Source organism: Kitasatospora sp. NPDC127111, from assembly GCF_042677465.1.
Lineage (GTDB): Bacteria > Actinomycetota > Actinomycetes > Streptomycetales > Streptomycetaceae > Kitasatospora.
In genome coordinates this window covers 57,672-104,432 of record NZ_JBHXTG010000008.1, presented here as the reverse complement: position 1 = coordinate 104,432, position 46,761 = coordinate 57,672, and the positions used below count along the sequence as shown (strand labels likewise).

Annotated in this window: 42 protein-coding genes, 1 tRNA gene, 1 pseudogene and 1 riboswitch (1 of these 45 cut by a window edge); of the genes and pseudogenes, 11 read left to right on the top strand and 33 right to left on the bottom strand. The window is 74.0% G+C overall.

The window, feature by feature from the left end; translation table 11 throughout:
- Positions 1-109 precede the first annotated feature (109 nt).
- The 4 genes from ACFVHB_RS07770 to clpS all read right to left on the bottom strand — a co-directional run bounded on the left by ACFVHB_RS07770 (position 110) and on the right by clpS (position 3,199).
- Positions 110-541, bottom strand: coding sequence for a Mov34/MPN/PAD-1 family protein (locus ACFVHB_RS07770; RefSeq protein ID WP_380316721.1), 432 nt, complete (start codon positions 539-541; stop codon positions 110-112).
- 66 nt (positions 542-607) lie between these two features.
- Entirely contained in the window at positions 608-2,068 is a 1,461-nt protein-coding gene (locus tag ACFVHB_RS07765; protein ID WP_380316718.1) for an amino acid permease, read from the bottom strand.
- A 200-nt stretch (positions 2,069-2,268) separates the two neighbouring features.
- Positions 2,269-2,844, bottom strand: coding sequence for a DUF2017 domain-containing protein (locus ACFVHB_RS07760; RefSeq protein ID WP_380316715.1), 576 nt, complete (start codon positions 2,842-2,844; stop codon positions 2,269-2,271).
- 61 nt (positions 2,845-2,905) lie between these two features.
- Positions 2,906-3,199 (bottom strand): ATP-dependent Clp protease adapter ClpS, encoded by a 294-nt coding sequence (gene clpS / locus ACFVHB_RS07755; protein WP_148644646.1) that lies wholly within the window; start codon positions 3,197-3,199, stop codon positions 2,906-2,908.
- A gap of 244 nt (positions 3,200-3,443) precedes the next feature.
- Here clpS and ACFVHB_RS07750 point away from each other — a divergent pair, with 244 nt between their 5' ends.
- Both ACFVHB_RS07750 and ACFVHB_RS07745 read left to right on the top strand, forming a co-directional pair.
- Positions 3,444-4,760: a nicotinate phosphoribosyltransferase gene (locus ACFVHB_RS07750; protein ID WP_380316711.1), complete on the top strand. Its 1,317-nt coding sequence runs from the start codon at positions 3,444-3,446 to the stop codon at positions 4,758-4,760.
- 166 nt (positions 4,761-4,926) lie between these two features.
- Positions 4,927-5,517: an isochorismatase family protein gene (locus tag ACFVHB_RS07745; RefSeq protein ID WP_380316708.1), complete on the top strand. Its 591-nt coding sequence runs from the start codon at positions 4,927-4,929 to the stop codon at positions 5,515-5,517.
- 212 nt (positions 5,518-5,729) lie between these two features.
- On the opposite strand, the gene ACFVHB_RS07740 is transcribed toward ACFVHB_RS07745, so the two are convergent.
- Positions 5,730-6,782 carry a hypothetical protein gene (locus ACFVHB_RS07740; protein WP_380316705.1) on the bottom strand — a complete coding sequence of 351 codons (1,053 nt, stop codon included), beginning with the start codon at positions 6,780-6,782 and terminating at the stop codon, positions 5,730-5,732.
- A 255-nt stretch (positions 6,783-7,037) separates the two neighbouring features.
- On the opposite strand from ACFVHB_RS07740, the gene ACFVHB_RS07735 reads away from it, so the two are divergent.
- Positions 7,038-7,679 (top strand): hypothetical protein, encoded by a 642-nt coding sequence (locus ACFVHB_RS07735; protein ID WP_380316702.1) that lies wholly within the window; start codon positions 7,038-7,040, stop codon positions 7,677-7,679.
- Between the two features lie 555 nt (positions 7,680-8,234).
- Entirely contained in the window at positions 8,235-8,678 is a 444-nt protein-coding gene (locus ACFVHB_RS07730; protein WP_380316699.1) for an RNA polymerase sigma factor, read from the top strand.
- Between the two features lie 56 nt (positions 8,679-8,734).
- On the opposite strand, the gene ACFVHB_RS07725 is transcribed toward ACFVHB_RS07730, so the two are convergent.
- The 5 genes from ACFVHB_RS07725 to ACFVHB_RS07705 all read right to left on the bottom strand — a co-directional run bounded on the left by ACFVHB_RS07725 (position 8,735) and on the right by ACFVHB_RS07705 (position 13,600).
- On the bottom strand, positions 8,735-9,328 hold the full coding sequence (locus tag ACFVHB_RS07725; protein ID WP_380316696.1) for a DinB family protein: 594 nt from the start codon (positions 9,326-9,328) through the stop codon (positions 8,735-8,737).
- Between the two features lie 136 nt (positions 9,329-9,464).
- Positions 9,465-10,703 (bottom strand): type VII secretion-associated serine protease mycosin, encoded by a 1,239-nt coding sequence (gene mycP, locus ACFVHB_RS07720; RefSeq protein WP_380316693.1) that lies wholly within the window; start codon positions 10,701-10,703, stop codon positions 9,465-9,467.
- 120 nt (positions 10,704-10,823) lie between these two features.
- Positions 10,824-12,269 carry a hypothetical protein gene (locus tag ACFVHB_RS07715; RefSeq protein ID WP_380316691.1) on the bottom strand — a complete coding sequence of 482 codons (1,446 nt, stop codon included), beginning with the start codon at positions 12,267-12,269 and terminating at the stop codon, positions 10,824-10,826.
- A gap of 43 nt (positions 12,270-12,312) precedes the next feature.
- Positions 12,313-12,759, bottom strand: a complete 447-nt coding sequence (locus ACFVHB_RS07710) for a hypothetical protein (protein ID WP_380316688.1) — start codon at positions 12,757-12,759, stop codon at positions 12,313-12,315.
- A 130-nt stretch (positions 12,760-12,889) separates the two neighbouring features.
- A complete protein-coding gene (locus ACFVHB_RS07705; RefSeq protein WP_380316685.1) occupies positions 12,890-13,600 on the bottom strand; it encodes an endonuclease V in 711 nt (236 codons plus the stop codon).
- A 260-nt stretch (positions 13,601-13,860) separates the two neighbouring features.
- On the opposite strand from ACFVHB_RS07705, the gene ACFVHB_RS07700 reads away from it, so the two are divergent.
- Positions 13,861-14,145, top strand: a complete 285-nt coding sequence (locus ACFVHB_RS07700) for a hypothetical protein (RefSeq protein ID WP_380316682.1) — start codon at positions 13,861-13,863, stop codon at positions 14,143-14,145.
- Positions 14,146-14,209: 64 nt separating this feature from the next.
- Here ACFVHB_RS07700 and ACFVHB_RS07695 read toward each other — a convergent pair whose 3' ends face one another.
- Together ACFVHB_RS07695 and ACFVHB_RS07690 are read right to left on the bottom strand one after the other, a co-directional pair.
- On the bottom strand, positions 14,210-14,950 hold the full coding sequence (locus ACFVHB_RS07695) for an RDD family protein (protein WP_380316679.1): 741 nt from the start codon (positions 14,948-14,950) through the stop codon (positions 14,210-14,212).
- 102 nt (positions 14,951-15,052) lie between these two features.
- On the bottom strand, positions 15,053-16,639 hold the full coding sequence (locus tag ACFVHB_RS07690; RefSeq protein ID WP_380316676.1) for an RDD family protein: 1,587 nt from the start codon (positions 16,637-16,639) through the stop codon (positions 15,053-15,055).
- A 469-nt stretch (positions 16,640-17,108) separates the two neighbouring features.
- On the opposite strand from ACFVHB_RS07690, the gene ACFVHB_RS07685 reads away from it, so the two are divergent.
- Positions 17,109-17,525 (top strand): SsgA family sporulation/cell division regulator, encoded by a 417-nt coding sequence (locus tag ACFVHB_RS07685; RefSeq protein ID WP_376161675.1) that lies wholly within the window; start codon positions 17,109-17,111, stop codon positions 17,523-17,525.
- A gap of 116 nt (positions 17,526-17,641) precedes the next feature.
- Here the strand turns inward: ACFVHB_RS07685 and ACFVHB_RS07680 are convergent, their stop codons facing one another.
- The 4 genes from ACFVHB_RS07680 to ACFVHB_RS07665 form a co-directional block, all read right to left on the bottom strand.
- Positions 17,642-19,045, bottom strand: coding sequence for a glycosyltransferase 87 family protein (locus tag ACFVHB_RS07680; RefSeq protein ID WP_380316673.1), 1,404 nt, complete (start codon positions 19,043-19,045; stop codon positions 17,642-17,644).
- Positions 19,046-19,220: 175 nt separating this feature from the next.
- Positions 19,221-20,813 (bottom strand): cellulose binding domain-containing protein, encoded by a 1,593-nt coding sequence (locus tag ACFVHB_RS07675; protein ID WP_380316670.1) that lies wholly within the window; start codon positions 20,811-20,813, stop codon positions 19,221-19,223.
- 241 nt (positions 20,814-21,054) lie between these two features.
- Entirely contained in the window at positions 21,055-22,494 is a 1,440-nt protein-coding gene (locus ACFVHB_RS07670; protein WP_380316912.1) for a sensor histidine kinase, read from the bottom strand.
- A 17-nt stretch (positions 22,495-22,511) separates the two neighbouring features.
- A complete protein-coding gene (locus tag ACFVHB_RS07665; RefSeq protein WP_380316668.1) occupies positions 22,512-23,225 on the bottom strand; it encodes a response regulator transcription factor in 714 nt (237 codons plus the stop codon).
- Between the two features lie 202 nt (positions 23,226-23,427).
- Here ACFVHB_RS07665 and ACFVHB_RS07660 point away from each other — a divergent pair, with 202 nt between their 5' ends.
- A complete protein-coding gene (locus ACFVHB_RS07660) occupies positions 23,428-23,964 on the top strand; it encodes a hypothetical protein (RefSeq protein ID WP_380316666.1) in 537 nt (178 codons plus the stop codon).
- Positions 23,965-24,005: 41 nt separating this feature from the next.
- Here the strand turns inward: ACFVHB_RS07660 and ACFVHB_RS07655 are convergent.
- Positions 24,006-24,452: pseudogene (locus tag ACFVHB_RS07655) on the bottom strand (VOC family protein); the annotation flags it as partial.
- A gap of 294 nt (positions 24,453-24,746) precedes the next feature.
- Here ACFVHB_RS07655 and ACFVHB_RS07650 point away from each other — a divergent pair.
- Positions 24,747-25,292 carry an Lrp/AsnC family transcriptional regulator gene (locus tag ACFVHB_RS07650; RefSeq protein WP_380316664.1) on the top strand — a complete coding sequence of 182 codons (546 nt, stop codon included), beginning with the start codon at positions 24,747-24,749 and terminating at the stop codon, positions 25,290-25,292.
- 22 nt (positions 25,293-25,314) lie between these two features.
- On the opposite strand, the gene ACFVHB_RS07645 is transcribed toward ACFVHB_RS07650, so the two are convergent.
- From ACFVHB_RS07645 to ACFVHB_RS07625, 5 genes are all read right to left on the bottom strand, one after another.
- Positions 25,315-26,121, bottom strand: a complete 807-nt coding sequence (locus ACFVHB_RS07645; protein WP_380316662.1) for a S16 family serine protease — start codon at positions 26,119-26,121, stop codon at positions 25,315-25,317.
- 37 nt (positions 26,122-26,158) lie between these two features.
- Positions 26,159-26,809: an IclR family transcriptional regulator gene (locus tag ACFVHB_RS07640; RefSeq protein WP_380316659.1), complete on the bottom strand. Its 651-nt coding sequence runs from the start codon at positions 26,807-26,809 to the stop codon at positions 26,159-26,161.
- A gap of 385 nt (positions 26,810-27,194) precedes the next feature.
- Positions 27,195-27,653, bottom strand: coding sequence for a DUF2752 domain-containing protein (locus ACFVHB_RS07635; protein ID WP_380316656.1), 459 nt, complete (start codon positions 27,651-27,653; stop codon positions 27,195-27,197).
- A 2-nt stretch (positions 27,654-27,655) separates the two neighbouring features.
- Entirely contained in the window at positions 27,656-27,901 is a 246-nt protein-coding gene (locus tag ACFVHB_RS07630; protein ID WP_380316653.1) for a TM2 domain-containing protein, read from the bottom strand.
- A 258-nt stretch (positions 27,902-28,159) separates the two neighbouring features.
- The gene (locus tag ACFVHB_RS07625; protein ID WP_380316909.1) at positions 28,160-29,992 is read right to left on the bottom strand and encodes a DEAD/DEAH box helicase; all 1,833 of its coding nucleotides are present in this window, start codon (positions 29,990-29,992) and stop codon (positions 28,160-28,162) included.
- Positions 29,993-30,323: 331 nt separating this feature from the next.
- Here ACFVHB_RS07625 and ACFVHB_RS07620 point away from each other — a divergent pair, with 331 nt between their 5' ends.
- Positions 30,324-30,761, top strand: coding sequence for an SsgA family sporulation/cell division regulator (locus tag ACFVHB_RS07620; RefSeq protein WP_380316650.1), 438 nt, complete (start codon positions 30,324-30,326; stop codon positions 30,759-30,761).
- A gap of 14 nt (positions 30,762-30,775) precedes the next feature.
- On the opposite strand, the gene ACFVHB_RS07615 is transcribed toward ACFVHB_RS07620, so the two are convergent.
- The 3 genes from ACFVHB_RS07615 to ACFVHB_RS07605 all read right to left on the bottom strand — a co-directional run bounded on the left by ACFVHB_RS07615 (position 30,776) and on the right by ACFVHB_RS07605 (position 35,330).
- Positions 30,776-33,250: a phosphatidylglycerol lysyltransferase domain-containing protein gene (locus tag ACFVHB_RS07615; protein ID WP_380316647.1), complete on the bottom strand. Its 2,475-nt coding sequence runs from the start codon at positions 33,248-33,250 to the stop codon at positions 30,776-30,778.
- A gap of 110 nt (positions 33,251-33,360) precedes the next feature.
- Positions 33,361-34,689 carry an alpha/beta hydrolase gene (locus tag ACFVHB_RS07610; RefSeq protein WP_380316644.1) on the bottom strand — a complete coding sequence of 443 codons (1,329 nt, stop codon included), beginning with the start codon at positions 34,687-34,689 and terminating at the stop codon, positions 33,361-33,363.
- Entirely contained in the window at positions 34,686-35,330 is a 645-nt protein-coding gene (locus ACFVHB_RS07605) for a class F sortase (protein WP_380316642.1), read from the bottom strand. The genes ACFVHB_RS07610 and ACFVHB_RS07605 overlap by 4 nt, the downstream gene beginning before the upstream one ends.
- A 431-nt stretch (positions 35,331-35,761) precedes the next feature.
- Here ACFVHB_RS07605 and ACFVHB_RS07600 point away from each other — a divergent pair, with 431 nt between their 5' ends.
- Positions 35,762-37,108 (top strand): hypothetical protein, encoded by a 1,347-nt coding sequence (locus tag ACFVHB_RS07600; protein WP_380316639.1) that lies wholly within the window; start codon positions 35,762-35,764, stop codon positions 37,106-37,108.
- Between the two features lie 3 nt (positions 37,109-37,111).
- Here the strand turns inward: ACFVHB_RS07600 and ACFVHB_RS07595 are convergent, their stop codons facing one another.
- Both ACFVHB_RS07595 and ACFVHB_RS07590 read right to left on the bottom strand, forming a co-directional pair.
- Positions 37,112-38,548, bottom strand: a complete 1,437-nt coding sequence (locus ACFVHB_RS07595) for an MFS transporter (protein ID WP_380316636.1) — start codon at positions 38,546-38,548, stop codon at positions 37,112-37,114.
- A gap of 92 nt (positions 38,549-38,640) precedes the next feature.
- Positions 38,641-38,955: a DMT family transporter gene (locus ACFVHB_RS07590; protein ID WP_380316633.1), complete on the bottom strand. Its 315-nt coding sequence runs from the start codon at positions 38,953-38,955 to the stop codon at positions 38,641-38,643.
- Positions 38,956-38,999: 44 nt separating this feature from the next.
- A riboswitch (guanidine-III (ykkC-III) riboswitch) is annotated at positions 39,000-39,066 on the bottom strand.
- A gap of 141 nt (positions 39,067-39,207) precedes the next feature.
- Between ACFVHB_RS07590 and ACFVHB_RS07585 the strand changes: the two genes are divergently transcribed.
- Positions 39,208-39,279, top strand: a tRNA-Cys gene (locus ACFVHB_RS07585).
- Between the two features lie 195 nt (positions 39,280-39,474).
- Here the strand turns inward: ACFVHB_RS07585 and ACFVHB_RS07580 are convergent.
- The 6 genes from ACFVHB_RS07580 to ACFVHB_RS07555 all read right to left on the bottom strand — a co-directional run.
- Positions 39,475-41,802, bottom strand: a complete 2,328-nt coding sequence (locus tag ACFVHB_RS07580; RefSeq protein WP_380316630.1) for a xanthine dehydrogenase family protein molybdopterin-binding subunit — start codon at positions 41,800-41,802, stop codon at positions 39,475-39,477.
- Positions 41,799-43,208 carry a 2Fe-2S iron-sulfur cluster-binding protein gene (locus ACFVHB_RS07575; protein ID WP_380316627.1) on the bottom strand — a complete coding sequence of 470 codons (1,410 nt, stop codon included), beginning with the start codon at positions 43,206-43,208 and terminating at the stop codon, positions 41,799-41,801. The genes ACFVHB_RS07580 and ACFVHB_RS07575 overlap by 4 nt, the downstream gene beginning before the upstream one ends.
- Positions 43,205-44,071 carry an FAD binding domain-containing protein gene (locus ACFVHB_RS07570; protein WP_380316906.1) on the bottom strand — a complete coding sequence of 289 codons (867 nt, stop codon included), beginning with the start codon at positions 44,069-44,071 and terminating at the stop codon, positions 43,205-43,207. Before ACFVHB_RS07570 ends, ACFVHB_RS07575 begins: the two co-directional genes overlap by 4 nt.
- 360 nt (positions 44,072-44,431) lie before the next feature.
- A complete protein-coding gene (locus tag ACFVHB_RS07565; protein ID WP_380316624.1) occupies positions 44,432-46,042 on the bottom strand; it encodes a beta-N-acetylhexosaminidase in 1,611 nt (536 codons plus the stop codon).
- Between the two features lie 132 nt (positions 46,043-46,174).
- A complete protein-coding gene (locus tag ACFVHB_RS07560) occupies positions 46,175-46,450 on the bottom strand; it encodes a DUF3039 domain-containing protein (RefSeq protein WP_329929182.1) in 276 nt (91 codons plus the stop codon).
- A gap of 63 nt (positions 46,451-46,513) precedes the next feature.
- A protein-coding gene (locus ACFVHB_RS07555; protein WP_380316621.1) for a YqgE/AlgH family protein crosses the window boundary here: on the bottom strand, positions 46,514-46,761 show its final stretch. The gene runs 337 nt beyond the window's last position; 248 of the gene's 585 nt are visible here — the last part of the coding sequence; its start codon lies off the right edge, out of view — the gene reads right to left on this strand; it ends in the stop codon at positions 46,514-46,516.

The following is a 46,761-nucleotide window of genomic DNA, read 5'->3' as shown; positions in this document are numbered from 1 at the left end:
CCATACTGCCGGCCCGCGGCTTTGTTTTTTTTTTTTTGGGGGGCCGCCCCCCCCCCGGCCCCCCCCCCTTCGCCGGGGGGCGGCGGGCCCGCGCCCAGGTGGGTGCTGGTCAGGGCTGGTACGCCTCGACGACCTGGACGTCTTCCTCTGTGATCTCGCCGTCCACGATGCGGAACGAGCGGAACTGGTACGGGTCGTCCGGGCCGTTGCCGTCGGCGGTGGAGACCAGGACGTAGTGGGCGAACGGCTCGGAGGCGTAGCTCACGTCGGTGCGCGAGGGGTAGGCCTCGGTGGCGGTGTGCGAGTGGTAGACGATCACGGGCTCCTCGTCGCGGTCGTCCATCTCGCGGTAGAGCTTGAGCAGGTCGCCCGAGTCGAACTCGTAGAAGGTGGGCGAGCGGGCGGCGTTGAGCATCGGGATGAACCGCTCGGGCCGTCCGCTGCCGGCCGGTCCGGCCACCACGCCACAGGCCTCGTCCGGGTGGTCGGCGCGGGCGTGGGCGACGATCTGGTCGCGCAGTTCTCGGGTGATGGTCAGCATGCGGTCAGGATAGCCACGCCCCGGCGGGGGTCCGCCGGGGCGTCCACTGCCTGGTCCGACGGCCGGTCAGCCGCCGTCGCGGGCGTGCGAGCGGTCGTGGGCGCCGTCGTGGGCGCGGGCGACGCCCCGCACGGCGGCCGGGTTGCGGCGCTTGAGCACCTGGTAGCCGATCACCAGCAGCACGGCCCAGCCGGGGAAGACGTAGAGCGAGATCCGGTTGTCCTCGTCCAGCCCGATCAGCACGACGACCAGGACCAGGAAGCCGAGCGCGGCCCAGCTGCTCCAGACGCCGCCGGGCGCCTTGAAGGTGGGCGCCGGCAGGTGGCCGGCCTTCCAGGCCTTGCGGTAGCGGATCTGGCAGATCAGGATCATCGCCCAGGTCCAGAGGCCGCAGACGGTGGCGACCGAGGTGATGTACTCGAAGGCCTTGGCGGGGACGACGCCGTTGAGCACCACGCCGACGCCCATCAGGGCGCAGGACAGGGTGATCGCGGCGGCGGGGGTGCGCCGGGCGTTGAGCTTGGTCAGCCGCCCGGGGGCCTGGCCGCTCAGGGCGAGGTCGCGCAGCATCCGGCCGGTGGAGTACATGCCGGAGTTGCAGGAGGACAGCGCTGCGGTGAGCACCACGAAGTTGATGATGCCGGCCGCCGCCGGGATGCCGATCTTGCCGAAGGCGGCGACGAACGGGCTGACGCCGGGCTGGAATTCGGTCCACGGGACGAGCGAGAGGATGACCACGAGGGCGCCGATGTAGAACAGCGCGATGCGCCAGGGCAGCGTGTTGATGGCGCGCGGCAGCGTCTTCTCGGGGTTCTCGCTCTCGCCGGCGGTGACGCCGACGAGCTCCACGCCGAGGTAGGCGAACATGACGATCTGCAGGGTCATCACGGTGGCGCCGATGCCCTTGGGGAAGAAGCCGCCGTCGGCCCAGAGGTGGCTGACCGACGCGGTGTCACCGGCGTCGCTGAAACCGAGGGTGAGGACGCCGACGCCGATCAGGATCATGCCGATGATGGCGGTGACCTTGACCATGGAGAACCAGAACTCGATCTCGCCGAACAGCTTCACCGAGATCAGGTTGGCCCCGTAGAGGACGACCAGGAAGGTCAGCGCGCTGAGCCACTGGGGGATGCCGGGCGCCCAGAACTTCACGTAGACGGCGGCGGCGGTGGTCTCCGCCATGCCGGTGACGACCCAGAACAGCCAGTACGTCCAGCCGGTCACGTAGCCGGCGAAGGGGCCGAGGAACTCCCGGGCGTACTCGGCGAAGCTGCCGGACACCGGGCGGTAGGTGAGCAGTTCGCCGAGGGCGCGCATGATCGCGAAGATCACCACGCCGGCCACCGCGTAGGACAGGATCAGGCTCGGCCCGGACTTGGAGATCGCGGTGCCGGCGCCGAGGAAGAGGCCGGTGCCGATGGCGCCGCCGATGGCGATCATCTGGATCTGGCGGCCGCCCAGACCCCGCTCGTAGCCCTCCTCCTCCGGTTTGGTGTGGACCACGCGGTCGTGGAGCTGCTCGGCCATGGGTGCACCGTCCTGGATGGTCTCGTGGGAATGAGAAGTCGTACCACGCAGAATCCGGATAGCGGTGTCCATCTGAGCGATATTTGAGCATGGAGTCATATGATTCCGCCCGATTTGAACGGAAAGGCCCCGGCCCCCCGTCCGCATGCTGGACAGGGGGCCGGGGTGCCCGGAATCCGGGGCAGGATCGGGTCGCGGAGTCAGTCCGCGATCGCCTCCAGCAGCGACTCCTGGAGGGCGCCCAGCCACAGGTACGCCATGACCAGCGGCTTGCGCTCGTCGGTGTCCGGCAGGCCGTAGAGGCCCTGCTCGTCCTCCTCGGTGACCTCCAGCCGCACCCCCAGGGTCAGCCGCAGGTCGTTGAGCGCGCCCAGCCAGCGCAGGCAGTCGGCGGCGGGCAGCTTGAGCACCCCGCCCTCCCCGCCGAGCCCGTCCAGCGCCCGCACCACCCGCAGCGCGTCGTCGCGCTTGCGGGCGCGCAGGTCCAGCTCGGTGTAGCGGCGGAACTCGCCGGAGGCCGCCCGGCTCTCGTCGTCGTCCGGCTTCTCCGGATCGCCGTAGGCGTCCGGGAAGAGCCGGGCCAGCGCCGGGTCGGCGGGCGCCTCGGTGGGTCCCTCGGCGAACAGCGCGGCGAGCGGGTCGTCCCCCTCGCCTCCCGGGCCCGGGCCGATCAGCTCCAGCATCTGCACCTCGAGGGAGCGCAGGATGGAGGCCTCCACCTCGTCCAGCGCGATCGCCGCGGTCCCGCCGCCGGCACTCTCGAACAACCCAGCCATCTGTATCGGTCAGCCCGTCCTCGTCGTCTTCGGTGGTGGCGCCCGCGGTGCGGCCCGCGGCTCAGTCGTGCTGGAGCGTCGCCCAGAGGCCGTAGCCGTGCATCGCCTGCACGTCGCGCTCCATCTCCTCGCGGGACCCGCTGGAGACCACCGCCCGACCCTTGGTGTGCACCTCCATCATCAGCTTCCGGGCCTTGTCCTTCGGGTACCCGAAGTAGGCCTGGAAGACGTACTGGACGTAGCTCATCAGGTTGACCGGGTCGTTGTGCACGATGGTCACCCAGGGCGTGTCCGGCTCCGCCACCGGGAGTCCTTCGACCTCCGGGCGCTCGATCTCCGCGGGCGCGACACTCACCGCCGGGTCCTCCTCGCCATTCCTCGGCCACCTGCCCTTTCAGCCCCCATGCTGCCATCCGGGGGACGTCCGGGCGATTCCGCCCCCGGGCGCGCGAACGCCCGGCCGTCGCCCCCGCCATCCCTCGGCCATCCTCCCGGCGATCCGCCCGGCCGACCCCCGGCCGACCCCCGGCCGTTCCTCGGCCGTTCCCCGGCCGCGAGAAATCGTCACTCTGACGCTAAGTGGTAGTAGCATCATCTCCATGGACGCCACTTCAGTGCGCGCGGCCGGTTCGACCGCGCTGCTCACCGACCGCTACGAGCTCACCATGCTGCAGGCCGCCCTGCGGAGCGGGGCCGCGCACCGCCGCTCCGTCTTCGAGGTGTTCACCCGCCGCCTGCCGGCCGGCCGCCGCTACGGCGTGATGGCCGGGACCGGCCGGGTGCTGGACGCCGTCGAGAACTTCCGCTTCACGGCGGCCCAGCTCGACTGGCTGGCCGGACAGGACGTGGTCGACGCGGACACTCTGCGCTACCTGGCGGAGTACCGGTTCACCGGCGACATCCACGGCTACCCCGAGGGCGAGGTCTACTTCCCCGGCTCGCCGCTGCTGACCGTCGAGGGCACCTTCGCCGAGGCGGTGATCCTGGAGACGGTGATCCTGTCGATCCTCAACTTCGACTCGGCGATCGCCGCCGCCGCCTCCCGGATGACCGCCGCCGCCGGCGGCCGCCCGGTGATCGAGATGGGCGCCCGGCGCGCCCACGAACAGGCCGCCGTCTCGGCCGCCCGGGCCGCGTACGTGGCCGGCTTCGCCGCCACCTCCGACCTGGAGGCCGGCTTCACCCACGGCATCCCGACCACCGGCACCGCCGCGCACGCCTTCACCCTGGTCCACGACAGCGAACGGGACGCGTTCCGCGCGCAGATCGCCTCGATGGGCAAGGGCACCACGCTGCTGGTCGACACCTTCGACCTGCGCGAGGCGGTCCGCACCGCCGTCGAGGTGGCCGGCACCGAACTCGGCGCCGTCCGGATCGACTCCGGCGACCTCACGCTGCTGGCCCACCGGGTCCGCCGCCAGCTGGACGAGCTCGGCGCCCACAAGACGAAGATCATCGTCACCTCCGACCTGGACGAGTACGCGATCGCCGCCCTCGCCGCCGCCCCGGTCGACGGCTACGGCGTCGGCACCAGCCTGGTCACCGGCAGCGGCCACCCGACCTGCGCCATGGTCTACAAGCTGGTGGCCCGCGCCGAGTCGGCCGACGGGCCGCTCGTCCCGGTCGCCAAGCGCGCGGCCGGCGGCAAGACCAGCATCGGCGGCCGCAAGTGGGCGGCCCGCCGGCCCGACGCGGACGGCGTGGCCGAGGCCGAGGTGGTCGGCACCGGACCGGTCCCGGCCGGGCTGGAACCGCACCTGACGCAGGTGCCGCTGGTGCTGGCCGGCGAGGTGGTCGGCCGGGAACCGCTCGACGCGGCCCGCGACCGGCACGTCCGGGCCCGGGCCGGGCTGCCGCTCTCGGCCACCCAGCTCTCCAAGGGCGACCCGGTCCTGCCGACCGAGCTGATCCTCTGACAGCCCGCCGCGGCCCCGGGCCGACCGGCCCGGCGGGCCGGGCCCGGGACGCGGGCGTTCCCCGGGCCTTCCGCCCCCGGGTGCCACTGCCTACAGTCGACCGTAGAGTTCCCACCGGAAGCGCACAGAACCAGCGCACCACCCCCCACAACCGAGGATGCGAGCCATGCACCGGGCACTGATCGTCGTCGACGTGCAGAACGACTTCTGCGAGGGCGGCAGCCTGGCCGTCGCCGGCGGGGCCGAGGTGGCCGCCGCGATCACCGACCTGATCGCCGAGTCCAGCGCCGGGTACCAGCACGTCCTCGCCACCCGGGACAACCACATCGACCCGGGCGACCACTTCTCCGAGCAGCCGGACTACGTCAACAGCTGGCCGGTGCACTGCGTCGCGGGCACCGAAGGGGTGGGCTTCCACCCCAACTTCGCGCCCTCCGTCACCTCCGGCGCGATCGAGGCGGTCTTCGACAAGGGCGCGTACGCGGCGGCGTACAGCGGCTTCGAGGGCTTCGACGAGAACAACCGCGGGCCGGTCGAGTGGCTGCGCGAACGCCAGGTCACCGAGGTGGACGTGGTCGGCCTGGCCACCGACCACTGCGTCAAGGCCACCGCCCTGGACGCGGCCCGGGCCGGCTTCACCACCCGCGTCCTGCTCGACCTCACCGCCGGCGTCAAGCCGGAGACCACCGCCGCCGCGCTGGAGGAGCTGCGGGCGGCCGGGGTCGAACTGGTCGGCACGCCGGTCGTACGGGGCTGAGCGCTCGCCGCGCGGGGCCGAGCGGCGGCGGTCGTGCGGGGCCGAGCGCTCGCCGCGCGGGGCCGAGCGGCGGCGGTCGTGCGGGGCCGAGCGCTCTTGGCGCGGGCCGGGGCTCTTGGCGCGGGCCGGGCAGTGGTGCGGGGGCCGAGCGCTCGCGGCGCGGGGACGGGCAGTGGTGCGGGGCTCAGCGGCGGTGCGGGGCCGAGTGGCGGTCAGGCCTCGCCGACCAGGAGCTCGACCACGTCCGTTCCGCCCAGCCGGAACGCCTCGCGCAGCTCGGCGCCGACCGCGTCCGGCTCGGCGGCCAGCCGGGCGCCGGAGAGGTAGACGACCCGGATCCCCAGGTACTCCATCCGGTGCTGGCCGCCGCGCACCCAGGCCGCCTCCCCCTCGCTCACGCAGCGCAGCTCCGAGTCGACCTCCACCGCCACCCCGGCCCGCGGCCAGTACAGGTCCGGCACGGCGATGTAGGTGCCGCCGCGCATCCGCAGCTCCGGGGCGGTCAGCGGAACGGGCAGCAGCCACTCGTCCACCAGCTCACCCAGCCGCGTCAGCACGGAGTCCCGCTCGGCGGCCAGCAGTTCGTCCAGCGCGGCCCGCACCCGCAGGTCGGCGGCCAGCCCGGACTCCGTCAGCTCGGCGACCAACTCTCCCACGGTGCAACGGGCCTCGGGCCGGGCCACCCGACCCCCGGCCCGCCCCACGGCCTCCCGCAGCACCGCGCGCACCGGCAGCGCGACGCCCGCGCCGAACGCCGGCGCCGCATCCCCCGCCGTCCACTCGCACAGCGCGTCGGCGACCGCCCGGGCCACCGGCGCGCACGCCAGCCCGTGCACCGACCGGGCGACCAACTCCCGCTCCGTGCGCCGGATCCGCACCTCGCCGGCGTCCTTCAGCCGGCGCTGCCGGGGCACCAGGACGTCCACCCCGGTGACAGCCGGCAGCCGGGGCACGGCGGCGAAGCCGTACAGCGCCAGCGCGGCGGTGCCGGTGATCACCGCGCCCTCGCGGCGGCCCTCCTCGCGGCCGTTCTGCGCCGCGTACAGCAGCGCGGCCCACATCCGCTGCTCCGGCGTCGGCTCGCCGGACTGCAGCAGGTAGACGCGGGGCAGCAGCCGCTGCCAGGGACCGCCGCGGCGGCAGTGCTCGGTGACCACCCGGGTCGGCACGCCCCGGGCGCGCAGCTGGCTGGCGGTGACGACGTTCTGCTGACGCTTCGCCAGTTCCTCCAGGGACGGCGGCGGAGAGGGAATGCGGTAGCTCATGCGGACACCATCCCCAACACCCCGGACCGGTCATCGGTCGCCTGACGCACTGTTACCCAACCGTCGCGAAACCGGGACCACCCCGCACTAAAGTCCCCATACCCTCACTCATTCGGAGTAATAGGCGGTCATCGGGTTGTCAGCATCGGTCGGAGCCGATCAGCGACCAGCGGGTCTGACCGTGCGTGACCAAGGACATACGCGGAGGAGCCTCCGGGCGTCACTCGCACTCTCCGGATTGCCTACCCTTGGTTCATGTCACGTGACGAGACCGCCGGCCTCCGCGCGGCCCAGCTCCGCCTCGGCCGCCTGCCCGGATACGTCCGCCGGCCGGACCCGGCCCGACGCAGCGGCGAACAGGGCCATACGTACAAGAAGGGCTGGGAGGTCCGCTTCACCGCCCGCAGCGAGGCGGAGATAGCCGAGATCCGCGACCTCGTGGTCGCCGCCGGGTTCGCCCCGGCCAGACCCTTCTTCAAGGGCCACCAACTGATCCAGCCGGTCTACGGGATGGCCGTCGTCCAGGCCTACCTCGCCGCGAGACAGGCGGCCGAGGAGCATGCCGCCCGCAGTGCGGTCGGCCGGGGCCGGCGCGGGGCCGCCGAGGCCACCGGGGCCGCCGAGGCCACCGGGGCCGGGCAGGAGCGCGAGGAGAGCGCGGCTCACGGCACGGCTGACGGCGCGGTGGGCAGCGCGGCGGAGAGCGTGACGGAGAGCGCTGCGGAGAGCGCTGCGGCCGCAGCCGACGCGGCGGCGGCCGCGGCGGCCGCACGGGCCCGGCGGCGGATCGTGGAGGCGTTCCCCACCCAGCTCGAACGATGTACCGCGGCGGACGACCGGACCCCCGTCGCCTCGGACGGGCGGATACCGGCCGCGGAGGCGCGCAACCGCGGCTGACCCCCCGTCACGCCTCCGGTGGCACCCGCTCGCCGGCGACCGGTCCGCACGGCCGTGACCGGCGCGAACGAGGGCGGCCGGCCCACGCCGGACCGCCCGAACCCCCGGTCCCGCCACGTCCCCAGCCCCCGGGCGCGCCGCCCCGACGGGAGCGCACCACCCCTCCGCGCGCCCGCCTCCGCGCCCGTTTCCACCCGCCGCGCGCGCGACCGGTGGCGCGGGCGCGGCTTCACGCCGCAGGTGTGGACGGGAGCCACCGGACCGCCTACGGTGGCCCATCAACCGCCCCGCGACCCCTCGCCAGCCACCCGCACTGACCGGCCACGACGTCCTCACACCCGCGACCCCGGTAGCGCCGCGCACCACCCCTACCACCGGCCCCGCGCCACCCCGCCGCCCGACCGACACCGCACCCGGCCACCGCCGGAACCGGCCGAGCGCCGGTGTGATCCGGGCATTCAATCCGATTGGTAACCCAGCGCACCGAGCGCCTACCGTAGAGTGAGCACAGATGATCGACCGTCAGAAGCCCATCTCACTTGCCGAGAAGCCGAGATGACCAACCGTCACGACAGCGTCGCCGAGCCACCCCCGGGGCCCGGCGAACCGCCCGCCGTACCCCTGGAGTTCGCGGCGTTCTGCGAACTGCACCGGCCGCGGTACCTCAGCTATGCCCGCGTCTGGCTGCCCGACCAGACCGAGGCGGCCGGGGCGGTCCAGCAGGCCTTCGCCGAAATCGCCGTCCACTGGCGCGAGTTACTGGGCAGCTCCAACCCGACCGCACACGCCTGGCAGATCCTGCGCGGCACCGTCAGCGAGCACACCCTCCGCTCCGACCCGCCGGCCCGGCCCAGCCACCCCGCCGACGACGACCTGGCGATCCTGCACTACATCGTCGGCCTGGCCGCCCCCGAGATCGCCGACGTCATCGGCACCGACACCGCCAGCGTGGCCGGCCGGCTCCGCCGCACCATGCTGCGCGAGGCCTCCGGCTGGTGATCCCGGCCGGGCCCGCGCGCCCGAACCCCCCAGTGCCCGGCTCGCCGGCCGCCCGCTCAGACCCGCACGCCCGTCACGTCGAACAGGTGGTGCACCGGGTCGTGGACCAGGTAGCGGGAGAACGACTCCACCGTGAACCGCGCGCCGTCACTGCGTTCCCCCGTGCGCAGCCACTGCCCGCCCTCGACCCGCGCGAACGCGTCCGCGAGGATCCGCGCGGCCTCGGCCAGCTCCACCGCGACCACCGCCGGCCGCTGCTCCCCGTAGCGCTCGGCCACGGCCGTCTCGTCCTGGTCCCAGTTCGGGAAGAGCGGCCCCTCCTGGTCGAGCATCAGGTTCAGCCGGAAGTGGAACAGCCGGAAGACGTCCCGCACGTGGCAGGCGTACTCCAGGTCCGACCAGGTCTCCGGGCGGGGCCGGCGGCGTAGCGCCTCCTCGTCCCCGCCCAGCAGGGCCACCCAGGCGTCGGCGTTGGTCCGGATCATTCCGGGGACGGCCTCGCGGGCCACGGCCCCGGAGTCCAGGCCGCAGTCCGGGCAGGGCTGCTCCAGCACCCAGGTCCAGTCCTTGGTGTCCGGGACGATGCCGTCAGCGGCGGCGGGGGCGGGTGCGGGGGCGGGTGCGGGGGCGGCGTTCTCGGGAGTGGTCATGCGTCCAGGATGGCCGGGCCGGCGCCACCCCCACCAGCGGCGATAACGCCATCGGCCGCCGAAATGCGGCCAGCCCGATACGGCGCGGGCCGGCAGGCCGGCCCGCCCGACAACGGGCCTGCCGCGCAGCCCGGGCCTACTGGTACGGCCGCTGCGGCGGCGGTGGCGGGTACCCCGGGTACCCCTGCGGATACGGGCCCGCGACAGCGGCCGCCCGCCGCCTCCGCCGCGCCCGCACCACCAGACCACCGGCCACCCCACCGGCCACCACCACCAACACCACCCCGGCACCGATCAGGGTGTACGTGATCCCCGGGTTCCCGCCCTTCGTCGGCACGGGGGACGCGTCGGAACCGTTCGTGGCACCTTCCGTGCCCGTGTCCGGAGTTCCTTGCGACTCGGCCCGGCCCACCAACGGGTTGTCCTTCGGCCCGCCGTCCACAGCCGCATTCGGCTCAAGGGCCTTGGTGGGGGAAACGATCCCGTACCCGTAGTGGTCGTTCGGCACACCCGAACCGTCCGGCGGCGGAGTAGCAGTCTTGATCATCCGGCTGATGACCTGGCCTGACGAAAGATTCGGGTACTTGGACCGAATGAGGGCTGCGGTGGCAGAGACGTAGGCGGTGGCATCAGACGTCCCGTTGCCGACGCCGTAGCTCGATGTCGACTTGGCGGTGGCCTGATAGATCTCGACACCTGGGCCAGCGATCGTGGTTTCAGGTCCGTAGGTGGATTTCTCCCAGACTCGCCCTTGCTGATCGACCGCCGCGACGGCCATCACGCCCGGGAACGCCGCCGGGTACTCGACGGGCAAGGACCTGTTCCCGCTGTTTCCCGCAGACGCCACGAGGACGATGTCCTTGGACACCGCGTACTTGATCGCGTCACGCGCATCCTTGTCGGTCCGGAAGTATCCGCCGAGGGAGATGTTGATGACCCTCGCCCCATGGTCTGCTGCGAACCTGATGGCCCGCGCGAAGTCAGGCCCCTGGTCCCCCCACTGGCCGTCCTTGCTCGTGAGCTTGATCGGAAGAATCTTGGCCTTGGGCGCGAGACCCTTGATTCCGGCTTGCGCACCGTGTCCGGTACCGGCGATCAGAGCTGCCATCGCAGTGCCGTGACCGTCAGCGTCGAACCGCCCGTCCGAGGATCCTCCGGAGAAGTCAGCACCGGGCAACACCTGGCCGATGAGATCCTGGTGATCCTGATTGACGCCACCGTCCACCACGGCAACGATGACACCCTCGCCCTGACTGACCGGCCAGACTTTCGTCTCGGCTTCGAAAGTCCTCAGCGGCCACTGTGAGTCCCGGATCTGATCCGCCGCCGCCGGCGGAGAAGCCATCGCAAACAACAAGGCTCCGGCGGTGAGCACGGCTGCTCCACGCCCTACTCGACCGCTCGTCAAGCCTGATCACCTCACCCAGCGAAGCGTCCCGCAAGTCACCGACCTACGGGACGACCGATCGTCTGTCTGCCCTCCAGAGGGCTGGAATCATTCCACCACGTTCGGGTTCGTCGGCTTGTCCGACGCCCACGCCTCCTCGTCCTCGACGAGGTAATCCGGACGCTTTCCGCGCTCCTCCTCGTCCTTCTTTCGCCGCTGGGCGTCGGTGAGAGGCATCGCGGGGCCGATGCCGCCGGCACCGCTCGGAGCGAACTCTCCTCTGATCCGGCCCCGGGCCCCGATTCCCGAACCGCCCTCGGTGAAAGCGTGCTTCGCGCCGGAACCGCCGCCCGCTCGACCGCCGCCCCCTCCGATGACGCCCCCGTTCCGTCCTGGAAGACCGCCCCCAGAGCGAGCCCCGGCAGCAGTGGGCCGACCACCGGTACCGAACCCGCCCTGGAACGCTTCGCCCACACCGAACGCCTTACCGCCGCGAGCGGCGGCTTGGCCGGGAGTAGCCGTCGTACGGCCAAAGGCGTCCTTGGTCTGCGGCCCGCCCTTGACCTGGCTGTTGCCCGGCACGCCCACGATCGGCCCACTATTGGTGGCGGGGCCGGGACCACCACCGTTGCCGCCCGTTGTGGGTCCAACGGGCGCGCCGGTGTTGGTGCTCGGGCTGGTGGGATTGGTGGAGAGTGTGTTGGTCCCGGACGTACTGGGCAACGTGATCGTCGTCGGACCGTCCGCCCCGGCACCAGGACCGTAGTTCTTGACCGACGGCAACTTGGGAGCCGGCTGCGCCGTACCGCCCTTGACACCTGAATCGGTCGGTGGCGGCGCCGCCTTCGTGTTTGCCGGCTTCGGCATTCCCTGGTCGGTGGTCCTCGACGCCCGCGGTGAGGGGCTGCTGGTGGTAGCCGACACCGTTCCAGGATTGGTGTAGCCGATACCGGCCATGACGGCGCTCAGAGCCGGTGCGCCTGCGGACGGATCGGAAGGAGCCACAGTGACATCGTGGACATCGTCGCCGCGGTAGTAGGCCGGCGGGGGCTTCAGGATGGGGGCGGCTACGCGGTAGTGCATCGCGAGGGTCTGCATCACCGCGGCCGCTTCGGCCTTCTTCTGGTCGGCGACCGCCGTCTTGGTGTCCTCGTCGTCGCCGCCGAAGAGGGCGGAGACGGTGTCGCCGACGCCGTCGGTGAACTGGTCCCAGCCGTTGGGCTCTTCGGGCATGTCGCGCTTGGCCTTGGAGATGGCCTCGGAGAGCGCCTTGAGGGTGTTGGCCGCGTCGTTGGCGTAGGAGGCCGTGTTGTTGATGGTGGCGGCGAGTTGGAGCATGCGGCTGTGGAAGGCGTCGCTGGTGCTGCCCTCCCAGGTGACGGCGGCCTCGGTGCTGGCGCGGGTGAGGGTGGCGCGGATGGCCTTGAGGGTGTCGGCGGCGCGGCGCCAGGGGTCGCTGGCGGCCATCACCTCGCCGGGGTTGAGGGCCTGGGCCATCTTGCGGAGTTCGGCGTGGCTGTAGTCGTTGAACTTGGTGTAGCCCGACCCGCTCATCGGTGGCCCTCTCCGTTCTTCCGGGACTGCTGTTGTGGGGTGCTCATCGCTCGGACTTCCCGCCGGAGTGCTTGGCCGGGGCGACGGTCTGGGCGTAGGCGGCCGCGCTGGTGGCGGAGGGGTTGGCGACCGACCAGCCGTCGTCGCCGAGCTTGAACTTGCCCACGGTGTGGCGTTCCTGCTCCTCGTAGTTGGTCGCGGTGAGTTCGGCCTTCTTCTGGGCCTCGTCGACGGCGTCCTGGAGCTGGTTGAGGACGTCGCGCAGGCCGTCCCGCATGGTCTGGTACCGGTTGTGGACCTCGGTGGCCTCGGCGAAGGTGCCGAAGGCGTTCTGGCCGACGCCGCTCTGGCCGTGCGCCTTCGTGCCGTCGGCGTGGTGCTGGAACTCCGCGAGGAGTCCGCGGACCTGGGCGGCGAAGGCCCGTAGCTGCTCGACCTCGACGCGGTAGCCGCCGCCGGCCGGTCCGGTCCCTGTCGTCCCCGTTGCCACTTTCCGGCGCCTCCCCCGTGCGTCCGTTTCTGGGCCGTCCCGCGGACGGCTTCCGGAAGACTCATGTCTAACACATGCCCCGCGCCCGGAGAACGGCGCGCGGGACGAACCGCCGGGGCCTGCCGGGCCGTCAGTTCGCGGACGTGCCCTCCTGCAGGGCGGCGAGGGTGCGGCGGCAGAGCGCGTCGGCGTGCCGGGTGGTTTCGGGGAGGCGGTACGCGCGGGCGAGGGCCAGGGTGGTGTCGACGGCTTCGGCGAGGCCGATGCGGTGGCCGACGGAGACGAACACCGGTTTGACGCCGGCCCGGGTGCGGACGGCGCGTCCGACCTCCTCTCCGGTGGCCGGGTCGGTGAGCGGGGTCCAGGAGCCGCGGGGGGCGTCGGGGTCGCGGTGGTCGAAGGTGAACGGGGTCTTGGCGACGCCGATGGTCCGCAGGCCGGTGAGGACGCCGAGGTGGCTGGCGAGGCCGAGGCGGCGCGGGTGGGCGAGGCCGTAGCCGTCGCAGACGACGGTGCCGGGGGTGTGGGTGAGCCGGTCGAGGGCGTGCAGGACGGTGGGGAGTTCGCGGAACGCGAGCAGGCCGGGGACGTAGGGGAAGGCGATCCGGTCGACGGCGGTGGTCTGTTCGACGACGGCCAGGCTGCCGAGGTCGAGCACCACGGCGGCGGCGACCACGAGGTCCCGTTCGTCGTCGTACGCGACGTCGACGCCGGCGATCAGGTGGTCGTGGGGGCCGCCGGCGGTGGCGGGGCCGGGCCCGTGCGGGCGGACGAGCGGGCGCAGCCGTTCCTGTTCGGCGATCGCCTCGGTCTCGGTGGTGGGCCAGTCGGCGACGGGCACGGCGTTCCCCCTGGTGCGTGGACGGTTCGGTCCCGTTCACCGTACCGAGCGGGGCGTGGCGGGATCGGCCGGGGCGTGGCGGGACCGGCCGGGGCGTGACCGGTCCGGCGGGGGCGGACGACCCCGTGGTGAGTCCGTGCGCCCCCCGTGCCCCGGATCCGGCGGATTAGGCTGGACTTACCGAACTCCCGTGCCGGGTAGGAGCGTTCCGCACCGGCACCACCGCCCGCCCGTTCCCCGACGTGCGAAGGACCGACGCCATGCCGCGCCCGACCACCCCCCAGATCTGCCTCGGCACCTTCACCGTCGTCGCCTCAACCGTGGCGCTGCTGGCCGTCTCGGGCGCCGCGGGCGTCCTGGAGGTCGCGGTGGTGGTGGGCTTCGCGCTCGCGCTCGGCACGCTGGTGACGCTCGTGACCCTGCTGTCGGTGCCGACCGTTCCCGCGCCGGAGGCCACGCCCACCACGGCACCGGCCGTGGCCTCCGCCTCGCCTGCCGCTACTGCTGCTGCCGCCGCTGGACAGGAATACGCCCGGCAGCACTGAGGCACCACCGGGCGGTACCGGGTCGGCGGCCGGCGGCGGCCGGCGGCGGTTGTCCACGGACGGGTCAGGTCGTGGTGACCACCACGGTCTTCGCGGCCTTGTCGTGGACGCACTGGCGGTACGGCTTGTCGAAGACGCCGAACAGGCCGTCGATCACCCACCAGAGCGCGGCGCAGCAGATCACCGCGGGGAGGATGAAGACGGCCGACCTGGTCCAGGCGGCGGACTGCGTCGGCACGTTGCCGTCGATCAGCATGGCCGCCCGGATCTTCATCGCCTTCTTGCCGAGGGTCTGACCGTCCCGGCTGAGCATCACGCCGTCGTAGATCAGCCACAGCGCGCAGGCGAGCCAGAACGCGCCGGCCGAGCCGGAGCGGTCGCTGAGGCTGGCGAAGGGCAGCACCACGAGGAGCGCCACGGCCTGCACCAGCACGTAGTCGATCAGTCGCGCGAGGATCCGGTTCGGCCAGCTGCCGAGGGGCGGCATGCCGGGCACGGGGCCGGTGCCCGGAGCGCCGTAGCCGGTGGGGCCGTAGCCGGGCGGCGGCTTGTCGTACGGCGACTGGCCGTAGGGGCTCTGCCCGTACGGCGAACCGCCGGGGGTGCCGCCGTAGTCGCCGCCGTACGCGCCGGGGCGGTCGTAGGGGCTGCCGGAGGGCGGCGGGGTGGAGCCGGGCGGCGGGGTCCCGGACGGGTCCGACGGCGCACCTTCGGGCGTGCCGCCGCCCGGCTGCGGGGGCTGCTTGTCGAAGGAGGGCTGACCGCCCCCCTCCGGCTCGGGGCCTGAGGGGTTGTAGGAGCTCATGCCCCCGAGTAGACCATCACACATTCACCGAACTTCGGATATTTAGTCCGTTTTGCCTGGTTGCCTTGTCGCCGCTGCGCCCGTCGCCCCGGGTGCCGACGGTCAGGACCGGACCACCCGGGTACGGGCCGCGCGGTCGTGCCAGCCGCGCCGGGCGGGGCGGTCGAACAGGGGCCAGACCAGGCCCAGCAGCAGGACCGCGGAGACGTTCCTGACCAGCCATCGGCAGAGCGAGCGGCCGAAGCTCAGCCGGGTCCGGGCGGCCCCGGGAGCCGCGGCGACCACCCGGATCCGGGCCAGCCGCTTGCCGAAGGTCTGGCCGGTGCGAGCGGTCGGGAGGACTTCGTAGAGCAGGCCGACGAAGGCGAGGATGCCGAGCAGGACGGCGACCTTGCCCACCACCACGCCGTCGACCAGCCAGACGTCGACCTGGCGGCGGGTGAGCGAGCTGGCCATCCGGGCCTGGTCGAGCTTGCGCTGGATGTGGGTCAGCACGGAGTTGCCGAGCGGGACGGCGGCGGCGGTGGCGGCCACGGCCAGCACGACGGTGTCCACCAGCCGGGCGACCAGCCGCCGCCCCAGGCCGGCCGGGGCGGGAGCGGCGACCCGGCGACGCGCGGCCGGGCGCGGCGTGGGCACGGCGGCGGGGCCGGGGCCGGGGGTACGGGCCGCCGAGCGCACCACGGCAGGCGCCGCCGGTACCCCGGATGCCGCCGGCGCCACGGACGCGGTCGCGGACGCGGACGCGGACGCGGACACCGGCACGGGCTGGGGCTCGGAGGCGGCCACGGACACCGGAACCGGAGCCGGCACGACGGCCCGCACGCCGGCCACCGGCGCCGCGGCGGGCTCCACCCGCTCGGCGGCCGCCCGCTCGACCACCGACGGCTCGACGGTGGTCGGCCCGACCGCCTCGGGTTCCCTCACCACGGCCGCGTCCGTACCCGCACCCGCACGACGCGCACCCACACCCGCACCCGCACCCGCACCCGCACCCGCACCCGCCGGGGACGCCACGGACGGCCTCGGCGACGGCTCCGCCCCGGGCAGCACTCCCCAGGAGACCCAACGGGGAGCGCCGCCCGTCTCCATCAGCCCCCGCTGCGCCCGGGGGTCGGCCTGCCAGCCCGGCGGTTCCTCACCCACCGTGCCGGGCTCCGGCGTGTCGGCCCCCACGGCGGCGGCCCCGGCCGTGTGGAACACCGGCCCGCCCGTCAGCTGCGGCCCGAAGCTGAACGACGCCCCGCCCGACGTCTGGTCCAGGTACACCGGCCCGGTCTCCCCGGTCGACGTCTCCGGAGCCCGCGCCGGCCGCAACTCCGGAACCGCGGCCGAAACCGCCCCGCCCGCCGCCGGGTCGTCGGCCGACAGCGCGACCGGCCCCGCGACCGCCTCCGCGACCACCTCCGGCGCCGGAGCCGCGACCGCCTCCACCTCCGGCACCACCGGCGGCGGCACGAACCGCGCCCCGACCCCCGCACCCACGCCGGCCGCCGCGCCACTGCGGCGGGACACGAACCGGGGCGGCTCCAGCACCTCGCCCTCGGCGGGCGCGGGCCGGCTGGTCCCGGGCACCCACGCCGTACCGCCCCAGTAGCGGACGAAGCCGGGCACCGAGGGGTCGGGGTAGTAGCCCGGAGTGGGGCCGACGGCCGTCTCCTCGCCGCCGGCGAAGGGCCGGTCCGTCATGGGGGTCTTCTTTCCTCGCAGGGCCGATGCGGCGCGCCCGGCGAGCGGTTCGCGCGACAACGGCTCGGGCGACCCGGGTGGCTTCGACGTCGGCGCGCGCGAGGGTACCGCCGGATGGGCGGACAGTCGCCGGGCAGTCACAAAGGGTAGTACCTCGGAAGCCCGGTGGTTGGAACTTGGCCAATCACCGGACAGCCCGGGCCCACCCGGGGTAAGGACAGGGGCGCGAAGTGCCTCTCCGCACTCCCCACCCCACCGCCTTCACACCCCCTCCCCGGGGACCCCCGCGCCCGCACCCGCGTCCGCGGTACTCGCGAGAAGTCGGAGAAATTCCCGGAAACGCGTGTAAGAGCGCCCGCGACCCGCACTCTCCAAGGTCACAGGGCCCGAAACCGGGCACGAACCGCAGGCGCACCGCACGCACACCGCGGGCGCACCGCAGACGCACCGCAAGCAGAGAGGAACGATCATGGAGCGACCGACGAGCGTGGTCGAGCACGAACTGGAGCTCAACCTGGTGCTCTCCCCCGAGCACAGCGTCCCCGTCCCGGCCCGGCTGTCCTACGGCAGCCACGACCCGTACGCCGTGCACATCACCTTCCACCTGGACACCGGCTCGCCGGTCACCTGGGTGTTCGCCCGCGAGCTGCTGGTGGAGGGCACCTTCCGCCCGTGCGGGCAGGGCGACGTGCGGATCTGGCCGACCCGGTCGGGCCGGCGCAGCGTGCTCTGCATGGCGCTGAGCTCGCCGGCCGGGGACGCGCTGCTGGAGGCGCCGCTGCCCGCGGTGGCCGCCTGGCTGGAGCGGGCGCACCGGCTGGTGCCGCCGGGCAGCGAGATGGCCGCGCTGGACATGGACGGCTCGCTGGCCGAGCTGCTCGCGTGACGGACGGCACCCGGCAGGACCGCTCCCGAAGGCACCGCCGCCCGCCGGAGCGCCACCACCCACAGCAGCGCCGGCCCCGGGAACCGCACGGCCCCCGGCCGGGCGCCCCCGACGACTCAGCGGGCCGCGGGGGCCTGCTGACGGTCGTGCGCGGAGCCCTGGCGGTCGCTGCCCGTCCGCTGGCCCGGCAGCGGGACGAGCGGAGCGCCGGCGGAGCGCCGCCGCGCCCGCGTCCGTAGCGCGGCCGCCAGCAGGAAGCAGATCCCGACCAGGGGGTAGACGGAGGTCGGGATCTGGCGCAGCGGCCCCATGTGCAGGACCGCCGCGCCCTGCGGCTTGGCGGCCCACATGGCGAAGGAGAGGAAGGCGACCAGCGTGGCCCCGAAGGCGGCGCGCCAGCGCCGCTTGCGGACGGCGGCCGGGCGGGCCTGCTCGACCGCCGCCTCGCAGGCGAGCAGGGCGAGCACGGGGACGCACCACACCCAGTGGTGGGTCCAGCTGATCGGCGAGATGAGCACCGCGGTGACGGCGGCGCAGCAGACGCCCCACGCCTCGGCGCGCGGCAGCCAGCGGGAGCTGCCCGCGGCCCAGGCGGCGACGGCGAGGCCGGCCACCGCGACCAGGCCCGCGCCGAGGGTGGCGACGGTGCCGGGCTCGGCGGTGTGCAGCAGCCGGGCGAAGGCGCCGCGGACCGACTGGTTGTCGACGATCTGGGTCTTGCCGACCCGCGAGGAGTCGTAGAGGTACTTGGTCCAGAAGCCCCAGGTGGCGTCGGGCAGGACCAGCGCGCCGATCAGGAAGGTGCCGAGGAAGGTGAGGCCGGCCACGAAGGCGGCCCGGATCCGGCCGGTGATCAGCAGGTAGACGGCGAACAGGCCGGGGGTGAGCTTGATGCCAGCGGCGATGCCGATCGCGACGCCCTTGCTGCGGCGGCCGTCGGGGCGGGTGAGGTCCCAGAGGATGAGGCAGGCCAGCGCGAGGTTGATCTGGCCGTAGCGCAGCGTGGTGAAGACGGGTTCGAGCCAGACCCCGCCGCCGGTGACCAGGATCACGCCGAGCGGGCGCAGTTCCCGGCGCGGCCAGCCGACGAGCTTGAACGACAGGTGGGTGAGGAGTGCGAGCAGCCCGAGGTTGCCGAGCGTGATCACGATCCGCAGGAGCGGCACCGGGAACCAGGTCGTCGGCACGAACAGCATCGCGGCGAACGGCGGGTAGGTGGCGGGCAGGTTCCACTCGGTGACCCGCAGGCCGTAGAGGTCGTCGCCGTTGGCCACCGCAGCGCCCTCGGCCCGGTAGACGATCATGTCGACCATCGAGGTGTGGACGAAGTGCCGGACCACCGCGTAGACCACGAGGGACAGCAGTGCCACGGCGGAGACGGCCAGCAGGGGTCGGCGCGGGGCCTCGCGCAGGGCTCGCGCGGGAGCGCCGAGGGCGTCCTTGAGGCGGTCCGACAGGGGGGCGGGCGCGGGGTCGGGTGCGGTCCGCACCGGGCTGCGCTCGTCTTGCACCGCTGTCACTGTTCGCTCCGTCCACCGCTCGACCAACCAGCGACGATACCGGATGGCCGCCGGGCGGTCCCGAGCCCGGGCGATCACTGAGAGTAGCGAAACGCCCCGGCCGGCCGTGCTCCGTTGCGGGCGGAGCACGGCCGGCCGGGGTTCCGGGGAGGGTCGGGAGAGGCCCGGGACCGGCTCAGCCGGTATAGGCGCCGAGGGCCCGGGTGAAGTCCAGCGGCTGCTGGGCGATGCTGCTGCAGGTGGCGTCGGCGTAGGCCTTGGCGCCGCCCTCGCAGGCCTTGTCGCGGGTGCCGGACCACATCGCCAGCCAGGCCAGGTGCTTGGTCCTGGCGAAGTCGGCGAGCTGCTTGGCGTCGGCGACGGTGAAGATCTCGCTGGCCACGTCGTTGACGCCGATCATCGGGGTGACCGCGACCTTGCGCCAGGCGGCGGCGTCGTCCACGCCGAGCACGCTCTTCACCTGGGCCTGGGTGGCGGTGGCGGCGGCGATGGCGTACTTGCCCATCTGGCCCTGCGGGTTGGGGGCGACGCCGTCGCCGAAGTCCATCGCCATGATGTTCACGGCGCCGATCGCGACGCCGTTGTTCTTGGCGTCGGCGACAAGGTTGACGCCCTCCTGGGTCAGGCCGGAGGGCAGGGCGGGCAGGGTGAAGGAGACGTCCAGGGCCTTGCCCTTCGCGGCGGCGTTCTTCTGCAGTTGCGCGATGGCCTGGGCGCGGCGGGTGTTGGCCGCGGTGTTGCTGATCGCGCCGCCCTCGACGTCGAAGTCGACCTTGGTCAGGCCGAAGGCGTCGACGGTCCTCTGGTAGACCCCCGTGAGGTCGGCCACCGAGGAGCAGGCGAGGGCCAGTTCGCTGCCGTTGGCGCCGCCGAAGGAGACCCGGACGTCGCCGCCGACCGCGCGCAGCGCGCCGATCTGGGCGGCCACCGCGTCGGCGGAGAGTTCGCTGACGCTGCCCCACTTGGGGGTGCAGCCGCCGCCGGAGACGACGAAGGCGAGGTTGAAGTTCTTCACGCCGGTGGCCTTGGCGGTGGCGACGAGGTCGTACGGCGGGTAGAGGGAGGTGTCGACGTACGGGGCGAAGCCGGCGCCGGTGACCGGGGCGGGGGTGCCGGTCGCGGTCGCGGTGGGCGTGGGGGTGGCGGTCGCGGTGGGCGCCGGGGTGGTGGGCTTGGTCGTGGCGGTCGGGCTCGGCGGCGCCGTGGTGGGCTTGGCGGTCGCGGTCGCCGTCGCGGTGGGTGCCGTGGTCGCGGTCGGCGAGGCGGTGGGCGTGCCGGTCGGACGGCCCGAGGGGGTCGGCGGGGTGCCGTCGCCGGCCTTGCAGGAGACGTTGTTGATCAGGCAGTTGGCGGGCTCGGCCTGGGCGGCCGCACCGGTGCCCTGGGCGACGAAGCCGACCACCACGCTCTTGCCCGGCTCCAGGCGCTTGTTCCAGGACTCGGGCTTGACGGTGATGTGCCGGCCCTCGGCGCTGAAGGTGGCGTTCCAGAGCGAGTCGATCTTCGCCCCGGCCGGCAGGTCGAAGCTCAGCGTCCAGTTCTCGATCGCCTTGCCGTCCGGGTTGCTGACCAGGTACTGCCCGGTGTAGCCGGAGTCCCAGGTGCTGGTGCGGCTGTAGACGGCGCCGAGCGAGGCGGCGCTGGCCGAGGAGGCGAGGACGACGACGCCGCCGGCGACCAGCGCGGCGGCCACCGCCGAGGCTCCGAGGACGACGCCCTTGCGGCTGCGCCGGCGGCGCCCTGAACGGCGGTTGGGCTGGGTCGTCATGGTGCGGATACCTCCGGCGGGGTGGCGGGGGCCGGGGCCGCCACGGCCCGGCACGAGGTCCGTGGACCCGGTGCGGGCGGCGCGCCCGGGCTCGGTCGGGTGACCGGCGCGGACGACGCTAGTGGGGCCGGATGGCCGGAAACGCCCCCCTCAGCGAGGGGTACAACTCCCTTAGGGCCCGCTTAAGGAAGAGCCGCGGCTGAGGACCGCGGCGCGGGCCGCCGCGGCACGCCGCCGCCGTTCAGCGCTGGAACAGCGCGCTGCGGCTGCGCCGCCGGCTGGCCCGGGACGGGGCGCGGTCGGCCCGCGGCCGCAGCCGCAGCCGGATCTCCGCGCCGCCGAGCACGGCCGAGCGGCCGAGCGCGAGGTCACCGCCGGTGGCCTCGGCGAGCTTGCGGACGATGTCCAGGCCGAGGCCGGTGGAGCCGTCGCCGCCTTGGCCCTGGCCGCGCTGGAGGGCCGACTCCGGGTCGGTGAAGCCCGGCCCGGCGTCGCCGACCAGGACGATGACCGCGCTGTCGGTGACCAGCACGTCGACCGAGAAGGCGGTGCCGATGACGGTGTGCCGGAACACGTTGCCGAGCAGGGCGTCCACGGCGGCGGCCAGGTCGCCGCGCTGCACCGGCACCGGGGCCGGCCGGTCGGCCCCGGCCAGCTGCCAGCGGCGCCCCTCGTCCTCGGCGAGCGCGGACCAGAACCCGACCCGTTCCCGGATCACCTCGGCGGCGTCGCAGCCGACGGTGACGGCGGGCGCGTCCTCGGGGGCGCGGCGGGCCGAGCGGATGATCTGGTCGACCTCGCGCTCGAGTTGGGAGACGGCGTGCCGGGTGGCGTCGGCGGCGTCGCCCTCGCCGAGCGAGGCGGCGTTGAGCCGCAGCACGGTGAGCGGGGTGCGCAGCCGGTGCGACAGGTCGGCGGCCAACTCGCGTTCGGCGGCCAGCAGGTGGACGACGCGGTCGGCCATCGCGTTGAACGCCTGGCCGGCTTCGCGCAGTTCCTCGGGGCTGCCGGCGCTCTCCCGGCCGTCGACCGGCACCCGGACGGCGAGGTTGCCGGAGCCGAGCGAGCGGGCGGCGGCGGCCAGCCGGCGGGCGGAGGCGACGATCCGGGCGCCCATCCGGTCGGCGACCAGGACGGAGATGGCCACCAGCGCCAGCGCGACGGCCGACAGCACCAGCCAGGCGGTGGCGACGCCCCGGGTGAGGTCGCCGTCGGCGACGAACACCTCGACCACGGCGGTCCGGCCGGTGTCGACGGCGACCGGCTGGAGCAGGGCGTAGCCGCCGGGGACCTCGACGGTGAAGGAGCGGCCCTGGCCGCCGGCGGTGGCCACGTCGTCGGCCGGGGCGCGGGCCTCGCCGATGGTCACGCCGCCGTCCGGCCCGACCATCGCCGTCCCGGCGGACGTGCCGCCGGTCGCCGCGCCCGGTGCGGCCGGCAGCGGCAGGTGCACCGCCATCCGCCGCTGGGCGCCGGCGTCGGTGCTGGCCACGGCGCGGGCGATGGCGTCCTGGTCGGTGGTGATGGCGAGGGCCGGGCCGAGCGCCGCCGCCTGGCGCTCGGCCGCCGTGAACGAGCGGTCGCGGGCGGTCTGTTGGACCATCAGCCCGAGCGGGATGAGGAAGGCCAGCGCGACCATGGTGGTCCCGGCCACGGCCGCCTTGATGAGGGCCCAGCGCAGCGAGTGCCCGAACCGCCTCACGTCCGGTGCTCCGCGAGAGCGGGCCCGGGTCCGGCCGCCTCCAGCCGGACCCCGACGCCGCGCACGGTGTGCAGGTAGCGCGGGTTGGAGGCGGTCTCGCCGAGTTTGCGGCGCAGCCAGGAGAGGTGGACGTCGATGGTCTGGTCGCCGCCGTAAGTCTGGCGCCACACCTCGGCCAGGATCTCCTTGCGCGGCACCACCACTCCGGGGCGGGCGGCGAGGAAGGCCAGCAGGTCGAACTCACGCCGGGTCAGGTCGAGGGCGCGGCCGTCCAGGGAGGCCTCGCGGCGCTGGAGGTCGATGGCGAGTCCGCCGACCTTGAGCACCTGGGCGGCCGGTGCGGCGCCGCCGCCGAGCCGGCGCAGCACCGCGGCCATCCTCGCGCTGAGGTGTTCCCCGGAGAACGGTTTCACCAGGTAGTCGTCGGCGCCGTCGTTGAGCAGCCGGACGATCTCGGCCTCGTCGTCCCGGGCGGTGGAGATGATCACCGGCACGTTGGTCAGGCCGCGGATCATCTTCAGTGCCTCGCTGCCGTCCAGATCGGGCAGGCCGAGGTCGAGGATCACCAGGTCGCAGCCGACCTGGGCGACCTCGCGCAGCGCCTCAAGTGCCGTGCCCACACTGCGGACCGCGTGACCGGTGTCGGTCAGGTGCCGGATGAGGGCGGAGCGTACGAAGGGGTCGTCCTCGACCACGAGCACTGTTGCCATGGCCCTGCACGGTACGCCATCGGGATCCGCCGGTCCGTACCTCGGGTGGGTCCGGCGGCGGCCGCCGGGTCGCGCGCCACGGCGGCCGCCGGGCCGGGGGCGGACCGTTCCGGTGCGACCCTGGCGGCCGGTGCGACCTGCCCGCGGAACGGCAGGGGTGCCCGGGCGTCGGGGCTCCCGGGTACGGCAGGATGTGCGGACGATGCGGAACGGACTGGTACAGCTCGGCGCCTGGGCGGCGGCCACCGGGGCGGCGGTGGCGCTGTCCTGGTTCGGTGTGCACGCGGTGCTGACCGGAGCCGCGTTCGAGCAGCCCACGGCGCTGCCGCTGCCGTCGCCGGCCGCCACCGGGGCGTGGACGCCGACGCCCGCCGCACCGGCCCCGGCGCAGTCGGCGGCGCGGCCGGAGCCGCCCGCCCCGGCCTCCGCCACGGCCCCGGCGGCCACCCCGCACAGCGCGGCGCCGTCCAGTGCCCAGCCCTCCTCGCGCCGTCCGACGCCGACCGCCACCGCCACGTCCTCGGTCAGCAGTTACCCGGTTCCGGGCGGCAGGGTCGCCCTGGACCTGCGGGCCGACAGCGCCTCGCTGGTGTCCGCGACCCCGGACCCGGGCTGGCAGATGCAGGTGTGGAACGGTCCGCAGTGGCTGCGGGTGGACTTCACCAAGGGCAACCAGGCCAACTCGGTCTTCGTGACGTGGAACGGCCATCCGCCGACCGTGGAGACGGCGGTCCGCTGACCGGGCGCGGGAGCGGCCCCCGGTCACCAGCGCTCGAACGGCACGTACCCCGGCAGGTAGGGGCCGCGGTAGCGGGACCGGTCGACCAGGGTGTGCCGGGTGCCGCCGGGCACCCCGATCGCGGCCAGCACCACCGTCCCGTACCGGTCCCGCACCTCGTACGGCTCGGCGAGCGCCCCGGCGCCGCGGTCGACCGCGTAGTCGTACGCGTAGTGGACGTCCGGCACGGCCACCGCGAGGTCGACGACGCCGTCGCCGTGCCGGGCCAGGTGCCCGGCCAGCTCCCGGCCGCGCGGCCCGGTCACCTGGACCGGGGAGGTGAGCACGAACCTGGTCCCGGGCGCGTCCAGGACGTACGAGACGGTCTCCGGTTCGCCGGTCTCGGGGCCGGCGTAGGCGGTACAGCGCAGGCCGAGCGCGGTGGCGTAGCGGCGGGCCGCCCGCCGGGCGTCGCCGACCGCGAAGACCACCGCGTCGGCGCGCCCCATCGGGACGAGGTCGGGTTCCCCTCCCCCGGCCCGGAGGCCGGGAGCTGCCCCCGGGCCGGCGGTGAGCAGCGCGGGTTCGGCGGCGGTGTCGGTCATGACGGCCCTCCCGGTGGGCGTGCGGGACCACGGTTGTCCCGTGGGCCTGTGCGGCACGGCGCACGGGGTCGTGGCTGGAGGGTGGCGCCGGGGCGACCGTCGCGCAACTGTTCCGTTTCCTCCTGGTCAAGGTGTGCGCCGGGGCGGGAGAATCGGCCCCAGCGCTGTACAGAATGCCCACCGGAGGAGGAGCCCGCGATGCCCCCCGCCCACCCCCCGAGCGTCCCCGACTCCCCTGCCGGGCAAGGCCCTTCCGGCCCGGCGGGCGGCGGCAACGACGCGATCGACGCCCTGGACGGCCGGCTGATCCGGCTGCTCGCGGAGGAGCCGCGGATCGGTGTGCTGGAGTGTTCGCGCCGGCTGCAGGTGGCCCGCGGCACGGTGCAGGCGCGGCTGGACCGGCTCCAGGCCAAGGGGGTGATCGGCGGTTTCGGTCCGGAGGTGGATCCGGCGGCGCTGGGCTACCCGGTGACGGCCTTCGCCACGCTGGAGATCTCCCAGGGCCAGGGCAGCGACGTGCGGGCGCACCTGGCGGCGGTGCCGGAGGTGCTGGAGCTGCACACGATCACCGGGCGCGGGGACATGATGGTGCGGATCGTGGCCCGGTCCAACGCGGATCTGCAGCGGGTGATCGACCGGGTGGTCGGCTTCGACGGGATCGTCCGCTCCTCGACGGCGATCGCGCTGGAGAACCCGGTGCCGTACCGGATCCTGCCGCTGGTGGACCAGGCCGCCGCCGAGTAGCGCGGGAGCGCCGGTCGCCGGCTCAGCAGCTGGGGACGGCCCCGCCGGCGTGCAGCGCCTCCAGCGCGGCGACGGCCTCGCCCAGCGTGCCCACCGGGACGAGCCGCAGCCCCGCGGGCGTGTTCACCTTGGCGTCCGCGCACTCGTCCTTGGGCAGCAGGAACACCGTCGCCCCGTCCCGGGCGGCCGCCTGGGTCTTCAACGGCACCCCGCCGACCGGGCCGATCACGCCCTGGTCGTCGATGGTCCCGGTGCCCGCGATGTTCGTCCCGCCGGTGAGGTCGCCGCCCTTGCCGTCCCCGGCGAGCTTGTCGACGATGCCCAGCGCCAGCATCTGGCCGGCGCTCGGGCCGCCGATGTCGCCGAGGTCGACCTTCACCTTCACCTGGTCGGGCGAGAGGTGCAGGTAGGAGAGCGCGGCCATGGCGGCGCTGTTCTGCGACTCGGTCATCTGCCGGGCGGTCTCCTCCTCGGCCTTGGCCGGGTCGCCCGCCGGGTAGACCGTCTCGGTCGGCCGGATCGCCTCGTCCCGGTCGAACCAGGCCTGCATCGAGCGCCAGAAGGTGGTCCGCTCCCCGGCGTTGGTCGCCGAGATGGTGACCATCCGCAGCTGGCCCTGCGTGGTCCGCACCGGTGCGCCGGTGATGGTGAGCACCGGCTTGTCCTGGTAGCTGCCGAGGGTGTCCGCGGTGATGCCCGGCCAGGTCAGGGTGTACGGCAGCGGGACGAAGGCGGCCACGCCGAACAGCGAAGCGACGAGGACCCCGCACAGCGTGAGCGCGCGGGTCCGGGGAGCGGTCAGGGCCTTGGCAAGCTTGGTGTCGGACACAGGGGCATCCAAACACACCCGGGCCGCCGCCAAGGCACTACCGCAGGGCGTCGGCCACCTCGGTCGCGGCCTCCACGACCCGGGGGCCGACCCGCTCGGGGACCAGTCCGTTCAGCATCACCACGCCGACGCTGCCCTCGATGCCGCTCAGCCCGACCAGCGCGGCGGCCGCGCCGCACGCCCCGGACTGCTCCTCCGCGCGGGTGATGACGAAGCCCTGCTCCGGGCGGCGCTGGCTGGGGAAGCCGCGCGCCTCCAGGATCGCCCGGCCGGCGGCGCTCTCCCCCAGCGGGTGGCGCAGCCCGGTCCGGTAGGCGACGTGGAAGTCGGTCCAGCTGGGCTCGACCACCGCGACGGCCAGCGCCTCGTTGCCGTCCACCAGGGTGAGGTGGGCGGTCGCGCCGAGGTCCTCGGCCAGGCTGCGCAGGGCCGGCAGCGCCGCCTCGCGCAGCAGCGGGTGCACCCGGTGGGCCAGCCGCAGGACGCCGAGGCCGACCCGGGCCCGGCCGCCGATGTCCCGGCGGACCAGCCCGTGCTGCTCCAGGGTGGCCAGCAGCCGGTAGACGACCGTCCGGTTGACGGCGAGCCGGGCCGCCAGCTCGGTGACGGTGAGCCCGCGCTCGGAGTCGGCGAGGAGCTTGAGGACCCGGACGCCACGGTCCAGGGTCTGGGAGGTCTCTGCAGTCACGACGCGCAATTCCTTTCCGCGGCGGGTCGCGGAGCGGCGGCGCCGGTCCGGGACTCAGGTGTCGCGCGCAGGTGGGTGGCCGCGCTCGGGCCGCGGAGTGTCGTCCTTGACGCCCTGGCGGTCCTGCGGCGCCCGTCCCGCGGGGGTTTCCCAGCGGGGGAGCGTGTGGGAAAGGTAGTGAAGGAATTCTCGCGACGGAAGTACTTGTCCAAAATTCGGGCATGATCGTTTTCTCTGCACCCGACGAATACGGGCAAATTGCCACGTTTCACCGGTCACGGCAGAGTGCAAGTTCGAACACAGTCCGAAGTCCGGACAACCCGGTCGGAGGGGGGCGTTCCGCGACCGCCTCCGCACCCCGGTCCGCGCGGCGGGGCGTGGGCCGTCAGAGCAGGTTGCGCAGCACCGTCCAGGTCACCGCGACACCGAGCAGCACCGCGGTGCCGCGCCGCTCCAGCGGGGGCCGCCAGCTCCGCCCGGCGAGGCCGTGCCGCAGCCAGGTGAGGTAGAGCAGGGCGACCAGCGGCAGCGAGAGCAGCAGCGCCGCGTTGTCCTGCCAGGCCGCCGCGAGGTCGCCGTGCATCAGGTCGTACGTCATCCGGGTCCCGCCGCAGCCCGGACACTGCAGGCCGGTGACCTTACGGAACGGGCAGAACGGCAGCACCTGTCCGGGCAGGTGCGGGTTCCGCGACCACAGGTACGCGGCGCCGGCCAGACCGCCCACGGCCACCGCCACCGGTGGCAGGGCGGTGCGCAGCCGGGCCCGGAGCTCCGGCCGCGCGGGCACGGCGACGCCGCCCCGGCCGTGACGGCCGGGGCGGCGTTCCGCGAGGTGCTCGGGCAAGCTCAGCTGCGCAGCAGACGGCCCTGGGCGTCCGTACGGTCGTTGCTGGTCAGGAAGAGGATGCCGTCGATCAGCGCCCAGATGCCGAAGCCACCGCAGGTCAGCAGCTGGGCGATGCCCATGCCGATGTGACCGGTGTAGAAACGGCCGACGCCCAGGCCGCCGAGCAGGATCTGCAGGACGCCCGCGACGACCTTCGACTTGTCGGACAGCTCGGGCTGCTGCTGGGCGTAAGGGGGGTACGACACGTTCGGTGCGCTCCTTGTGACGACAGGCCCGGGTGCGACGTGGTTGTCGCGGCCTCGGGTCGGTGAGGTTGGCCGGCCGGATTCACCGGGACCGTGGCGACGCCCCGGAGGGGTCGGCGCACGGCTTTGACGGCCCGGAGGCGGCACAGCACGCGGAAGACTAGCGGATGATCACACCGGCTGTCTCCACATATCCTTCGCGTATACCTGAACGTCACATGACCCTATGGGTATGACCGGTTTACCGCTGAGGGACCGTTACTTCGCCCATTCCCGGATTCGGGCGATCCGCGCCTTCAATTGATTGGCCGTGGCCTGCGCGGTGAGCGGACCGCCGCACTGACGGCGCAGCTCGTTGTGAATGGTGCCGTGCGGCTGGCTGGTCCGGTGGTGCCAGGCCGCCACCAACGCGTTCAACTCCTTGCGCAGCTCGCGCAGTTCCTGGTGCGTCACGACCGGCCGCTGCTCGGCCGGCAGCTCCAGCAGGTCGGCCTCCTCGGCCGGCTTGCCCTTGCTGCGCTGGATCTGGCGGTGCTGGCGCTTCTGCAGCAGCATCTGCACCTGGTCCGGCTCCAGCAGGCCCGGGATGCCGAGGTAGTCCTCCTCCTCCTCGCTGCCCGGATGCGCCTGCATGCCGAACTCCATGGCGTTGTACAGCACCCGGTCGAAGACCGCGTCGGAGCCGATCGCCTCGTAGGAGAACTCCTCGCCCCCGGCGCCGTCCGGGCCGTCGTTGGCGCGCTCGGCCTCGGCGAGCAGCCGGTCCTCCTCGTCGAAGAGGCCCTCGCCCTCCTTCTTCGGCCGGTCCAGCACGTGGTCGCGCTGGAGCTCCATCTCGTTGGCGAAGCCCAGCAGCATCGGGATGGTCGGCAGGAAGACCGAGGCCGTCTCGCCGCGCTTGCGGGCGCGCACGAAGCGCCCGACGGCCTGGGCGAAGAACAGCGGGGTGGAGATCGAGGTCGCGTACACGCCCACGCACAGGCGCGGCACGTCGACGCCCTCGGACACCATGCGGACCGCGACCATCCAACGGGAGGTCCCGGCCGAGTAGTCGGAGATCCGCTTGGACGCCTCGGCCTCGTCGGAGAGGACCAGGGTGACCTTCTCGCCGCTGATCTCGCGCAGCATCTTGGCGTACGCGCGGGCCACCGTCTGGTCGGTGGCGATCACCAGGCCGCCGGCGTCCGGGATCGCCTTGCGGACCTCGGTGAGGCGGCGGTCGGCGGCCTGCAGCACGCTCGGGATCCACTCGCCCTGCGGGGCCAGCGCGGTGCGCCAGGCCTGGGCGATCAGGTCCTTGGTCATCGGCTCGCCGAGCCGCGCCTCCAGCTCGTCGCCGGACTTGGTCCGCCACCGCATGTTGCCGCTGTAGGAGAGGAAGATCACCGGCCGGACGACGTGGTCGGCCAGCGCGTGCCCGTAGCCGTAGGTGTAGTCGGCCACCGACTTGCGGATGCCGTCGCTGCCCGCCTCGTACTGGACGAACGGGATCGGGTTGGTGTCGGAGCGGAACGGCGTCCCGGTCAGCGCCAGCCGGCGGGCGGCCGGCTCGAAGGCCTCGAAACAGGCCTCGCCCCAGGACTTCGAGTCACCGGCGTGGTGGATCTCGTCCATGATGACCAGCGTCTTGCGCGCCTCGGTCCGGTTGCGGTGCAGCATCGGGTTCACGCCGACGCCCGCGTAGGTGACCACGATGCCGTGGTACTCCCGGGAGAGCGGCCCGGAGGAGTACGCCGGGTCCAGCTTGATGCCTATCCGGGCGGCGGCCTCGGCCCACTGCTTCTTCAGGTGCTCGGTCGGGGCGACGACGGTGACCTGCTGCACCAGGTGGTTGTGCAGCAGGTACGAGGCCAGCGTCAGCGCGAAGGTGGTCTTACCGGCGCCCGGGGTGGCGACCGCGAGGAAGTCCCGCGGCTGGTTCTCGATGTACTTGTCCAGCGCACCCTGCTGCCAGGCCCGCAGCTTCCCGGCGGTGCCCCAGGGGGCACGGCCGGGGAAGGCCGGCGACAGGTGGTGCGAGGCGGCGGGCGACGCGTGGCCCGCGGCCCGGACGGGCGCGTGCGGCTCCTGCACGTCGGAGAAGAGCGGCATCGAGGAGGCGGCGGCAGTACTCACGGTCTCCGAGGGGGATCGTCGCAGGTCAGAGGCGGTTTCGCGGCTCCAGCCCACGGTCGGGGGGCAATCGGGCAACCCGCCCAGCGTACCGGTCCGGCGCCGGACGGGCGGCCAGGCCGGGCCCGCGCGCGGCTCCCCGCGGCCGGAAACGGATGTGACGTGGATCACGGCGACCGCTTCGGGGAAAGCGCGTAATCGCGACCACCCCATCGACTCTCACCAGGGTGAGGCCGCCCCACCCTCCACTGCCGTCACCCCGGCCTCACCGCACCGAGAAGACCCCACAGCACCGAGAAGGAAACGCGCCGTGCACGCCACCGTCGAAGAGACCGTCCAGGCCCGCCTGATCCTCACCACCCACCGCTCCGCCGCGCTGCGGGTCACCCTGTCCTACGGCCCGGAGGACCCGCTCGCGGTCCGGATGGCCTTCCCCGCCGAGTTCTCGCTCGACGAGCCGGACGACGGCCGGGGCCCGGAGGGCGGCCGGGACATCGTCTGGGTCTTCGCCCGCCAGCTGCTCACGGCCGGCCTGGAGCTGCCCGCCGGCGTCGGCGACGTCCACGTCCGGCCCGCGGCCGGCCGGCGCACCATGGTCGAGCTGCGCGCGCCCGAGGGCACCGCGCTGGTCCAGTTCGACAGCGCCGACCTGCGGCGCTTCCTGTGGCGCACCCGGATGGTCGTCCCCGAGGGCGAGGAGCACCTGCACCTGGACGCCGACCGGGCCCTCGCCGAGCTGCTGGGGTGAGGGACCGCCCGGCCTCAGGAGGACAGCCGGCGCATCAGGCGGACGCCCTGGGCCGCCGTCAGGTGCGGCAGGTACGCCTTGCCGATCGCCCGGGTGATGCTGGGCAGCGCCGCCGGGTCCGGGTACGCCATGTACAGCGGCCGGTACTCCGGCTGGAACTTCGCCTTGAACGCGAGCAGCGAGCGGAACCCGTACACCGGCTCCAGCACCCGGCCCATCCAGTCGAGCATCCGCTGCAGGCCGGTGGGTGCCGCGTTCTGCCCGGACCGGGCCAGCGGCGCGCCGGAGAGCGAGAGGAAGCGCGCCCCCTCCTCCTTGAAGCCGAGGGCGGCCGAGGCGATCAGGAACTCCGTCACCCCGCGGAAGCCGTCCGAGCGCCGGCGCATGAAGTCCAGCGTCCAGCCGACCGGCACGCCGTTCTCGTACACCGGCATCCAGCTGGTCAGCCCGTGCACCCGGCGCTCGCCGTCGACCGCGATCAGCAGCCGGACGGCCGGGTCGTCCAGCTCCTCCAGGCCGCCGAGGGTGAAGCCCATTTCGGGCAGGCCCTTCTCGGAGACCCACTCCTCCGAGATCGAGCGGATCTGGTCGCGCAGTGCGAGCGGCGCGTCGTGGTAGGACCACCACTCGGCGGTGATGCCCTGCTTGCCGGCCTTGTTCAGGGCGGTCCGGATGTCCTGCCACTTGCGGCCGGTGAAGGCCAGCTCGGGCAGCGCGACCACGGTGTCCTCGGCGACCTGCAGCGAGCGCCAGCCGAGCTGTCCGGCGGCGGCCCTGGTCTCCGGGGTGACGCTGTAGAAGCACGGCGTCCAGCCGCGGGCGTCGCAGTACCGGGCGAAGCCGGCCACCGCCCGGCGGCGGGCCTCCGGTTCGCCGAACGGGTCGCCCGTGGTGAGCGCCACGGTGGAGAGCACCCGGTAGGCGACGGCGGCCCGGCCCTCCTCGTCGAACCAGTAGTGGTTGCCGTCCCAGGTGGTGATGAAGGAGAGCGTCCCGCCGCCGTGCGACGTGAGCAGCGCCCGGGCGCGGGCCGCGTCCTCGGCGTCCGCGTGCACCACGGGCCGGCGGAAGGTCAGCAGCAGGGCGGTCAGCGCGACCGCCCAGAAGGCCAGCCCGCAGTACGTCTCCAGGAACCGGGCGAACGGTCCGACGGCGACCGGGTAGTCGGGCAGCAGGTCGTTGTAGGCGGGCGGCAGGAACTGGGCGGGCAGCCCGGCGAGCATGCCGCGGAAGGTCGCCCCCGGCTCGAACTGGCCGGCCGCCAGCACGCCGAGCCCGGCGTACGCGGCGGAGGCGGCCAGCATGGTGCCGCCGAGCAGTCCGGCGAGCCGGCCGAGCACCGCGGCGGGCAGCCGCAGGCGGAACCGCTGCCGGGTGGCCACCAGCAGGCCGGTGGTGAGCAGCGGCAGCAGCAGCGCCTCGACGAAGTACTGCAGCACGTCCCCCTCACCGGCGCCGGTCTCGGTGAACAGCCAGAGCAGCAGCGCGGCCCAGAGCAGCTCGGTGGCGACGGTGATCCGCCAGGCGAGCCGCAGGCCGCGCCGCAGCCCCTCGGCGAGCACCAGCAGCAGCGCCGGGAAGAGCGCGGCCATCAGCCGGGCCGGGGTGTCGAAGATCCGCTCGACGGCGTGCGCGCGGGCGCAGTCGTGGGCGGAGAGCGCGCAGAACTCGGCGACCTCGTCGGGGCTGAGCCGGTGGGAGAAGTACAGCTCGGAGAAGGTGTTGAACGGCCCGGTGGCGTTGTCGTACAGCGAGGCGATCAGCGGCCCGAGGGCGGCGGCCACCAGGCAGAGCGCGATCAGCACCCGGGTCTCGGTGTGCGAGGAACGGTGCCCGCGCGGCTGGCCGCGGCGGCGCGCCAGCAGGGCGCCCACGCCGAGGCCGAGCAGGGCGCCGGAGAACCGCTGGACGCTCTGCAGGTGCCCGACGTACAGCGTCATCACCAGCGGGACGAGCACCACCAGCAGGTGCAGCCGGCGCCGCCAGAGCACGGTGAGCCGGTAGCCGAGCACCCCGGCCAGCGCGAACAGGCCGGTGACCGGGCCGGTGGCGGTCTGGCCGGCGACGGCGGCCGTCCACTGCTCGCCGGCCCGGGAGCCGAGCGCGACCAGGCCGGTGCCGAGCAGGGTGCCCAGCACCTGGCCGGCGACCAGCACGCCGAGCGTCCGCGCCCAGCCGAACCGGTGCTCGGCGGCCGGGCAGACCAGGATCAGCAGCAGGGTGGTGAACACGTACGAGCCCGGGCCGGGGCACCAGAACAGCGAGGTGACCGGCGTCCACCAGTGCCCCGCGGCGAGGGTGGGCAGGCCGATGCCGACCTTCGCCAGCAGTTCCCGGGAGGGGCCGTGGGCCAGGCTGCCGCCGGCCCCGCCGACCGCCCAGAGGACGGCGAGCAGGGTGAGCGTCAGCGGCGCGGCCCGCAGCCGGGCGGCGAGCCCGGTGGCGGCCGGCCGGCCGGGCAGCGGTCCCGGTTCGGGGGCGTCGTGCACCGGACCGGGGCCACGGCCCGGCATCGGTACGGTGGGCTCGCGCCGCCCGGTGGACCGGAGGACCGGCTCACGCCGCTCGCCGGTCCGGGCGGGAGCCGGGCTGAGCCGGATCACCGCACCAACCCCGTCTGTTGGGCCAGCCAGGGCAGCTGGTCGACGATGCCCGGCCGGAAGACCACCCAGCCGTGCCCGCCCGGCATCAGGTCGAGCTTGGCCTTCATCCCGGCGGCGAGCACCGCCTGGTAGACCTTCTCCTGCTGCGGCCGGAACTCGTTGTCGGTGCGGCCGACGACGATGGCCGCCGCCGTGTCCGGGAAGCGCTTGCGCGCCATCACCTGCAGCGGGTCCACCGCGTTGAACTTCGCCTCATCGCCGCCGAAGGCCGCCGCGACGGTCTGCGCACGCGTACCCAAGGTGGGCTCCTCCTGGCCGGACATGTCGAGGAACGACCCGTAGACGTCGGGGGCGTTGACCGCGAGCTGGAGCGCGCAAGTGCCGCCCATCGAGGCGCCCGCGATCGACCAGGAGCCGCGCCCCTTGGCGGCCTGGAGGTTCTTGTGCACCCAGTCCGGCACGTCCTGGGCCAGGTAGGTCTGCACGTTGGCGATCTTCGAGTCCAGGCAGAGCGTGTTGTTCCAGATGGAGCCGAGCTGGTCGGGCATGACCACGATCGGCGCCAGGCCGTTGTGCTGGGCGGCGAAGGCGTCGAGCGCCTCGTTGACCTGGCCGCCGAGCACCCAGTCCCCGGGGTTCCCGGGCTGCCCGGTGACGAGCACCACCACCGGCAGCAGCGGCCGGGGGCTGGCCTGGTAGGCGGGCGGCAGGTAGACGTAGGCGTCGCGGGCCTTGAAGCCGGACTTGGTGCCCGGGATCGGGGTGATGGAGACCGTGCCCTTCTCGGGAAGCCCGGGCGGGGCCTGCCACACCTCCTCGAGCACCTTGCCGGGCGGCGGGCTGACCGTCTTGGCGTCCTTGGCGGTGGTCAGCTCCTGGGTCTTGGAGAGCCAGGGCGCCAGCATCACCCGGCCGCTCGGGTACTGGCCGAAGCCCCGGTTGACCTGCGACGAGGCCATCAGCAGCACCAGTGCCCCGCCGACCACGGCCAGCACCTTGCGCCGGCGGGCCGTTCCGGGCATCCGGAAGCCCGCCAGGCACAGGCCGAGCAACGCGACGGCTATCCACCAGGTGACGTACCGGGGCAGCCCCTCCGGGAAGGGGTGCCACCAGTCGTCGACGACCGTGTCCAGCAGGAGGCTGAGCGCCGCGGCGCTCAGCAGCGCGGCCGGGAGCCGACGACGCCACCAGGTGCGGCTCCGGGCCGCCGCGGCGAGCACGAGCAGCGAACCCCAGCCGGCGGCGAGCACGGCGTGCGGGATCGGGCCGTGCGTCAGCGGCCAGTCGATCGGGTTCCAGGTCAGGGCAAGGGAGACGGAGGTCATGCGTTCTTCCCCGGCCGGGTGGTGTCGGCCAGGAAGCCGTAGGCGACCACGTTCCCCTGGTAGCCGTTCTCCTCGCTGTACCCGCCGCCGCAGGTGATCACCCGGAGCTGGGCGTCGGCGGCCTGGCGGTACACCCGGTCGTCCGGGAAGTCCTTTCGGTCGTGCACTTCGATGGCGTAGAGCTGGTAGACGGCGGTGGCGCCGTCCTCGCGGGCGATCTCGATCCGATCGCCGCGATGCAGGGCCCCCAGATGATAGAAGACGGCCGGTCCGTTCCGGTTGTCGACGTGGCCGGCGATGATCGCGGTGCCGCGCTGCCCGGGGGTGGCTCCGCCGCGGTACCAGCCGGCCAGGTTCGGGTCGCTCTCCGGGGGTGTCTGGAGGTGGCCCTGGCCGTCCAGGCCGAGGCTGGTGACGGGCGCGTCGAGCTTCACGGCGGGGATCCTGATCCGGGTCGGGGCGGAGGGTCCCAGCGGGGGGACGACGGAGACCGGGGCGAAGCCGGAGAGGGCCTGCCCGGCGGCCGGGGCCGGGGGCAGTTCGAGCTTGCCCCCCTGGTTCAGCAGCCAGGCACCGAGGACGAGCGCGGCGCCGACCGCCAGGGTGCCCGGCCATGGGCTCCTGCTCTGCTGGGCGCCCACCCGGCGCTCCCCTCTGCTGACATCGTGATCGTTCCTGGGAGTTTCCTGGGAACAATTCAACCGGATCGGACCTTAGGGCACATCCATACGATGGTCGTACTGGGACCCGCCGATCGGCAGGGCCGCGGGTCCGGGACGTGCTCCGAGTAGGTCGGTGACCACTCAGAGAGAGCAGTGCCCCCGAACGGTCACCCAGGTGGCGTCCGCATGAGCATCGACAATCTCGGACGCCAGTCCGGTTGCACCAATCGGGCGATCGATTCCGACCATCCGTGGTTCATCACTGACCGATCATGCCCACATGCCATGCTGACCCCGTTCACAGGTCTATCACCGCACTTGTCCGACCGGACGTGCGCCCGCATCCTCCCATCCGGACCCGTCGTCCGCGTGTCCGCAGGGCTTCCGCACGCTTCACGAACGGAGTGACCATGGACGCTCTCTCCCGCCGCACCCTACTGGCCGCCGGTGCCGCGACCGCAGCCACCCTGGCGGCCGGCTGCGGCGGAAACGGCGGCGCCGGCGGCGGGCAGGCGGCGGCGCCGGCCCCGGTACCGGCCGACCGGGCGGCGGACCGGGACGCACCGGGATCCGCCGTCCCGAAGCCCCCCGCCACCCTGATCGGCGACGGCTCCACCTCGGACACCGGCCCGCAGCCCCACCAGCCCACCGCGGAGCCGCTGAAGTTCGGCGAGCGCCCTCCGCAGTTCGTGGTCTTCTCCTGGGACGGCGCCGGAGAGCTGGACAACGGCCTGTTCGGGCGGTTCCGCCGGCTCGCGCGGGAGCACAACGCGTCGATGACCTTCTTCCTGAGCGGCCTCTACCTGCTGCCCGAGTCCAAGAAGGACCTCTACCGCCCGCCGCAGCACAAGACCGGCGCCTCGGACATCGGCTACCTGAGCGACCAGCACATCCACGACACGCTGCGGAACCTGCACGCGGCCTGGCTGGAGGGGCACGAGATCGGCACCCACTTCAACGGGCACTTCTGCGGCGCCACCGGCGTCGGCAGGTGGTCGCCGGAGGAGTGGGACAGCGAGATCGAGCAGGCGATGGACTTCGTCATGAACTGGCGGACCAACACCGGCTTCACCGACCTGCCGGCGCTGCCCTTCGACTACCGCAAGGAGCTGATCGGCAGCCGCACCCCCTGCCTGGAGGGCCAGCGCAACCTGCTGCCGGCCGCCGCCAGGCGCGGCTGGCGGTACGACAGCAGCGGCAGCGGCACCCAGGTCTGGCCGCAGAAGATCCAGGGCGGCGCGCTCTGGGACCTCCCGCTGCAGTCCATCCCCTTCCCCGGGCACACCTTCCAGGTGCTGTCGATGGACTACAACATCATGTTCAACCAGTCCGGCAGCAACACCAAGGCCGACCCCGCCCTCCACCCCGCGTACCAGGCGCAGGCCCGGGACGCCTACCTGATGGGCTTCGAGCGGGCGTACACCACCAACCGGGCGCCGTACATCATCGGCAACCACTTCGAGCAGTGGAACGGCGGCATCTACATGAACGCCGTCGAGGACGCGCTCAAGGCCATCGCCGGGCGGCCCGAGGTCCGGCTGGTCTCCTTCCGCCAGTTGGTGAACTGGCTGGACGCCCAGGACCCGGCGGTGCTGCGCAAACTCCAGGGCCTCGCCCCCGGACAGGCCCCGGCCGGGGGCTGGGAGACCTTCCTCGGCGCCCCCGCGCCGGCCGCCGCCGGCTCCGCCCCGGCCTCCCCCGGCGTCCCGGTTCCCGGGGCCCCGGCCGCTCCCGGGGTCCCCGCCGGGGGCAAGTGACCGTCAGCCCTTCCGCACCCGGCCGGCCACCAGCGCGCCCAGCAGCGCCACCCCGGTCATCGTCAGGAAGATCACCCCGAACGCGCCGGCCGAGCCGGTCCCCTCGACGCCCTCGTGGGCGGCGGTCAGCGTGCCGCCGCCCAGCGCCGAGAACAGCACCCCCGCGAGGCCGACCAGCAGCACGTTGCCGAGCGCGTCGCTCATCTGCAGCGAGGCCGAGTTGGCCCCGGCGTCCTCCGGCGCCGACAGCTTCATCATCAGCACGCTGATGCTCGCCACCGTCAGCCCCATGCCGATCCCGCCCACGCCCCAGGCCACCGCCGCCACCCAGGCCGGCACGGCCGGGACCAGCACCAGGGCCGCGCCCGCGATCGCCACCGCGGTGAGCACGAAACCGCCCCGGATCATCGCCTCCCGGTAGCGCTCCGCGCCCGGCCGCCCCTGCAGCCAGGAACCCAGCGCCCAGGAGAGGCCGCCGCTGGTCAGCGTCAGCCCGGCCAGCGTCGGTGAGAGGTCCCGCTGGGTCACCATCATCAGCGGGATGAACGCCTCGGCCGCGAAGAACGCCCCCGCCGCCACCCCGCGCAGCAGGATCACCGTCGGCAGCCCGCGCCCGGCCCGCAGCGTCCCGGCGGGCAGCAGCCCCAGCACGGCGGGCAGCAGCAGCGCCGCCCCGGCCACCGCCGGGAGCAGCCCGATCACGTCCAGCCGCTGGCCGGCGTACTGCAGCAGGCCAGCGCCGAGCGCGGCCATCGCGGCCAGCAGGGTGCGGCGGCGGTCGAAGTCCGCGCCCTTCGGCACCGGCTGCTCCCTCTCGGAACGGCGCAGTGCCGGGCCCATCACCGCCAGCGGCAGCACGATCAGCGCCGGGACGGCGAGGAAGACCCAGCGCCAGCCCAGGTGCTGGGTGACGGCGCCGGACACCACCGGGCCGATGATCGAGGGCAGCACCCAGGCCGAGGAGAAGGCCGCGAAGACGGCCGGCCGCAGCCGCTCGGGGTAGGCCCGGCCGACCACCACGTACAGGGCGACGATCACCAGCCCGCCGCCCAGGCCCTGGATCGCCCGGCCCGCGACGAAGACCCACATCCCGGGCGCCGTGCCGGCCACCACCAGGCCCGCGCCGAACACAGCGATGCCGGTGAACAGCGGCTGCAGCGGGCCCCGCCGGTCGCACCACTGTCCGGAGACGACCAGCGCGAACAGCGTGGTGGTGAAGTAGCCGGAGAACGCGAAGGCGTAGAGCCCCAGCCCGTCCAGCTGGCGGGCGGCCACCGGCATCGCGGTGTTGACGGCGGTCGCCTCGAAGGCGAGCAACAGGACCACGGAGACGATCCCCAGCGTCAGCGCCCGGTAGCGGCCACTGAGCACCCCTCCGGAGTCGGTCGGGTCGGGGGGTGTCGGGGCGGCGTCGACCGAGGTGGGGGAGGCAGTGGTCATACGTAACATCGTAAGACCCGTCTGCTTGGATGACCCCTGACCAATGAAGGTGGCCGCCTCGTCCGGAGGACCTGGGGCCCGAGGCCGGTGGATCAGTGCAGCGCCTTGAGGCCCACCACGCCGGAGACGATCAGCAGCAGGCAGCCGATCCGGGCCGCGGTGGCGGCGTCCCCGAGCACCGCCATGCCGTACAGGGCGGTGCCGACCGCGCCGATGCCGACCCAGACCGCGTAGCCGGTGCCGATCGGGATGGAGCGCATCGCGTACGCCAGTCCGCCCATGCTCAGCGCCAGCGCGACGCCGAAGACGAGGGTGGGGACGAGCCGGGAGAAGCCCTTGGACGACTCCAGGGCCACCGCCCACACGGTCTCCAGGACACCGGAAACGATCAGAACGAGCCACGCCATGGCGACGACACCTCCGCAGTCAGCAGCGGCCGGGTTGCCGCTGTGCTGCGCCGTCTTGTCGTCACCGGGTACGACGCGCTCGTCCGGGGCGGCCGGGGAAACGGCCACCTGCTCCCGACGGTAGCACGAGTTGCCATACAGAATTTACAAAGGAATGTTGACGGCCCCTCGCGGATTCCGAGAAGATGAATTCACCGGCCCCCGCCGGAGCAACACCGGAATCACGCACAACAATCGAAACAGCAGTGCCCTGGCCGTGTGCCCGAGTGGTTGAGGGAACCGCCTGCAAAGCGGTTTACACGGGTTCGATTCCCGTCATGGCCTCCGTGGAACGAATTGCCGGTCGGCGCGGACTCCGCCGACCGGCAATTCTTCGTGCCGTTCTTCCGCACTTTCCCGCGCCTTTCCCGCGCCTTTCCCGCCCAAGGAATTCGGCGCTGGACCGGCTCCGGGCCGGCCCGGAGACACGGGTCGGCCGGTGACCGCGGGACCGGCTCCGGGGCGGCCCGGAGCCGCCGGTCAGCCGGTGACCGCGTCCTCGGGCCGGATGGGGAGCCGGCCGACCGGGAGGCCGGTGGCGGCCCGGACGGCGGCGGCGACGGCGGCCGGGGCCACCACCGCGGGGACGGCACTGACCGCCTTGGCGCCGAAGGTGGCGACCACGTCGCGCTCCTCCAGCAGGGCGGCGATCCGCACCTCGGGGGTGTCCAGGGCGGTCGGCAGCCGGTAGCCGGTGAGCGAGGGGTTGACCAGCAGGCCGCCCTCGGTCCGCAGGTCCTCCAGCAGGGCCAGGCCGACCCCCTGGGCGACGCCCGCCTCGATCCGGTCCTCGATCTGGCGCGGGTTGAGCGCCCGGCCGACGTCCTGCGCCACGGTCACGTCCACCACGCGGACCGCGCCGAGCTCGATGTCCACGTCCACCACCGCCCGCATCGCGCAGAACGCGATCGAGACGAAGGCGTCCCCCTGCCCGGCCTCGTCCAGCGGCTCGGTCGGGTGCGGACGGCACTGCGCGGTGGCCCAGAGCTCCTTGCCCTCCAGCGCCTCGGCGACCGGCATGCCGAGCACGCCGTCATAGGAGGTGATCTTGCCGTCGGCGATCTGCAGCAGCTCCACCGACATCCCGAAGTTGGCGGCGATCGGCTGCAGCAGCTGGTGGCGGACCATCAGCGCGGCCCGCTCGACCGCGCCGCCGGAGACCCAGGTGTGCCGACCGCGGGCGGACGGCCCGGCGATCGACTGGTCGCTGTCCGCGGGTGCGATGTACACCTCGCTGACGCCCAGCACCGACTGCACGATCTGCCGGGCGAGGGTGGCGAAGCCCTGCCCGGAGTCGACGGCCGCGCAGATCACCGTGGCGTGGTCGCCGCTGACCCGCACCGTCGCCGTGGAGACCTCGTCCTCGCCCTCGGCGCCCAGCATGTGCACCATGCCGACCGCGTAGCCGATGCCGCGCCGCACCGCCGCCGGGTCGCCGGCGCCGCCGGGCCCGCCCGGCAGCAGCCACTCGGCGTCCGGGTCGTCCACCGGCAGCGCGGGCAGCGGCTCCGAGGAGACGGCCTCCAGCAGCGCGGCCACCGGGGCCGGGCAGGTGACGGCCTGTCCGGTGGGCATCGGGTCGCCGGTCGCCATCGCGTTGCGGCGGCGGATCTCCACCGGGTCCACGCCGACCCGGGCGGCCAGCTGGTCCAGCTGCGACTCGTGCGCGAAGCAGGCCTGCAGGGCCCCCTCGCCGCGCATCCGGCCGGCCGGCGGGTTGTTGGTGCGCACCGCCCAGGCGTCCACGAAGACGTTGGGGCAGTTGTACGGGCCGACCGAGAACGCGGTGGCGGCGGCCAGCGCCTCGGCCGAGACGTCCGCGTAGGCGCCGCCGTCCAGCAGGATCTGCGCCTCGACCTTGACCAGCCGGCCCTCGGCGTCGGCGTGGTGGCGGTAGCGCAGCAGCGCCGGGTGGCGGGAGGTGTGGGTGTGGAAGGACTCCTCGCGGGTGAGGGTCATCTTCACCGGGCGGCCGGTGCGCAGCGCGAGCAGCGCCAGGGTGACCTGGAAGGAGAGGTCCTCGCGGTCGGTGGTGGCGCCGGGCACGCCGGTGACCACCAGCCGGACCCGGTCCGGCTCCAGGCCCAGGCAGGCGGCGGTGCGGTCGCGGTCACCGTGCGGGTCGGTGGACGACAGGTGCAGCTCGACGCCGCCGTCCGGGCGCGGCACGGCCAGGCCCGCCTCGGCGCCGAGCGGCGCCGGGTCCTGCCGGCCGACCTGGTAGAGGCCCTCGACGACGATCTCGCCGACCGCCTCCGGGTCCCCGGTGCGCAGCGGCAGGTGCCGGAACAGGTTGCCGTCCGGGTGCAGCGCCGGGGCGGTGAAGGCCTGCTCCGGGTCGGTGACGGCCTCCAGCGGCTCGTAGTCGACGGTGATCAGGCCGACCGCGAGGCGGGCGGTGTCCGGGTGGTCGGCGGCGACGGCGGCGACCGGCTCGCCGTGGTGGCGGACCACGCCGGCGGCCAGCACCGGCCGGTCGGCGACGATCGGGCCGGCCGGCGCGCCGTCGGGGCTGCCGTCCGGGCCGGCCGGCAGGTCGGCGGCGGTGACCACGGCGTGCACGCCGGGCAGGGCCAGCGCGGCCGAGGTGTCGATGCTCCTGATCCGGGCGTGCGGGTGCGGCGAGCGCAGCACCGCGCCCCAGAGCAGGCCCTCGGCCCAGAGGTCGGCGGCGTACGGGTAGATGCCGAGCGCCTTGGGCAGGGCATCGCTGCGCAGCGGCGAGCTGCCGAGCCCGAACGGCTCCGGTGCGCCGCCCTCGTCGCCGTCCTGCTGGGGTGCTGCGCCGATGTCGGTAGGCGACGTCATGATGCGTGGTCGTCCTCGGGGAGCCGGATGCCGTGGGCGGGGGTGGCGCCGTACGGGACGCCGGCGGGGGCGGTGCCCTCGGCCGGGACGCCGTGCGGGGGCGTGGGGACGTACGGCGTGCCGTGCGCGGGCGTGCCGTCGAAGCCGGTGGCGGGGGCCTGCTCGTAGACCGGCCCGTCGTAGCCGCCGGCGGCGTCGTAGCCGGTCTGCTGCGAGTAGCCGCCGTCCGGGTAGCCGCCCGGCGGGTAGGTGCCGTGCGGCGGGGTCGCCGGGTACTGCTGCTGCTCGGGGTAGCCGGCCTGCGGGTAGTAGCCCTGGCCGTCGGCGGCCTGCGCGGGGACGCCCTGGACCTGCGGCAGCACACCGGTGTCGAAGGCCCCGGCGGGGAACGTCCCGGTGTCGAAGGCGCCGGCGGGGAACGTCCCGGTGTCGTAGACGCCCGTGTCGTAGCCGCCCTGGCCGTCGGGGGTGCCGTACTGCATGCCGACCCCGACGCCGGTGCCGGCCGTGGTCGGGATCTCCTCCACGGGCTGGTGCCCGGCGAACGGCTGCTCGGCGTAGGGCTGGCCGGCGTAGGGCTGCTCGGCGAACGACTGCTCCACGACCGGCTGTTCGACGGGGACCTGCTCGGCGAACGGCTGCTCGGTGTAGGGCTGCTCGGCGGCGGCCGGCTGCTCGACGGGCGGCTGCGGGACGTGCTCGATCCAGGCGTCCTCGTCGGTGTACACCGGCGGGTCGGCCGGCTGCTCGGGCTCCTCCGCGGCGGCCGCGGCCGCCGCGGCCGCGCCGGCGGCGGCCGCGTCGGCGGCGGCCGCGTCGGCGGTCTCCGCGGCGAGCGCCTCCTCCGCCTCCTCGGCCTCCAGCGCGCGCGCGTCGGCGACGCTCTGGACCGCGGCGAGCACGCCCCGGTAGCCGGTGCAGCGGCAGAGGTTGCCGCAGAGCGCCTGCCGGGCCTCGACCTCGGTGGGCCGGTGGTTGCGCTGGAGCAGGTCGTGCACGGCCATCGCCATGCCGGGCGTGCAGTAGCCGCACTGCACCGCGCCGGACTCGGCCAGCGCCTGCTGGACGTCGCTGGCGCCGCCGCCGGCCGACAGCCCCTCGACGGTGTTGATCTCGCTGTCCTGCGCGAGGGCGGCGGGCACCAGACAGCCGGCCACCAGCTGTCCGTCCACCTGCACCGAGCAGGCGCCGCACTCGCCCTGTTCGCAGCCGTCCTTGGCGCCGGCCAGGCCGAGCCGCTCGCGCAGCACGTAGAGCAGGCTCTCACCGATCCAGGCGTCGGTGACGGGCCGTTCGAAACCGTTGACCCGCAACGTGTACGAGGTGCAGGGCCGCAGCTCCCGGCTGACCTGCGGCGCGTGGTCGAACGCGCCGGCGTCGAGGGTTTCGATGGGGTCAGTGGTCACTTCAGCGCCCTTCCCAGTGCCCGGCGGGCCAGCACCGATACGGTACGCCGTAGCCGAACGGCGGCCGCGGTCGGCCCCTCGGTCACGGCCTCCCAGGCGCCCTCGGCGCCGTAGCTGTCCGGTACGCAGGCGGCGGCCACGTACTCGCCGAAGGCGGCCGTCGCGGCGGGGTCGATCTCGCGGCTGCCGTCCCAGTCGATGCAGCCGGCCACCCAGGCCTCGGCCTCCAGCGGCCGCAGCGGGACCGGGGCGACGGCGCCGACCGCGCAGCGCACGGCGCGCCGGGCCGGGTCGAGGACGAGTGCGACGGAGGCGGTGGCGCGGGCCGGGCCGCTGCGGCCGGTGGCCTTGAGGAAGACCTGCGGGGCGTGCAGCAGCGGAACGCGGACCCAGGTGAGCAGCTCGCCGGGGCGCAGCGGGTCGAGGCCGGTGAGCAGGTGGCTGACCGGGACCTCGCGGCTGGCGCCGGCCCGGGCGAGGGTGACGGTGGCCTCCAGGGCGGTGAGCACCGGGAGGGTGTCGCCGGCCGGGGCGGCGGTGGCGATGTTGCCGCCGAGGGTGCCGACGTTGCGCACCTGCGGGGGTCCGGCGGTGCGGGCGGCGTCGGCGAGGGCGGGGATGAGCGCGGCGAAGTCGGGCCGGTCCATCCGGGCGTGGGTGAGGCCCGCGCCGAGGACGGCGGTGCCGCCGTCCTCGTAGCGCCAGCCGCGCAGTTCGGTGATCCGGCCGAGGCCGATCAGGGCGGCGGGGCGCAGCCGTCCGGCGTTGACGGCCTCCATCAGGTCGGTGGCGCCGGCCACCGGCACCGCGGCCGGGTGGGAGGCCAGCGCGTCGACGGCCTCGTCGAGGGAGGCCGGCAGCATGATCGTCCGGTTCACCTGGGTCCCACCGTGCTCCACTTGCTCATCGATCGCCTGCCGCCCGCGGCCCTCGGCCGGGGTGTCCGCGTCGGCAGCCCGGCCTGGCCCGTAGGGTACGGGCGATCGGGCCGGGTTGGGCAACTCTGGCACACAATGCTCGATGATCATTTCGGGACGGGCGAACGGAACTGCCCGATTGGGACGGATACCGGGCGGTATCTGCTCCGGTCCGGGCCGGACCGGAGCAGATGTTCATCTGTTCTTGACGTCCGACGACCACTCAGAAGTTCCCACGTGACCCTCGGGGCCCAGCCGCCCGACCTCCGCCGCACCTCCGCCGGCCACTCCGCCGGACCGCCGGCCTCAGACCACCGGCGGCGGGCCGTCGATCGGCCGGCCGGCGACACCGGGCCGGCGTTGCCAGGGGTGCGGACCGCCGTCCGGCCGGTACTCGACGCCGAGCGCGTCCAGCACCGCCAGGTGCCCCCGGAGCCGCCGCTCGAAGCCGGCGTAGTCGCGCGCGGCCGGGTCGGCGGGCAGCGCGGACCAGGCGACCTCCGCGAAGGCCGCGAGCCGGGGGAAGGCCCGGTAGTCGACGTCCCGGGCGCTGTCCGCGAACTCGCTCCACAGGTTGGCCTGGGTGCCGATCACCCGCCGGGCCGCGGCCTCGTCCAGCCCCGCCGGGACCGGCTCGAAGCGGTACACGTCCTCCAGCGTGCGGACGAAGCCGACCGGGATCGGCTCGTCCTCGCCCGGGGCCTGCCGGTGGTCCAGGTAGACGTGCTGCTCGGGGCACATCACCACGTCGTGCCCGGCCCGCGCGGCCGCGATCCCGCCCGCGTAGCCGCGCCAGGACGACACGGCGGCGCCGGGAGCGAGCCCGCCCTCCAGGATCTCGTCCCAGCCGATCAGCCGGCGCCCGCGCTCGGCCAGCCAGCGGTCGAAGTGGCGGATGACGTGGCTCTGCAGCTCGTCCTCGTTGGCGAGGCCGAGCTCGCGGATCCGGGCCTGGGCGGCGGCGCTGTCCTTCCACTGCTCCTTGGGGCACTCGTCGCCGCCGAGGTGGACGAACTCGGAGGGGAACAGCTCCAGCACCTCCTCCAGCACGCCCTCGAAGAAGCGCAGGGTGCCCTCGGAGGGGTTGAGCACGTTGTGGCTGACGCCCCAGTCGGTCCAGACGCCGAGCGCCGCGGTGTCCACCACGTCGGTGTTGCCGAGCTCCGGGTAGGCGGCGATGGCCGCCTGCGAGTGGCCCGGCAGGTCGATCTCCGGGACGACGGTGACCGCCCGCTCGGCGGCGTAGGCGACGATCTCGCGCAGGTCGTCCTGGGTGTAGAAGCCGCCGTGCGGGCGGTCGTCGCGACGCTGGGCCGCCCGGTAGCCGACCATCGAGCGCTCCCGCCAGGAGGCCCGCTCGGTGAGCCTCGGGTAGCGCTTGATCTCCACCCGCCAGCCCTGGTCGTCGGTCAGGTGCAGGTGCAGCACGTTGAGCTTGTGCGCGGAGAGCTGGTCGACGAAGCGCAGCACGTCGGACTTGGGCAGGAAGTGCCGGGCGACGTCCAGCAGCGCGCCGCGCCAGGCGAACCGGGGGGCGTCCGCGATGTCGGTGCCCGGCAGCACCCAGCCGCCGTCGCGCAGCGGGGCCCGGCGGTAGGCGTCCGGGCCGAGCAGCCGGCGCAGCGTCTGGGCGCCCCAGAGCGCACCGGCCGGGCCGCCGGCGGTGATCACGGCGCGGCCGGGGCGCACCGAGAGCCGGTACGCCTCACCGGCCAGCGATCCGTCGTGGACCAGTTCGACGCCCTCACCGGCCCGGCCGGGGGCGAGCGGGAGTCCGGTCGCGGCGGTCAGCGCGGTCCGCAGCCACCGCTCGGCGCCGGCCAGGCCGGGCGGGGCGGTGAGGGTGGTGCGGCGGTCGAGGGGGAAGTCCTGGCCCTGGAGGCGGACGGAGCTCAAGGGGGCGGGAATGAGGTCCATTCCGCCATCCTGGCCCGCACCGCCTCGATTGGCATAGACCATTCGGCGAACGGGTCACCATGCGGGACGGCCCGCGCGGCAGGGCCCGCGCAGCGCGGCCGGCGCGGGGCGACCCGGCGCCGGACGGCCGGCCTACTTGTCGTCGTCGCCGCCCTGCGGCTTGCCGATGCCGTCGTAGATCTCCTTGCACATCGGGCAGACCGGGTACTTCTTCGGGTCGCGCCCGGGCACCCACACCTTGCCGCAGAGCGCGACCACGGGGGATCCGGAGAGCGCGCTCTCCATGATCTTGTCCTTCTGGACGTAGTGCGCGAAGCGCTCGTGGTCGCCGTCCCCGTTGGACACCTGCGGGACGGGCTCGACCAGGGTGCCGGTGCCGAGGCCGCGCTCGGGCTCAAGAGTGCTCATGGGTGCCAAGTCTATGGGGGCCCCGGGAAACCGGGCCAGTGTCGCGCCCGCGGGGCTCGCACGTCAGTTCAGCGTCGGGTCGTCCGGGTACGTCGCGAGCAGGGCCAGCGGGCCGCGCTGGCGGCGCAGCACCGAGCGCCAGAGCCGCTCCGGCTCGGGGCTGGAGATGTCACCGGGCTCGCAGTCCACCAGGTACCAGGCGCCGGAGCCGATCTCCGACTCCAGCTGGCCCGGCGACCAGCCGGCGTACCCGGCGAAGATCCGCAAGCCGCCGAGCTCCCCGGCCAGCACCTCCGGCGGGGCCTCCAGGT

Coding starts and splice junctions, on each gene's coding strand:
- ACFVHB_RS07730 (WP_380316699.1), top strand. CDS start 8,235: ATGACCAACCGTCACGACAGCGTCGCCGAGCCACCCCCGGGGCCCGGC.
- ACFVHB_RS07625 (WP_380316909.1), bottom strand. CDS start 29,992: ATGCCGCTCTTCTCCGACGTGCAGGAGCCGCACGCGCCCGTCCGGGCC.
- ACFVHB_RS07695 (WP_380316679.1), bottom strand. CDS start 14,950: ATGAGCTCCTACAACCCCTCAGGCCCCGAGCCGGAGGGGGGCGGTCAG.
- ACFVHB_RS07725 (WP_380316696.1), bottom strand. CDS start 9,328: ATGACCACTCCCGAGAACGCCGCCCCCGCACCCGCCCCCGCACCCGCC.
- ACFVHB_RS07600 (WP_380316639.1), top strand. CDS start 35,762: ATGGACGCTCTCTCCCGCCGCACCCTACTGGCCGCCGGTGCCGCGACC.
- ACFVHB_RS07765 (WP_380316718.1), bottom strand. CDS start 2,068: ATGGCCGAGCAGCTCCACGACCGCGTGGTCCACACCAAACCGGAGGAG.
- ACFVHB_RS07700 (WP_380316682.1), top strand. CDS start 13,861: ATGCCGCGCCCGACCACCCCCCAGATCTGCCTCGGCACCTTCACCGTC.
- ACFVHB_RS07565 (WP_380316624.1), bottom strand. CDS start 46,042: ATGGACCTCATTCCCGCCCCCTTGAGCTCCGTCCGCCTCCAGGGCCAG.
- ACFVHB_RS07660 (WP_380316666.1), top strand. CDS start 23,428: ATGCGGAACGGACTGGTACAGCTCGGCGCCTGGGCGGCGGCCACCGGG.
- ACFVHB_RS07675 (WP_380316670.1), bottom strand. CDS start 20,813: ATGACGACCCAGCCCAACCGCCGTTCAGGGCGCCGCCGGCGCAGCCGC.
- ACFVHB_RS07595 (WP_380316636.1), bottom strand. CDS start 38,548: ATGACCACTGCCTCCCCCACCTCGGTCGACGCCGCCCCGACACCCCCC.
- ACFVHB_RS07610 (WP_380316644.1), bottom strand. CDS start 34,689: ATGACCTCCGTCTCCCTTGCCCTGACCTGGAACCCGATCGACTGGCCG.
- ACFVHB_RS07735 (WP_380316702.1), top strand. CDS start 7,038: ATGTCACGTGACGAGACCGCCGGCCTCCGCGCGGCCCAGCTCCGCCTC.
- ACFVHB_RS07745 (WP_380316708.1), top strand. CDS start 4,927: ATGCACCGGGCACTGATCGTCGTCGACGTGCAGAACGACTTCTGCGAG.
- ACFVHB_RS07740 (WP_380316705.1), bottom strand. CDS start 6,782: ATGAGCTACCGCATTCCCTCTCCGCCGCCGTCCCTGGAGGAACTGGCG.
- ACFVHB_RS07665 (WP_380316668.1), bottom strand. CDS start 23,225: ATGGCAACAGTGCTCGTGGTCGAGGACGACCCCTTCGTACGCTCCGCC.
- ACFVHB_RS07650 (WP_380316664.1), top strand. CDS start 24,747: ATGCCCCCCGCCCACCCCCCGAGCGTCCCCGACTCCCCTGCCGGGCAA.
- ACFVHB_RS07690 (WP_380316676.1), bottom strand. CDS start 16,639: ATGACGGACCGGCCCTTCGCCGGCGGCGAGGAGACGGCCGTCGGCCCC.
- ACFVHB_RS07560 (WP_329929182.1), bottom strand. CDS start 46,450: ATGAGCACTCTTGAGCCCGAGCGCGGCCTCGGCACCGGCACCCTGGTC.
- ACFVHB_RS07750 (WP_380316711.1), top strand. CDS start 3,444: ATGGACGCCACTTCAGTGCGCGCGGCCGGTTCGACCGCGCTGCTCACC.
- ACFVHB_RS07760 (WP_380316715.1), bottom strand. CDS start 2,844: ATGGCTGGGTTGTTCGAGAGTGCCGGCGGCGGGACCGCGGCGATCGCG.
- ACFVHB_RS07570 (WP_380316906.1), bottom strand. CDS start 44,071: ATGCTGCCGGCCTCCCTCGACGAGGCCGTCGACGCGCTGGCCTCCCAC.
- ACFVHB_RS07590 (WP_380316633.1), bottom strand. CDS start 38,955: ATGGCGTGGCTCGTTCTGATCGTTTCCGGTGTCCTGGAGACCGTGTGG.
- ACFVHB_RS07580 (WP_380316630.1), bottom strand. CDS start 41,802: ATGACGTCGCCTACCGACATCGGCGCAGCACCCCAGCAGGACGGCGAC.
- ACFVHB_RS07770 (WP_380316721.1), bottom strand. CDS start 541: ATGCTGACCATCACCCGAGAACTGCGCGACCAGATCGTCGCCCACGCC.
- ACFVHB_RS07715 (WP_380316691.1), bottom strand. CDS start 12,269: ATGAGCGGGTCGGGCTACACCAAGTTCAACGACTACAGCCACGCCGAA.
- ACFVHB_RS07685 (WP_376161675.1), top strand. CDS start 17,109: ATGGAGCGACCGACGAGCGTGGTCGAGCACGAACTGGAGCTCAACCTG.